Annotated in this window: 51 protein-coding genes, 1 tRNA gene and 1 pseudogene (1 of these 53 running past the window's edge); 22 read left to right on the top strand and 31 right to left on the bottom strand. The window is 43.0% G+C overall.

Annotated elements, in window-relative coordinates:
• Positions 1–660, bottom strand: the 5' portion of a protein-coding gene (locus tag NI455_RS04815; protein ID WP_253112725.1) for a molecular chaperone DnaJ. The gene continues 384 nt to the left of window position 1, outside the view; the window shows 660 of its 1044 coding nt (coding positions 1–660); the start codon lies at positions 658–660; its stop codon lies off the left edge, out of view.
• A 144-nt stretch (positions 661–804) separates the two neighbouring features.
• Entirely contained in the window at positions 805–1491 is a 687-nt protein-coding gene (locus NI455_RS04810; RefSeq protein ID WP_253112853.1) for a carbonic anhydrase, read from the bottom strand.
• Between the two features lie 483 nt (positions 1492–1974).
• On the opposite strand from NI455_RS04810, the gene NI455_RS04805 reads away from it, so the two are divergent.
• Positions 1975–2652, top strand: coding sequence for a DUF421 domain-containing protein (locus NI455_RS04805; protein ID WP_004646239.1), 678 nt, complete (start codon positions 1975–1977; stop codon positions 2650–2652).
• Here the strand turns inward: NI455_RS04805 and NI455_RS04800 are convergent.
• The 3 genes from NI455_RS04800 to NI455_RS04790 all read right to left on the bottom strand — a co-directional run bounded on the left by NI455_RS04800 (position 2649) and on the right by NI455_RS04790 (position 6481).
• Positions 2649–3350 carry an HAD family hydrolase gene (locus NI455_RS04800; protein ID WP_253112722.1) on the bottom strand — a complete coding sequence of 234 codons (702 nt, stop codon included), beginning with the start codon at positions 3348–3350 and terminating at the stop codon, positions 2649–2651. The genes NI455_RS04805 and NI455_RS04800 overlap by 4 nt on opposite strands.
• A gap of 270 nt (positions 3351–3620) precedes the next feature.
• Positions 3621–4883 carry a DcaP family trimeric outer membrane transporter gene (locus NI455_RS04795; protein WP_253112719.1) on the bottom strand — a complete coding sequence of 421 codons (1263 nt, stop codon included), beginning with the start codon at positions 4881–4883 and terminating at the stop codon, positions 3621–3623.
• Between the two features lie 359 nt (positions 4884–5242).
• Positions 5243–6481: an MFS transporter gene (locus NI455_RS04790; protein ID WP_253112851.1), complete on the bottom strand. Its 1239-nt coding sequence runs from the start codon at positions 6479–6481 to the stop codon at positions 5243–5245.
• Between the two features lie 137 nt (positions 6482–6618).
• On the opposite strand from NI455_RS04790, the gene NI455_RS04785 reads away from it, so the two are divergent.
• From NI455_RS04785 to putP, 5 genes are all read left to right on the top strand, one after another.
• Complete coding sequence (locus NI455_RS04785) at positions 6619–7248, top strand: 1-acyl-sn-glycerol-3-phosphate acyltransferase (RefSeq protein ID WP_253112716.1); 630 nt, start codon at positions 6619–6621, stop codon at positions 7246–7248.
• Positions 7249–7311: 63 nt separating this feature from the next.
• Positions 7312–8229: a patatin-like phospholipase family protein gene (locus NI455_RS04780; protein ID WP_005104687.1), complete on the top strand. Its 918-nt coding sequence runs from the start codon at positions 7312–7314 to the stop codon at positions 8227–8229.
• A gap of 102 nt (positions 8230–8331) precedes the next feature.
• Positions 8332–8805, top strand: coding sequence for an NfeD family protein (locus NI455_RS04775; RefSeq protein WP_005247004.1), 474 nt, complete (start codon positions 8332–8334; stop codon positions 8803–8805).
• 12 nt (positions 8806–8817) lie between these two features.
• Entirely contained in the window at positions 8818–9672 is an 855-nt protein-coding gene (locus NI455_RS04770; protein WP_004279377.1) for an SPFH domain-containing protein, read from the top strand.
• Positions 9673–9885: 213 nt separating this feature from the next.
• Entirely contained in the window at positions 9886–11376 is a 1491-nt protein-coding gene (putP, locus tag NI455_RS04765; RefSeq protein WP_253112713.1) for a sodium/proline symporter PutP, read from the top strand.
• A gap of 81 nt (positions 11377–11457) precedes the next feature.
• Here putP and NI455_RS04760 read toward each other — a convergent pair whose 3' ends face one another.
• Both NI455_RS04760 and prpF read right to left on the bottom strand, forming a co-directional pair.
• Entirely contained in the window at positions 11458–12366 is a 909-nt protein-coding gene (locus tag NI455_RS04760; protein ID WP_253112712.1) for a polyprenyl synthetase family protein, read from the bottom strand.
• 224 nt (positions 12367–12590) lie between these two features.
• Positions 12591–13781 carry a 2-methylaconitate cis-trans isomerase PrpF gene (gene prpF, locus NI455_RS04755; protein WP_253112709.1) on the bottom strand — a complete coding sequence of 397 codons (1191 nt, stop codon included), beginning with the start codon at positions 13779–13781 and terminating at the stop codon, positions 12591–12593.
• Between the two features lie 332 nt (positions 13782–14113).
• Here prpF and NI455_RS04750 point away from each other — a divergent pair, with 332 nt between their 5' ends.
• From NI455_RS04750 to NI455_RS04735, 4 genes are all read left to right on the top strand, one after another.
• Positions 14114–15469: an amino acid permease gene (locus NI455_RS04750; RefSeq protein ID WP_086044033.1), complete on the top strand. Its 1356-nt coding sequence runs from the start codon at positions 14114–14116 to the stop codon at positions 15467–15469.
• An 88-nt stretch (positions 15470–15557) separates the two neighbouring features.
• Positions 15558–15633: transfer RNA gene (locus NI455_RS04745), tRNA-Arg, on the top strand.
• Between the two features lie 337 nt (positions 15634–15970).
• Entirely contained in the window at positions 15971–17491 is a 1521-nt protein-coding gene (locus NI455_RS04740; RefSeq protein WP_253112706.1) for an outer membrane protein transport protein, read from the top strand.
• Between the two features lie 317 nt (positions 17492–17808).
• Positions 17809–19029 carry an OmpP1/FadL family transporter gene (locus NI455_RS04735; protein WP_253112703.1) on the top strand — a complete coding sequence of 407 codons (1221 nt, stop codon included), beginning with the start codon at positions 17809–17811 and terminating at the stop codon, positions 19027–19029.
• Between the two features lie 74 nt (positions 19030–19103).
• Here the strand turns inward: NI455_RS04735 and thrH are convergent, their stop codons facing one another.
• Positions 19104–19721 (bottom strand): bifunctional phosphoserine phosphatase/homoserine phosphotransferase ThrH, encoded by a 618-nt coding sequence (gene thrH / locus NI455_RS04730; protein WP_004646225.1) that lies wholly within the window; start codon positions 19719–19721, stop codon positions 19104–19106.
• Between the two features lie 204 nt (positions 19722–19925).
• Here thrH and NI455_RS04725 point away from each other — a divergent pair, with 204 nt between their 5' ends.
• The gene (locus NI455_RS04725; protein WP_005247015.1) at positions 19926–20660 is read left to right on the top strand and encodes a phosphoadenylyl-sulfate reductase; all 735 of its coding nucleotides are present in this window, start codon (positions 19926–19928) and stop codon (positions 20658–20660) included.
• 463 nt (positions 20661–21123) lie between these two features.
• A complete protein-coding gene (locus NI455_RS04720) occupies positions 21124–22506 on the top strand; it encodes a WS/DGAT/MGAT family O-acyltransferase (RefSeq protein WP_005251228.1) in 1383 nt (460 codons plus the stop codon).
• A 208-nt stretch (positions 22507–22714) separates the two neighbouring features.
• Here the strand turns inward: NI455_RS04720 and NI455_RS04715 are convergent, their stop codons facing one another.
• The 6 genes from NI455_RS04715 to NI455_RS04690 form a co-directional block, all read right to left on the bottom strand.
• On the bottom strand, positions 22715–22888 hold the full coding sequence (locus tag NI455_RS04715; RefSeq protein ID WP_004646222.1) for a PA1571 family protein: 174 nt from the start codon (positions 22886–22888) through the stop codon (positions 22715–22717).
• Positions 22889–23020: 132 nt separating this feature from the next.
• Positions 23021–24475, bottom strand: a complete 1455-nt coding sequence (gene rng / locus NI455_RS04710) for a ribonuclease G (RefSeq protein WP_005104700.1) — start codon at positions 24473–24475, stop codon at positions 23021–23023.
• A gap of 38 nt (positions 24476–24513) precedes the next feature.
• Complete coding sequence (locus tag NI455_RS04705) at positions 24514–25080, bottom strand: Maf-like protein (protein ID WP_005107586.1); 567 nt, start codon at positions 25078–25080, stop codon at positions 24514–24516.
• Entirely contained in the window at positions 25068–25559 is a 492-nt protein-coding gene (mreD, locus tag NI455_RS04700; RefSeq protein WP_004730376.1) for a rod shape-determining protein MreD, read from the bottom strand. The genes NI455_RS04705 and mreD overlap by 13 nt, the downstream gene beginning before the upstream one ends.
• The gene (mreC, locus tag NI455_RS04695; RefSeq protein WP_004279362.1) at positions 25546–26403 is read right to left on the bottom strand and encodes a rod shape-determining protein MreC; all 858 of its coding nucleotides are present in this window, start codon (positions 26401–26403) and stop codon (positions 25546–25548) included. Before mreC ends, mreD begins: the two co-directional genes overlap by 14 nt.
• Positions 26404–26419: 16 nt before the next feature.
• Positions 26420–27466, bottom strand: coding sequence for a rod shape-determining protein (locus NI455_RS04690; protein ID WP_004279360.1), 1047 nt, complete (start codon positions 27464–27466; stop codon positions 26420–26422).
• Between the two features lie 132 nt (positions 27467–27598).
• Here NI455_RS04690 and gatC point away from each other — a divergent pair, with 132 nt between their 5' ends.
• The 3 genes from gatC to gatB are packed head-to-tail and all read left to right on the top strand — an operon-like array spanning position 27599 to position 30925.
• Positions 27599–27913 carry an Asp-tRNA(Asn)/Glu-tRNA(Gln) amidotransferase subunit GatC gene (gene gatC, locus NI455_RS04685; RefSeq protein WP_064095715.1) on the top strand — a complete coding sequence of 105 codons (315 nt, stop codon included), beginning with the start codon at positions 27599–27601 and terminating at the stop codon, positions 27911–27913.
• A gap of 52 nt (positions 27914–27965) precedes the next feature.
• Complete coding sequence (gatA, locus tag NI455_RS04680; RefSeq protein ID WP_253112699.1) at positions 27966–29444, top strand: Asp-tRNA(Asn)/Glu-tRNA(Gln) amidotransferase subunit GatA; 1479 nt, start codon at positions 27966–27968, stop codon at positions 29442–29444.
• Positions 29444–30925, top strand: a complete 1482-nt coding sequence (gatB, locus tag NI455_RS04675) for an Asp-tRNA(Asn)/Glu-tRNA(Gln) amidotransferase subunit GatB (protein WP_253112697.1) — start codon at positions 29444–29446, stop codon at positions 30923–30925. Before gatA ends, gatB begins: the two co-directional genes overlap by 1 nt.
• Before the next feature lie 48 nt (positions 30926–30973).
• Here the strand turns inward: gatB and NI455_RS04670 are convergent, their stop codons facing one another.
• On the bottom strand, positions 30974–31774 hold the full coding sequence (locus tag NI455_RS04670) for a hypothetical protein (RefSeq protein WP_219309939.1): 801 nt from the start codon (positions 31772–31774) through the stop codon (positions 30974–30976).
• A gap of 331 nt (positions 31775–32105) precedes the next feature.
• Here NI455_RS04670 and NI455_RS04665 point away from each other — a divergent pair, with 331 nt between their 5' ends.
• Positions 32106–32477, top strand: a complete 372-nt coding sequence (locus NI455_RS04665; RefSeq protein ID WP_253112694.1) for a hypothetical protein — start codon at positions 32106–32108, stop codon at positions 32475–32477.
• 310 nt (positions 32478–32787) lie between these two features.
• Here NI455_RS04665 and NI455_RS04660 read toward each other — a convergent pair whose 3' ends face one another.
• The 4 genes from NI455_RS04660 to sbmA all read right to left on the bottom strand — a co-directional run bounded on the left by NI455_RS04660 (position 32788) and on the right by sbmA (position 36923).
• Positions 32788–33183: a lysozyme inhibitor LprI family protein gene (locus tag NI455_RS04660; RefSeq protein ID WP_004279354.1), complete on the bottom strand. Its 396-nt coding sequence runs from the start codon at positions 33181–33183 to the stop codon at positions 32788–32790.
• A gap of 77 nt (positions 33184–33260) precedes the next feature.
• Positions 33261–33782, bottom strand: a complete 522-nt coding sequence (locus NI455_RS04655) for a hypothetical protein (RefSeq protein ID WP_005251208.1) — start codon at positions 33780–33782, stop codon at positions 33261–33263.
• A 277-nt stretch (positions 33783–34059) separates the two neighbouring features.
• A complete protein-coding gene (locus tag NI455_RS04650) occupies positions 34060–35040 on the bottom strand; it encodes a hypothetical protein (RefSeq protein ID WP_253112691.1) in 981 nt (326 codons plus the stop codon).
• Positions 35041–35729: 689 nt separating this feature from the next.
• Positions 35730–36923, bottom strand: a complete 1194-nt coding sequence (gene sbmA, locus NI455_RS04645; RefSeq protein ID WP_253112688.1) for a peptide antibiotic transporter SbmA — start codon at positions 36921–36923, stop codon at positions 35730–35732.
• Positions 36924–37425: 502 nt separating this feature from the next.
• On the opposite strand from sbmA, the gene NI455_RS04640 reads away from it, so the two are divergent.
• The 3 genes from NI455_RS04640 to NI455_RS04630 all read left to right on the top strand — a co-directional run bounded on the left by NI455_RS04640 (position 37426) and on the right by NI455_RS04630 (position 40958).
• Positions 37426–37620 (top strand): hypothetical protein, encoded by a 195-nt coding sequence (locus NI455_RS04640; protein ID WP_044111243.1) that lies wholly within the window; start codon positions 37426–37428, stop codon positions 37618–37620.
• Positions 37621–38686: 1066 nt separating this feature from the next.
• Positions 38687–39568: a trehalose-phosphatase gene (otsB, locus tag NI455_RS04635; protein WP_253112685.1), complete on the top strand. Its 882-nt coding sequence runs from the start codon at positions 38687–38689 to the stop codon at positions 39566–39568.
• Positions 39525–40958: a trehalose-6-phosphate synthase gene (locus NI455_RS04630; RefSeq protein ID WP_253112681.1), complete on the top strand. Its 1434-nt coding sequence runs from the start codon at positions 39525–39527 to the stop codon at positions 40956–40958. The genes otsB and NI455_RS04630 overlap by 44 nt, the downstream gene beginning before the upstream one ends.
• 26 nt (positions 40959–40984) lie before the next feature.
• Here the strand turns inward: NI455_RS04630 and NI455_RS04625 are convergent, their stop codons facing one another.
• The 7 genes from NI455_RS04625 to katE form a co-directional block, all read right to left on the bottom strand.
• Complete coding sequence (locus NI455_RS04625) at positions 40985–42229, bottom strand: MFS transporter (protein WP_253112678.1); 1245 nt, start codon at positions 42227–42229, stop codon at positions 40985–40987.
• A 205-nt stretch (positions 42230–42434) separates the two neighbouring features.
• Positions 42435–43148, bottom strand: coding sequence for a glycosyltransferase family 2 protein (locus NI455_RS04620; RefSeq protein WP_005247033.1), 714 nt, complete (start codon positions 43146–43148; stop codon positions 42435–42437).
• Positions 43145–43759, bottom strand: a complete 615-nt coding sequence (locus NI455_RS04615) for a class I SAM-dependent DNA methyltransferase (protein ID WP_195725033.1) — start codon at positions 43757–43759, stop codon at positions 43145–43147. The genes NI455_RS04620 and NI455_RS04615 overlap by 4 nt, the downstream gene beginning before the upstream one ends.
• Positions 43752–44534 carry a PIG-L deacetylase family protein gene (locus NI455_RS04610; protein WP_005107605.1) on the bottom strand — a complete coding sequence of 261 codons (783 nt, stop codon included), beginning with the start codon at positions 44532–44534 and terminating at the stop codon, positions 43752–43754. Before NI455_RS04610 ends, NI455_RS04615 begins: the two co-directional genes overlap by 8 nt.
• Entirely contained in the window at positions 44522–45505 is a 984-nt protein-coding gene (locus tag NI455_RS04605) for an acyl-CoA dehydrogenase (RefSeq protein ID WP_253112675.1), read from the bottom strand. Before NI455_RS04605 ends, NI455_RS04610 begins: the two co-directional genes overlap by 13 nt.
• A 52-nt stretch (positions 45506–45557) precedes the next feature.
• Positions 45558–45767, bottom strand: a complete 210-nt coding sequence (locus NI455_RS04600) for a hypothetical protein (RefSeq protein ID WP_247143981.1) — start codon at positions 45765–45767, stop codon at positions 45558–45560.
• Between the two features lie 71 nt (positions 45768–45838).
• Entirely contained in the window at positions 45839–47962 is a 2124-nt protein-coding gene (gene katE, locus NI455_RS04595) for a catalase HPII (RefSeq protein WP_253112673.1), read from the bottom strand.
• Positions 47963–48721: 759 nt separating this feature from the next.
• On the opposite strand from katE, the gene NI455_RS04590 reads away from it, so the two are divergent.
• A complete protein-coding gene (locus NI455_RS04590; RefSeq protein ID WP_004646199.1) occupies positions 48722–49222 on the top strand; it encodes a Dps family protein in 501 nt (166 codons plus the stop codon).
• 329 nt (positions 49223–49551) lie between these two features.
• Here NI455_RS04590 and NI455_RS04585 read toward each other — a convergent pair whose 3' ends face one another.
• The 5 genes from NI455_RS04585 to NI455_RS04565 form a co-directional block, all read right to left on the bottom strand.
• A complete protein-coding gene (locus NI455_RS04585) occupies positions 49552–50268 on the bottom strand; it encodes an ABC transporter ATP-binding protein (protein WP_253112671.1) in 717 nt (238 codons plus the stop codon).
• On the bottom strand, positions 50261–51484 hold the full coding sequence (locus tag NI455_RS04580; RefSeq protein ID WP_253112669.1) for an ABC transporter permease: 1224 nt from the start codon (positions 51482–51484) through the stop codon (positions 50261–50263). Before NI455_RS04580 ends, NI455_RS04585 begins: the two co-directional genes overlap by 8 nt.
• Positions 51481–52704, bottom strand: a complete 1224-nt coding sequence (locus NI455_RS04575) for an efflux RND transporter periplasmic adaptor subunit (protein ID WP_253112668.1) — start codon at positions 52702–52704, stop codon at positions 51481–51483. Before NI455_RS04575 ends, NI455_RS04580 begins: the two co-directional genes overlap by 4 nt.
• Positions 52705–53036: 332 nt before the next feature.
• On the bottom strand, positions 53037–54560 hold the full coding sequence (locus NI455_RS04570) for a M81 family metallopeptidase (RefSeq protein ID WP_253112667.1): 1524 nt from the start codon (positions 54558–54560) through the stop codon (positions 53037–53039).
• Between the two features lie 30 nt (positions 54561–54590).
• Positions 54591–55919 carry an MFS transporter gene (locus tag NI455_RS04565; RefSeq protein ID WP_253112666.1) on the bottom strand — a complete coding sequence of 443 codons (1329 nt, stop codon included), beginning with the start codon at positions 55917–55919 and terminating at the stop codon, positions 54591–54593.
• Between the two features lie 118 nt (positions 55920–56037).
• On the opposite strand from NI455_RS04565, the gene NI455_RS04560 reads away from it, so the two are divergent.
• A complete protein-coding gene (locus NI455_RS04560; protein WP_253112665.1) occupies positions 56038–56976 on the top strand; it encodes a LysR family transcriptional regulator in 939 nt (312 codons plus the stop codon).
• Positions 56977–57263: 287 nt separating this feature from the next.
• Positions 57264–57671, top strand: a pseudogene (locus tag NI455_RS04555) (IS5 family transposase); the annotation flags it as partial.

Below are 57671 nucleotides of genomic sequence, written 5' to 3'. Positions count from 1 at the left end.
TTCAATCTTCTTGATTTTTTTGACATCATTCACTTCACGGTCAGGGTGAATGATGGCAGCAATTTTTAAATATACGGTTTTCAATGACTGCTCTGCCATCGCTGTTGCCTGTTCCTGTTTTTCCTGCTGGCGTTTTAATCTGGCTTGCTCACGTGCCTGCTGAAAATCATCTGATTCCCATTCTTCAAATACTTCTGCATCTGCAAGGTCGGAGGGATTTTCATTTTTAAAGAATGTTTCCAGTTCATTTATTTTCTTTTGGCTTTTTCTGAATTGGGCATGTTCGGCACGTTGCTGATAATAAGTGAAGATTTCATTCACCTTATGGGCTTCTTGCATCGACATCGCCTGAGAGTCTTTTAGATAATTTGCAAGGTACTGAATCTTTTCATCCAGCACCACCAGTTCAGCCTTGGAAAATGTAGTTTCCTGCAGGTGTTTCCAGAGCTGTTCCAGCTGCTTGAACAGTACACCATGCAATTCATGATAGACCGGCATAAATGTTTTATGGGTATATTGCTGCAGCTCTTCTTCAGCCTGTTGCCATTGTTGTAATTCCTGTTTCTGTTGCTCGATTTTATCAATCAGATGATTCAGCTTCTTCTGCTGTGGCGAAAGCGCTGTGAATGGCTGAATCATGGTTTTCAAGTCAAAGAGCATGGCAGGAGAAAGTCAAAGAAGAAATAATATCTATCTTAAATCTTTCAGCTTTTGTCACAAAGTTCTTTTCCGTGTGCCTTTTCGAAATTTGTATCAGAATTAAAAAAAAGCAGACCAAAGTCTGCTTTTTCGCTCTCATATTGATTATTCCAGCACTACACGGCCATTCAGGGACTGCACCGGACGGTTATTTGGATGTCCCATCAGTTTGGAAAATTCCGAAATCTGCTTGGCAGAAGCCTGCTGAATATCTTTCAGAATCAGCCAGCGTACCCCTTCAGAACACGGCGGTGTGGTCAGCGAGCCGCTAAAACGGTAATAATCCAGATTCTTAGGCAACATTTCATTCACAGGTTGTGGGGTCTTTAAAACCACTTCCTCACCCTGCTTTTTTGGCAAACGGTTCCACATGCGTTTGAGCATCTGGCTTTCTGCACCCTGCTCGAACATCATCCCCACCACAGCCAGCTCACCTTTGGCATTGGCATGGACAAAATGGATTTCCAGTGGATAGTTTTTGCCTTTAATCAGGTTTTCACTCGGGCTATGCAAATGAAACTGTTTTAGCACAAAGGTATCGCCATCCAGCTGCAATTCACCACCTTGCGCAAAATCCACCTGGACAGTATGACCTTTATTTTCGATCGCATGAATCATGGTGTTATAGCTGAACTTGAGCGGTTCCAGTTCTGCTTTCACTGTTCGCTCAATATTGATTGGCGACTGGTTCAGACCGTTACAGGCTGAGTATTTCTGGCTCAAAGTCGACCATTGCTCAGGCTGAGTATAATCCCAATCCGCATCTGCCCAGACCGCTGTACTTAAACCCATAACCGTTAAAAGCGTGAATATTTTTTTCACAATACATCCCTTGTTGGAAGTCAAAATCACAATTTCTAATTTAAAAACAGTTTATTAACCTAGTTTAATCACTCTATTTTTCAGGCCACAAACTACAGATTTTTATAGAAATGAAGTGATTTGCTTACAAATTTCCAAACACTCCTAATTCTTTAAAACACATTATTCAGGATTCATATTGATAAATTTCAAATGGATAATACTTTTATAGATTTAAAAACAGCGAAAAAAGAATGTGATCTTCTTCAAATTTAATCTGCTGATTTTTTATGCATTATTTACATGAAATCTCTATCTTATTTTGAATAAATTAAATAGCTAGCTTTTTAAGCTCAAGCTTCTTTTTTAAATAGAATCTATCTTTATTCATAAACTTACATAAACACAGCAGCAAATAAAATACTGATATTGTTAGACTCGAGCCAAAGAGCAAAATGAGGATAAAGAATTTAAATGGACTGGGCCACGATATTTATACATGACACCACTTGGGAGTTTACTGCAGAAATTTTACTGCGTTGTGCCCTGATGTACACGATGATTATCCTGTTTCTGCGCCTGACCGGAAAACGCGGGGTACGTCAGCTTTCCATCTTCGAAGTCGCTATCATTTTGAGCTTGGGTTCGATTGCCGGCGACCCAATGTTTACCGAAGATATTCCCCTGATTCAGGCAGTTCTGGTGATGTCAGTAATTATTATCATGTACCGCCTGACCACCTGGCTCATGATGAAATATCAGTGGTTTGAAGACCTACTGGAAGGTAAACCAATTTATATCGTAGAAGATGGCGTGCTGGTCGTTGAAGAGATTAAAAAAGGTAAAATGTCACATGATGAATTCTTTGCCGAAATGCGCCAGCAAGGCGTAGAACATCTCGGTCAGGTACGCACCGGTTTACTGGAAACTGACGGTAAGTTCAGTATCCTGTTTTTCAAATCGGATGAGGTTCGGCCTGGGCTGCCACTTTTTCCTAAAACCTGCTCTATTGTCCAACAGGTCAAGGCCGGGCAATTATATGCCTGCATTTACTGTGGACAGGTACAAACCCTTTCGCATGCCGACCAGCAATGTCCGCGCTGTGATTCTTCGCAATGGGCCGAAACGATTGACTGTTTAAGAATAACTTAAGCCTGATTCAGTAACTGCAAATGCGCAAAAATTTCTGGCAGTTGCTGAATTTTATATTGGATATGTTCAGCATCTGTATGAAAGCCTTGCATCCATAATGCATGCATTCCGGCCTCTGTAGCTCCTTGTACATCATTAATTGGATGGTCGCCAATATACAGGCACTGTGCAGGCTGCACACCTAGACGCTCTGCAGTGATCTGGAATATTTCTGGCTGTGGTTTGTTAAAGCCTACTAGTCCCGAACTGATGATCTCATCAAAATAAGGTTCAATACCCAAACCCCGAATCGTATTTAAACGGGTGTCATGTCCGCCATTGGAGACAATCGCCAGTTGATAGCCTTGGGATTTTAACTGCTCTAGCACCTGCTTGGCATCGGGCATTTCTACAGCGCAGCGACCAAACTGGCTGAACCAGAATTGGGCCAGTTCATCTATGCTCGGGGGACTTAACCAGGATAGCTCCTGCAATAAGGTATAAGCAGCCGAAGCCCCGATACTGCCATGCGTCAGCAATTCCTTTTTTGGATAACCGCCATTATCGATGCGTCGTACAATCTCGATAATTTTTTCTGGTTCGACCTGTGCCAGAGCCGGAGCATAATACTCTGCCAGAGAGCGGCTATAAGCTTGTGCAGTGAGATCACGATGGGTCAAGGTATTATCAAGGTCAAATAAAACGGCTTGGATCGTCATAATGTTCAAATCAAAATATTGAAACTTTCAGTCATGGTAACAGCGCGAAACTTGTTAGATCGGACATAAAATTGCTAAGTTTTGTAGTTTCAAGCATAAAAAAAGCGATGCCAAAGCACCGCCTTTTCTTAGATTACAAAGTCTAAATTAGAATTTATACTCAACACCTGTACCAATCCCTATGCTTTATTAAAAACATCTTCTCCTAAAGTATTGATATAAAAAATCCCACCGATTGGTGGGATTTTTTATTAAGCTTTACATCATCAATTAGAAACTATATTTGCTCATTAAACCAATACGGTTTTCTTTGAATTTCTCATTATCAAAGGTTTTACGCTCACCGTTGACATACTCAACACCAAACTCAAGGGGTTTAACAGGTGAATACACCAAGTTTAACCACGCTTGTTGCACCTCTTTGTTTGCAGTAGCATTGAGGTCTGCATAGTCTGAGTCTTTATCAGCAAACAATGCACCATAACCTAGTGATGTTTTTAAGTTAGGTAAAATACTGTACGTCAAACCCGTTTGTACCGCCCAAATTTCATTTTGCTCAATATTGCGGTCATCTTCATCATCTACGAATGCAGCATTGGCATTGGTACCATACAAAATACCGTTTACACCTTTGGTATAGCTGACATCTAGCGTCGCTTTTAAAGGATCAAGCACTTGATACGTTGTACCTGCAGCTAGACCCCAACCTGTTTTACGCTTGTTAATATCTTCATCTTTATAAACTTCAACTAAAGCACGCGCAGACGCATTACCTTTTTTGTCATCAAAGTTGTGTGCCAATTTAGCGGTCAATGTTGGTACGCTTGATTTGATGTCTTCAGCACTTGAGTTTGGTTTTTCTGCCGCCAGGAATAATTGCGTTGCCGGTGTCAAATCAAAACCATAACGAACCATTGGTAGACGGGTAGTCCCCCCACCGACGTTGGTGCTGAAGTCAATCATAAACGGTGCATGATTTGACAAGAAGTTAGATTGTGTTTGACCAATCAACCAATTTTCATAGGTTAAATATGCTTGACGTATACGGAATGAATCGTTAGACCCTGCGAAATCACTTTCAAGTTTACCGCCAACCTCTGCACCTTCAACATTGGTTTTAAAATCTAAACCTATTCGTGTTGTTTTTGCTGTTGCAACGAACTTGTCATTCGTTTGACCATTGGTTTTAGCAACGTCAGAGAAGTCTCCTGCTGAACCTTCAATGATATAGTTCGCATCACCACGAACGAAACCATATAGCTTCACTTCAGTACCTGATTTTGTACTTAGCACTTTCGGTGCAGCTGCTGATTGTTGTGGAGTTGCTTTGACTTGTTCAATCTGCACGGCTTGAATTTGCTGAACTTGTTGCTGCTGTAATACTAATGCTTTCAGTGCTTCAATTTCTTGGCGCAGCTGCTTAATTTCTTTTTGCTCTTGTGTTTCAGCATGTGCAACAGTCCCCATCATCAGTGTTGTTACTGCGACTGCTAATCCCTTAACTAAAAACTTTCTTGTTAAAACTTGACTCATTAAATTCTCCATAGTGAACAAATGTTCATTGCCATTGAAAGCTCACTGATTCCCACTAAAATCTAAAGTGTGTGGAATATCTATAATTATAAATTGACTTATTTTATTATCTCGCGAGATAACTCACGAACAATATGCATAGTTAAAAACTATCCTTATCATGTTACATGATTTTACTGGATTTATGTTTTTTAACTATACCTACATAATAAGCCGTATAAAAACATCAGAAATTTAACAATTTTAGACTCAGTTTGAAATCATTTTTATCTCATACTTTTAGCTAAAATATGTATTAACGACACTTTTAAAATAATTTGATTGTTTTTAATACGGCTTTAATTGATGCGTTGCAATGATCAGGTGTCTTGCTTTGTTCTACCCCAAAATACGATAGGCCATAATAAAAACACGCTGATCCATACAATATATGTTAAATACTGTGCATACCCCCAATAATCCCCGAATATCCCACTCAGGCTATAAAGTCCCCCACTTACCGTGGCCATCAGCGCCACCTGAAAGGTAAAATCAGTACCGGCCAGATACTTGCGACTGTATTGCATGACCAAGGTCAGCATGACCACCAAAAGCATGGCAGAGATCATGTCTTCGGCGGCATTAATCAGATATATCATCCAGTTTTCTACTTTTTTTTGGGTTTCATACTGGGCAGCCAGCCAGGCGTAGGCCATTAAGCCCAATATTTTTAAAATTGAGAAAACGATCAAACTCCGGCTGCGCGACCAGTACTTCAGACACCAACCGGCCAGTCCTGCCCCAATCAAGGCAGCCATGGCTCCCAGCATGGTGACATAAAGACCAATCTGGCTAAAGCTCAGTCCGAGATCTACCATTAAAGGTTTTAATAAAGGCCCGGATAAACCATCGGCGATTTTAAAGGTCAGTAAAACCATTAACCAAGCAGCCAAGGTTGAATCCGACCAGAAGTATTGAAAATAGGTTTTTATATTGCTGAGTGCAGGTCCTTTATCAGCTGGCGTGATAATTTTTGAATGCTGAGATTCTCTAAAAAATAAAATGGGTAAAGTATTAATAAAGACCAGAGCTGCCAATAATAGAAAGGTGGCTTGCCATTGCAGCAGATCGAGCAACCATAATATGGCCCCACCTCCGACAATGAATCCCAGACGAGAACCAATCACCTGAAAGGTATTACCCCAATGTTGCTGTTCATTTTTCAGAATATTGACTGCCAGTGCATCGGTCGCAATATCCTGCGTCGCACCAATACCATTCATCAACAAAAGCGTGATAAAAAACAGCAGTAAATACAGCGGCTGATTCAAGGCCTGAATCGGTAGAAATGAGAGCCCAATCAATACAGCAACTGACAGCCATTGCAAGGGAATAATCCAGCTACGGTAATGACCTTTGGCGCTCGATCCATGCCGATCAACTAAAGGTGCCCAGAATATTTTAATCGACCAAGGCAGCATTAACAGACCAAAGCCCCCGATATGCGCCAGCGATACCCCTTCAGCTCGCAGAATGACTGGCAAGGCATGCGTCATAAACCCGACCGGAAGCCCCTGTGCCCAATACAGCGAAAACAGTAAAATATAGATATTCCGCATATTCAGGCCAAGTCCTTCAGTTAAAAATGCATCAACAACATTTAAGATGCTATACATTTTGCCAATGATCCGGATTTTACAACAGTCTAATATAATAAAAAATAAAGAAAAATTAGTTTCAGGAAGAGACATAAGCAATGGCCCAGACACGTTTCCCCCAACTCCCGCCGCATGTGCCATCCCGCGGCAGCAAGCTGAGCCGGACTTTTTTCAGGCAGCTTTTTTTGGGCCAAGGCTGGCGTCTGGAAGGTGAATTTCCAGACTTACCTAAAGCAGTCGCGATTATTTCTCCGCACACCTCCAATATTGATGCATGGCTGGGTTTTAATGCCTTGCTTGGTCTCGGTATTCAGATTACGATTTTTGGTAAAGACAGCCTGTTTCGTACACCGCTAAAACCGGTACTGGAATGGATTGGCGTCGTTCCTGTCGTCCGAGATAGTCCACAAGGTCATACCCGACAGATTGTCGAGATTATTGAAAAATCAGAACAGATCTGGGTCGGTATGGCACCGGAAGGTTCACGTAAGGCACCAGAAAAAATTCGCAGCGGTTTTTATCATATTGCCAAGGCAGCTCATTTGCCGATTGTGATGTTTTCCTTTGATTATGATATCAAGACCATTCATATCCTGGGCGTGTACCATCTGACCGGTGATTATGAATACGACCTGGAACAGATTTATCAGCATTACGAAGGTAAATTCTCGGCCAAAAATCCGGACTGGGTGGCCAAGCCGTTACAAAAGCTTTTGAAAAAAGACTAGGCAAATACGCCTTTTTTTGATGTGATAGCCTGAATTTTGTTGATTTAATCACCAGTTTTTATAATGAAATTAGCCCGTTATGCCTTAATTGGCTGCCTTGGTTTCAGTCTTGCAGCCTGTGACAAAGCCACTAAAACACCTACGCCTGCCACGCCATTAAAAGCCCGTGAACCTGTCGTCGCCATTGCCCTCGGTGGCGGCGGTGCCAAAGGTTTTGCCCATATTGGCGTCATTAAAGTGCTCGAATCACACGGCATCAAACCGAAAATCGTCACCGGTACCAGTGCCGGTAGTTTTGTCGGTAGCCTGTATGCCAGTGGCAAATCGCCTTATCAGTTACAGCAGATTGCCCTGAATTTTAAAGAATCTGATATCCGCGATTTAACCTTGAACCGGCAAGGGATTATTGCCGGACAAAAATTGCAGGATTTCGTCAATAAGAATGTGGCGAACAAACCAATTGAACAATTCCCGATTCGCTTTGCTGCTGTTGCCACTCGTCTGGACAATGGCCGTAAAGCTGACTTTATTAAAGGCAATGCCGGACAGGCGGTCCGAGCGTCCTGCAGTATTCCGAATGTGTTTGTGCCTGCAGTGATTGGTGGAAGCAAATATGTCGATGGCGGTCTGGTCAGTCCGATTCCGGTCAAGACCGCCAAAGATATGGGAGCAGACATTGTGATTGCCGTGGATATTTCTGCCCGTCCGGATGGTAATAAGGCTCTAAATATGTGGGGCGTACTAGATCAGACCCTGAATATTATGGGACAGCAAAGCATTCATGAGGAACTGAGTCAGGCCAATGTGGTGATCCAGCCCAAAGTCGGCCATATTGGTACTTTAGACCTGAAAGCCAGTAATGCGACCATTCTGGAAGGTGAAAAGGCTGCTCAGCTGAAAATCCGTACTATTGAAAAAGCCATTAGCAACTTCAAGCAGTCTCCCGCGGCATTTAAACCGCCACGTCCGGCAAAATTTTGATGCATGAATTTTTTATATTCATCTGCGGCCGCATCTGCTACATTGAAGATCAATCATATAAAGATGATGATTAATTAAATACTTAGCGATATAGGTCACGATATGGAATTAGTTCTTGAACCTTGGCACTGGTTTGTATTAGGCATCCTTCTGATTCTATCGGAATTACTACTGCCCGCATTTGCTGCCCTGTGGTTCGGGATCGGTGCCATCATGGTTGGCGTCCTGTACTGGATGTTCCCGATGATGGGACTGACGACCCAGCTCCTGACCTGGATCGTACTTTCTATTCTGTGTACGCTGCTCTGGTTTAAGTTTATCAAGCCACTTTCCATTGATAAGACCAAAGCCGGTCTATCGCGTGAAGCGACCATTGGTCAGGTGGGCATGGTGATTCAGACTAATCTGGATCATGGGCAAATCCGGGTGCGCTTTCCGATGCCAGTTTTAGGTTCGGATGAATGGGAATGCCGAACTCTGGACCCAGTTCAGGTCGGAGACCGCGTTCGCGTCGTGGATATTCTGGGTAATGACCTGGTCGTACAACCTCACAGCACGAATTATCAAAATCAATAAGGTGAATAAGCTATGTCTGGTGGTTCTATCATTGTTATCGCGTTTCTGGCCTTTGTTGCGATTACCATTTTTAAAGGTGTGCGGATTGTGCCACAAGGTTACAAATGGATTGTACAGCGTCTGGGTAAATACCACACCACCCTAAATCCGGGCCTGAATTTTGTCATTCCTTATGTCGATGAAGTCGCCTATAAAGTCACAACCAAAGATATCGTTTTGGATATTCCCTCACAGGAAGTGATTACCCGTGATAATGCGGTCCTGCTGATGAATGCCGTGGCTTATATTAATCTGACCACACCAGAAAAAGCCGTGTACGGGATTGAAAACTATTCCTGGGCGATTCAGAACCTGGTGCAAACCTCACTGCGTTCGATTGTCGGGGAAATGGATCTGGATGATGCTTTATCTTCGCGTGATCATATTAAGGCACGCTTAAAATCTAGTATTTCCGATGATATCTCGGACTGGGGTATTACCTTAAAAACTGTAGAAATTCAGGATATTAAACCTTCAATCACCATGCAGACTGCAATGGAAGAACAGGCAGCAGCTGAACGTCAGCGTCGTGCGACCGTCACCAAAGCGGACGGTGAAAAACAGGCCGCGATTCTGGAAGCGGACGGCCGTCTGGAAGCCTCTCGTCGTGATGCTGAAGCGCAAGTGGTACTGGCTGAATCTTCACAACGTGCAATTGACATGGTGACTTCCGCCATTGGTGATAATGAAATTCCGGTCGCCTATTTACTTGGTGAACAGTATATTAAAGCCATGCAAGATATGGCCAAATCGCCAAATGCCAAGACGGTAGTACTTCCAGCCGATGTGTTAAATACGATCCGTGGTGTCATGGGTCGCCCTAACTAATTTATATTTTGACTTTATACATAGGCAGCCCGAGGGTTGCCTATTTTTATTCGCGCAAGAAAATCTCAGCAAAGATTGTGAATTTATGGTTAAATTTCGCGTTTATTTTTGAAATCTACTGGATTTGATGTTGCCTGGCTTTCGGATTAAAGCTTTTCGCAGCTATCTTATTCCTTGTTTCGATCTACTGTCCAACTTAAAAATGGATACCGTATGAGCTCCCTAAATCCAACCTTAATTACTTTTCTTTTCTATATTGTCGCAATGGTGGTGATCGGCCTAATGGCTTATCGCGCGACAAGCAACTTTTCCGATTACATCTTAGGGGGCCGACGTTTAGGGAGTTTCGTAACTGCACTTTCTGCAGGGGCTTCCGACATGAGTGGCTGGCTACTGATGGGTCTGCCCGGTGCGATTTATCTTTCTGGTCTGTCTGAGATGTGGATTGCCATCGGTCTGATCATTGGTGCCTGGCTCAATTGGCTACTGGTCGCTGGTCGTCTGCGGGTGCATACCGAAGTCCAGCACAATGCCCTGACCCTGCCGGATTATTTCTCGAATCGTTTTAACGACCAGAAAAAAATCCTGCGTATTGTTTCGGCTTTCGTGATTCTGATTTTCTTTGCGATTTACTGTGCTTCCGGCATGGTTGCAGGTGCGCGTCTGTTCGAAAGCATGTTTGACATGTCTTACAGCACTGCGCTCTGGATCAGTGCGATTGCCACCATCAGCTATGTGTTTATTGGTGGCTTCCTGGCTGTGAGCTGGACCGATACCATTCAGGCGGGTCTGATGATTTTCGCCCTGTTGCTAACGCCAATCGTGACATTGATGGCATTTTCAGATATGTCCCAGGTGACTTTGGCACTGGAAGCTGCTCGTCCTCAAGCAATGAATATTCTGGGTGATCTGAGCTTTGTTGCGATTATTTCACTACTGGCCTGGGGGCTGGGTTACTTTGGCCAGCCGCATATTTTGGTGCGCTTCATGGCAGCAGATTCGGTCAAGTCGATTCCAAATGCACGTCGTATTGGCATGACCTGGATGATTCTATGTCTGGGTGGTGCGGTGGCAGCCGGCTTCTTCGGGATCGCCTATTTCCAGCAGCATCCAGAACTGGCAGCTGCAGTGAATGCCAATCCTGAAACAGTATTTATGGAACTGACCAAAATCCTGTTTAACCCATGGATTGCAGGTGTGGTGCTTGCTGCCATTCTTGCCGCAGTAATGAGTACTTTAAGCTGTCAGCTCTTGGTCTGCTCAAGTACCCTGACTGAAGATTTCTATAAATCTTTCCTGCGTAAAAATGCCTCGCAAAAAGAACTGGTCTGGGTGGGCCGTTTGATGGTACTGCTGATTGCCTTGCTGGCAATCTGGATGGCGGGCAATCCTGAATCCAAAGTACTTGGTCTGGTGGCTTATGCATGGGCAGGTTTTGGTGCCGCCTTTGGTCCCTTAATTATCCTGTCATTGTTCTGGAAACGTATGACCTTGAATGGTGCCTTGGTGGGAATGATCGTGGGCGCAGTTGTGGTTATTTTCTGGAAGAACCTGTTTGCAGACACTGGCCTGTATGAAATCGTTCCTGGCTTTATCTGTTCAATGCTGGCGATTGTGGTAGTAAGCCTGATGGGCAAAGCGCCAAAAGCAGAAGTGACTGACCGTTTTGAAGAAGCTGAACGCCTGTACAACGAAAGCAAATAATTGTGTAGCAACTAAAAAAGAGGACTTTAAGTCCTCTTTTTTATGGAATGCTCTTATAACTGAGAAGAAAAAATGTTCCAATCAGCTTTTGCGCATAAGCAGGAACCGGGTAATTTGCATCAACTCTTCCGCCTGACCTTCAAAATGGGCAAGTGCCGTTAAGGCTTGATCATGTAACTGCTGTGCATACGCTTGGGCCTGCTCCAGACCCATCAATGCCGGATAGGTCGATTTTTCTACCTGTTCATCCTTGCCGGCGGTTTTACCCAACACTTCGGTATCGGAAATAATATCCAGAATATCATCCTGTACCTGGAAGGCCAGACCAATCGCCTGTCCAAATTCACGCAATTTTGGAATGGCCAGATCGGTACCCTCAAAAATAGTCACCGCCGCCATCATGATCGCGGCACTAATCAAAGCACCGGTTTTATTGCGATGAATATTTTCCAGTGCTTGCTGATCGATTTTCTTGCCTTCAGACTGCAAATCTAAAACCTGACCATTCACCATTTTCGAAGAAGCGGTTGCCAGAATCTGCATCTGCTTCAGTACAATGGAAGCTTCTACCGCTGGCCCCTGATCAAACAGACGACTGCTCAAAGTTTCAAAAGCCATAGACTGCAGGATATCACCTGCCAGCAACGCTGTATCTTCCCCATAAGCTACATGGCAGGTCGGCTGGCCACGACGTAGCAAATCATTGTCCATACACGGCAGATCATCATGGGCCAGTGAATAGCAGTGAATAAACTCGATCGCAACCGCTGCACGGCGCACTGCAGCGCTATTCTGGTTCGGCTTTAATGCGGCGGTGGCATAGCATAGCGCTGGACGTACTCGTTTACCGCCAAGCATCACAGCATGATGGACTGCCGACCTTAACGGTTCCGGAATGGCAAAGGCTTCCAGAGCGGTCAATAAATCCTGTTGAATGCGGTGTTGTGCTTGAGTGAGTGCATGGGTTGATACGTCAGTAATAGATGACACATTCGCCTCGAATACGTAGTCCAGAAAAATAAAATGACAAGCGAATAAATGCCTGTACGCTGATCAGGCATTGTACCTAGAAATGCCTTGAATTTTCAGCCATAAATCGTATTGTTCTGCTGAAATTCGCTATTCAACATCAAATAAGCAAGTCAGAGATTTTAAACAATAAAAAACCACCGCAGAACCGGTGGTTTTATTCAGGCTAAATGTATGCACAGCATTTAAACGAGAACATCTTCTGGTACGCGCACCCAGCCTTCCATCAAGACACGGGCACTACGGCTCATAATCGCTTTTTTCACTTTCCATTCACCATTTTCAAAACTTGCTTGTGCACCGACTCTCAACGTCCCGGAAGGATGACCGAAACGCACCGCTTCACGCTCTACTCCGCCTGCGACCCGGTTCACCAGTGTTCCGGGAATTGCTGCAGCTGTACCAATCGCCACCGCAGCCGTACCCATCATGGCATGATGGAGTTTACCCATAGACAAGGCACGAACTAGAATATCGGTATCTGATTCAGTGACGGTTTTGCCACTTGAAGAGATATAGCTACTCGGTGGTGCAATAAAGGCAATCTTTGGCGTGTGTTGGCGGGTTACGGCTTCGGCAATATCCTGAATCAGTCCCATCTGCTTCGCCGCATAGGCGCGAATCGTTTCGAACTTTGTCAGGGCTGCTACGTCATTATTGATATGATCTTGAAGCTCGGTGCCCTTATAGCCGAGATCTCCCGCATTCAAAAATACCGTGGGAATGCCGGCATTAATCATGGTCACTTCGAAACTGCCAATATTGGGAACTTCCAAAGTATCGACCAGATTGCCTGTTGGAAACATCGAACCGCCTTCAGCATCGTCATCAGCTGGATCCAGAAACTCGATTTGTACTTCGGCCGCAGGAAAGGTTACGCCATCCAGTTCAAAATCCCCTAATTCCTGCACTTGACCATTCTGTATCGGCACATGTGCAATAATGGTTTTCTGAATATTGGCCTGCCAGATCCGTACCATGCACAACCCATTTTCAGGAATACGTTCGGCATCGACCAGACCATTGGAAATGGCAAATGCCCCCACTGCCGCGGTCAGATTGCCGCAGTTGCCACTCCAGTCTACAAAAGGACAATCAATTGACACCTGACCAAATAAATAATCGACATCATGATCAGCGTGTTGGCTTTTTGACAGGATCACCATTTTACTGGTACTGGAACTGGCACCACCCATACCGTCGATCTGTTTCCCGTATGGATCAGGGCTACCAATCACGCGCAGCAAAAGCTGATCACGAATCCGGCCAGGCTGTTGTGCTTCTACAGGCAGATCATCCAGCTTAAAGAAAACACCTTTACTGGTGCCTCCACGCATATAGGTTGCAGGAATCTTGATTTGGGCAGCAAAACTCATGAATGATTTCATCCTTTGACTTATCTTTGTTTTCGTACAGGTTATTCAATATTTATATTCAAAGTATAGTATGTTGAAAGCAAAAATCCTTGACTGCCAGACCTTAGTATAAAAAAACGGCATTTGTGTTGTATTCAAGAAAACAGAGAACTCGTCAGTTACAGTTTCAATAAAATTAATATATTGATTCATTTATACTTTATTTTAGTTATTTATATGAATATTTTTTATCATTCCTCCAACAATATTTCATTCATAGGATGGACTAGGCTTCTTTAGTCTGATCAATTACAATCAGCCACTTATCATTTTCCATTGTCGGGCTGAACACTTTGAATAACGAGTCTTCACAACTTCAGCGTGGCTTAAAGAACCGTCATATTCAGTTGATCGCCATGGGCGGTGCAATTGGCACAGGCTTATTCTTAGGTTCCGCACAGGTGATCCAATCTGCGGGTCCTTCTATTATTTTAGGCTATGCCATTGGGGGCCTGATTGCATTTTTAATCATGCGTCAATTGGGTGAGATGATTGTTCATGAACCTGTCGCAGGTTCATTCAGCCATTTTGCTTATAAATACTGGGGCAAATTTCCCGGTTTCCTTGCGGGTTGGAACTACTGGATTCTGTATATCCTGGTAGCCATGACCGAACTTACTGCGGTTGCGAAATATATCAACTACTGGTGGCCGCATATTCCAGCTTGGGCATCGGTACTGTTTTTCTTTATCGTGATTACACTGGTCAACCTCGGCAATGTGAAATTCTACGGTGAATCAGAATTCTGGCTTTCCATCATTAAAGTCACTGCGGTCATCTCGATGATTGTCTTTGGCCTGTATCTGATCCTGACTGCTGATCCTTCTTCAGGCGCATCTTTTAGCAATCTTTGGACCGCGGGTGGTTTCTTCCCGAATGGTTTTGAAGGTCTGTTCTACATGCTGGCCTTCCTGATGTTTGCCTTCGGTGGTATTGAACTGATCGGTATGGCGGCTGCAGAAGCTGAAAATCCGGAAAAAACCATTCCGAAAGCCATTAATCAGGTGGTTTTCCGTATTCTGATTTTCTATGTTGGTGCCTTGACGATTCTGTTGTCACTCGTGCCTTGGAATCAGCTTGAGCTTGGTGGTCTGGACAAAAGTCCGTTCGTGATGATTTTCAGCCAATTGGGAATTGGCTGGGCAGCGCATTTGCTGAACTTTATTATTCTGACAGCAGCACTATCTGTGTATAACAGTGGTATGTATGCCAACAGCCGTATGCTCTATGGTCTGGCTCAACAAGGAAATGCACCTAAAGTATTCATGAAAGTGAATAAGCAAGGTACGCCAATTCCTGCTGTATTGTTTTCTGCCGTGCTGATTTTCGGCTGTGTGCTACTCAACTACTTCGTGCCTGAAGATGCCTTAAGTCATCTGATTTACATCGTAGTCGGTGCATTGGTATTGAACTGGGCCATGATTACGCTGACCCATCTCAAGTTCATTCAGAGCATGAAAAAGCTAGGACAGAAGACTTCCTTCCCTGCGCTGTGGTCTCCAGCGGGCAATATTCTGGTTCTTGGTTTTATTCTTACGATTCTTTACATCATGTGGACGCAAGGATTCCAGGAATCTATTTTGATGATCCCGCTTTGGATCGTGGTCATGTTCGGTCTGTTTAAGTTACTTAAGCCTAAAAATACCTAGACAACTCCTGTAGCTATGAGTCCTTAAAAGTTATTGCTTCGGCAATAACTTTTTTTTGTATTTTTTACAGTACAATAGCCTTCTTTTCGCGCCCTTAGCTTAACTGGATAGAGCAGTTGCCTCCTAAGCGACCGACGTGGGTTCGAGTCCCGCAGGGCGCACCATCCTTTCAAAATGTGATCTATACTTCAAAAAATTAGCGTTAATCTTCATATTTTTAGAATATTTTTTATACAAAAAATCATTTTTTCTTCATTATTTTATTTCTTTTACTTTCAAATACTTATTTCAAAATGAGGCTATTTTTTGGTGTAAAAACTCTATTTTGATGCTTTTTTAGACTAATTAGTTTTTTCTAGAGCATTTACTCTTATTTTAATTGTGCTATTTTTGTCACATGGAGTAACAAATGATTGCGGATAAATACCCGAAATCTCCAAGAATTTAATAAGTGCAAACAACAACGCTAGATATAAATTTGTACCTCAAGGAAAGACGTAAATGAAATTAAAAACATTAACTACTGCAATGATTCTCGCAACTGTACCAATGACGGGTGCATTTGCTGCGGCAATGGACCGTTCAGGCCAATCTATTGCAGCCTTCCTACAACCTGGTAACTATTTTGAAGCAGGTATTTCTGTTTTAGATGCAGATGTCTCAGGACAAGAAGCTGGCGAATTAGACACACGTCGTTCAATTAGCGATATGGCTGACAGCTATTATTTTCCTAATGCTGCATTAAAATTACAACTTACAGATAAGTTTTCATTTGGTCTCTTATATGACCAACCTTTTGGTGCAAATGCAGAATATAGCGGTAATAACGCTTTTGTATCTCAAGGAACTGACCAAGTTCTCACTCCATCAAGTATCGCGAATATTACTCAAAATTCAGTTAGTCAATTAGTGCAAGCAGCTGGAGCTAGTTTTGCTCCAGCTTTGACTGCTGTTACAGCAGCTGCACCAGCAGGCACTCCACAGCAGAGCTTAGTACTAGGTGCTTTACAGCAAGTTGCTGCATCAAATCCAATCGTTGCAGCAGGCTTACAACAATTACAAGGAACTCAAACTGCTTTAGTGAATGCTAATGCTGCATTAGGTCAAGGCAATACTGAGGTTGAGGTACATACACAAAATCTTAGTTTTGTTTTTGGCTACCAACCAACCCAAAACTGGAATATCTATGCAGGACCAGTATATCAAACTGTTAAAGGCGACTTAAAATTACGCGGACAGGCATATAGTATTTTTAATGGCTATGATGCAAATTTCAAAGAGACGGGAGACTTAGGATGGTTAGCAGGTATGGCTTTCCAAATTCCTGAGATTGCCTTAAAAGCTTCTTTAACTTATCGCTCTGAAATCGACCATAATGCGAGCACTACTGAAAGATTATCAGTTTTAAATAATCCTCTTGCTGCTGCATCAGTTACAGGACTCTTAAATGGTTTAGGTGTACCAACTACTTATACAGATGCAATGACTGAACCTGGTAAAACCAAAATTACTACTCCGCAATCTGTAAACTTAGACTTCCAAACAGGTATCATGGCAGATACCGTAGCATTTGCGAATGTACGTTGGGTAGAGTGGTCTAATTTCTCTATTCGCCCATACCAGTTTGGTAAAATAAGTGAAGCTGTTGGACAATTAGATTCTGTGAATCGTCCAGATGGTTTCCACGTAGTTGAATATGATAAAGATCAATGGTCTGCAACAGTAGGTGTAGGTCGTAAGCTTTCTGAGCAATGGGCTGGGAATGTCTCTGTGGGTTGGGATTCTGGTGCAGGTAATCCAGTTTCAACACTTGGACCAACAGAAGGTTATTGGAATGTTGGTTTAGGCGTTCAATTTAGTCCTACTCCAGCTACATTTATTGCTGGTGGTGTGAAATACTTCTGGTTAGGTGATGCAGAATCACAAACTGCAGCTCAAGTCGGTGAAGATAACCGTATTGTTGGTGACTTCAGCGATAACCATGCAATCGCATATGGCTTAAAAATGGGCTACCGCTTCTAAGCTCTAATTAAATAAAAAACCACTTTCGAGTGGTTTTTTTAACTTTTTTACTCTATTTTTATTCACTTGCATATCATTCGATTATTTTAGCACCAATTAAAATTAACAGAACTTCAATCCTTTCACATTATTTAAAGTTAATTTAATCTGATATTTTTCATATATTTATACCAATAAAATTAGTATAAAAACTCTAATCAAGCCCTTTCCTTAACCGCCTTAGTTCATTTCTTCGACAAAGCTGAGCATTTACTCTTTTTAAATTTATGTTACTTTTCCATCACATTTTTGTTACAGATGGCATCAGGGAACGTACCATGAAGCTTAATAAAATTTATTCTGCTATTTTACTTAGCACTTTACCTCTTTCTGCAGTTCAAGCAGCTGGCTTAGACCGTTCTGGTCAATCTATTTCTGCTTTTTTACAGCCGGGTAACTATGCGGAAGCAGGTATTTCTGTTTTAGATCCAGAAGTTCAAGGTAAAGACAATGCCGGCAATAAAGTCAGCGATATGGCTGAAGATTACTACTTCCCTACTGCTGCTATAAAAATTCAGGCAACTGATAAAATATCTCTGGGTTTACTTTATGACCAGCCATTTGGAGCTGACTCTCAATATGCGCCTGAATCTAATGCTTTTGCTACAGTAAATACCAATACTGGTGTATTGGAAGGCACTTCTGTTGAAGTAAAAACCAATAGCATTACAGCACTTATAGGGTATCAGCCAAATGAGAACTGGAATGTTTATGCCGGACCTGTCTATCAAAGCGTAAAGGCGAAAGTCTCCCTACGTGGTACAGCTTATAGAGGCCCGCAAGTTCTTGGCGGTTATGATATTGACCTTAAAGAAAGTGAAGCTTACGGTTGGTTAGCTGGTTTTGCATATTCTATTCCTGAAATTGCCTTAAAAGCTGCTGTGACTTATCGCTCTGAAATTAAACATGAATTAGATACCACAGAAACCTTCGATTTTGGTACAGATGGGGCTTTATATATTCCTGGATTAACTGGCACATTATTGGGTAAACCAGTAATTCCAACTTACCATAAAGCGGAAATTACTACACCACAATCAGTCAACATTGACTTACAGTCAGGCATTGCAAAAAATACCTTAGCCTTTGCTAATATTCGCTGGGTACATTGGGATCAGTTTGCAGTAAAACCTGCTTATTTATCTCAGCTAACTGGCGCACTCACCGGAAAACAGCAGAATCTTGTCGATTATTCAGATGATCAATGGTCTGCAAATGTGGGTTTAGGTCATAAATTTAACGTTAAATGGTCAGGCTCTGCTGCTGTAGGTTATGACTCTGGTGCAGGAAATCCGGTAACCACCTTGGGTCCAACTGAAGGTTATTGGAGTGTCGGTCTAGGCGGCCAATACAGCCCTGCAGAAAACTATTTTATCCAGGCTGGGGTTAAATACTTCTGGCTAGGAGATGCACAAGCACAAACAGGTGGTGAAGTAAAAGGTAGCTTTGAAGACAACCATGCAATCGGCTATGGTATGAAAATCGGTTACCGTTTCTAATTGCGTTAAAAAATTAGTATTCAACAAGAAAGGGCGCTATAAGCGCCCTTTCTTTTATTACATACACTTAAATATTAAGCTGGAATATCACGTACTGAAGCATTACGAATCGCTTCTTTTAACGCATCATAACCACGAATTGGCGGGAATTGCGGGAATTCAGCAATCACATTTTCAGGCGCATCAAACAGAAAACCATGATCTGCTTCACCCAGCATCGTCGTATCGTTATAAGAATCCCCTGCCGCAATCACACGGAAATTCAAACCATGCAGTGCTTTAACAGCCTGACGTTTTTGATCTGGCTGGCGAAGTTTATAAGCCGAGATCATGCCAGCTTCATCCGTTTCCAATTTATGACAGAAAATCGTCGGCCAATCCAGCTGCTTCATTAGTGGATGCGCAAATTCATAGAAAGTATCTGAAAGGATAATCAGTTGAAAATGCGTACTCACCCATTTCACAAATTCTTTTGCTCCCGGGAACGGCCCCATTTCTGCAATCACTTCCTGAATATCGTTCAAGCCTAAACCGTGCTGTTTTAAAATATTCAGACGTTGGGTCATCAGTACATCATAGTCAGGAATGTCACGAGTCGTCGCTTCAAGCTCTTTAATACCGGTTTTTTTAGCAAAGTTAATCCAGATTTCTGGAACCAACACACCTTCTAAATCTAGACATACGACTTCCATGAACATTCCCTCTAAGTTGTATTGAAAAAATTTTGCACTATCATAGCTGAAGAAACAGATTTTGCACTGTACTTTTTTAAATCTATTTTTTTCATAAGTATTTATTTTTTAGTGATAAGTCAATTAAATCAATTCTATTAAAATAGATGTGAAATTAACTAATATAGGCCATGTCCTTTCCAAGCCTATATCGCCAGGACTCTCATGACCATCATTCCTACTATTGATCGTATTGATGCGCTTGCATCTGAATATGCTGATAAATCGCCCAATGAAATTTTGGCACTTGCACTGAGCCAGCAAGGTGAAATTGCGATTTCATTTTCTGGTGCTGAAGATGTTGTATTGATTGATATGGCGTCGCATCTCGGTAAACCGTTCCGGGTATTCAGTCTGGACACTGGCCGTCTACATGCAGAGACGTATCAGTTTATTGAACGGGTGCGTAAGCATTACAACATCGAAATTGAAATCTGCTTCCCTGAAACGGATGCGGTACAAAATTTAGTGACCGCTAAAGGTTTATTCAGTTTCTTTGAAGATGGCCATCAGGAATGTTGCGGTATACGCAAGGTTCAACCGCTACGTAAAAAACTGGCCACGCTGGACGGCTGGATTACCGGTCAGCGCAAAGACCAAAGTCCGGGTACACGCAATGAAATTCCAGTGGTTCAGGCCGATCCAGGTTTTTCCGGTCCGGGAAAACAGTTGATCAAGTACAATCCTCTTGCCAACTGGTCCAGTGCGGATGTCTGGAGTTATATCCGTATGATGGAAGTCCCTTACAATGCCCTACATGAGAAAGGTTTTGTTTCTATCGGCTGTGAGCCCTGCACTCGCCCTGTGCTGCCAAATCAGCATGAACGCGAAGGTCGCTGGTGGTGGGAAGAAGCTACCCATAAAGAATGTGGCTTACATGCTGGCAATCTAAAAAAATAAAGTTCAGTTTTATCGTTCCTATTGATTGAAAGACTATTTTTTAATAAAGATAGTCTTTTTTAATTGATAATTTTACATTTAGTGACAAGATAGAAATTACCTTTTATCGGGATAATATTATTTTAATTAAAGAATTGATAAAATTTTAGCTCATTGATTTATTTGCATAAAATGTGAAATGGAACACAATGCTATTCTTCTAATAACACATAATTATTAAGTTACACTCCACTTCGCCTAGTAAATACTATTTTTAGAAAACTATTTTAAAACTAAAATTTTCACATTTCATAAACTTAGGAAGATATTTTATTCTTGTCAATAGCCACTTTTTCACAGTTGAGGCAAGATAAAGCAGTTCATTTATATGCTAAAAAAGATATACTTTAAAAACTAAAGTAATAATTCTAACAAGGCTTTTTAGCAAAAAAGCCATAGAGAGTGCAGTGAGGCAATCCACGCTATGCGTCCATTACATCCAATTGATTTTATTTTCTTAACCTTAGAGAAACGGCAGCAGCCTATGCATGTAGGTGGACTATTTTTATTCCAAATTCCCGACAATGCGCCAGCTTCCTTTATTCAGGATCTAGTCACGGATATCCAAAATTCAAAATGCTCTCCAATTCCACCTTTTAACAATTATTTAAACGGCCTGTTTTGGGATGAAGACCAAGAATTTGATTTAGATCATCATTTTCGTCATATTGCCCTGCCAAAACCGGGCCGTATCCGTGAATTGCTAACCTATATTTCTCAAGAACATAGTGCCCTGATTGATCGTGCCAAACCTTTATGGACCTGTCATATTATTGAAGGCATTGAAGGAAACCGTTTTGCCATGTATTTCAAAATTCACCATGCTATGGTGGATGGAATCGCTGGCATGCGTCTGGTAGAAAAGTCGCTTTCACATGATCCAAATGCCAAGAGTATTGTACCGCCATGGTGTGTTGAAGGCCCACGTGCCAAACGCCTTAAAGCACCTAAAGTGAACAGGTTTAAAAATGTCCTGCAGACCATTAAGGGGCAACTGGAATGTGCGCCACGAGTTGCTTATGAACTGTCGCAAACCGTCATGAAAGATATGGGACGCAATCCGGATTATGTATCCAGCTTTCAGGCGCCAAGCAGTATTCTGAATCAACGCGTCAGTGCTTCACGTCGCTTTGCAGCCCAGTCTTTCGAATTTTCACGTTTACGTCATATTTCTAAGGCATTGGGCGTGACCATTAATGATATCGTCCTGGCCATTTGTTCAGGTGCATTACGTGAATATTTATTATCGCAAAATGCCTTACCGAAAAAACCGTTAATTGCTATGGTTCCAGCTTCTGTTCGCAGCGACGATTCAGATATATCCAACCGTATTACCATGATTCTGGCCAATCTGGGTACGCATAAAGAAGATCCGCTGGAACGTCTCAAGATCGTACGTCGCAGTGTGCTGAGTGCCAAAGAACGCTTCAAACGTATGAATGCCAACCAGATTTTGAACTATAGTGCCTTTGTCTACGGTGCAGCAGGTCTGAATATTGCCTCCGGTTTAATGCCGACACGTCAGGCGTTTAACGTCATTATTTCCAATGTACCTGGGCCACAAGAACCATTGTATTGGAATGGTGCACGTCTTGAAGCACTTTATCCGGCTTCCATCGTACTGGATGGTCAGGCCTTGAATATCACTATGACCAGCTATCTAGACAAACTGGAAGTCGGCTTGACCGCATGTCGTAATGCCCTGCCGAAAATGCAGAACTTGCTGACACATCTGGAAGAAGAAATTCAACGTTTTGAACTTATTGTAGATGGCGAACCTGTCCCAAAGTTACGAGCGGTAAGCTAGCCGCGGATGAATAAATAAGATAGATGGACTGCCAAAGATGCTGATCATTTTTGCCAGTCTTTGAGCACAGAATAAAGGGACCGATCTGGTCCCTTTTCTTTATTTTTTGGAATCTTTTTAAATTATTTTAGAAATTTTGGATGACTTCTCTATTTAAACGTCTATCCAAATCATTTTTTGACAAGTTAAAAACAATGCACAAATATAATCAGCTTTTAATAGTACGGCACTGTTGTAATAATTGATGGCAGACGTTACGGATCATGCTCGCGGTAATCTGAACTTCATTACCGCGCTCATCAACGATATATCCCGCATGTACAGTCTTTGGTTCTAATACGTGTTTTAGGCCTTTATGGATTACTGCTTTACTCATACTCATCACACACTCCTTTTGCTAAGCCTGAAACTGGGAGAAACGGCTTTGGCTAATTCATGCATCTAGTATTGTAAATAAAGGCCCGGTTGTAAAATTTCAGATGTAACAAGTGTTTAACGATATTCTGTTACAATTTCAGCTGAGAATGATATCGTATTGCTCTTGCGTATACAGATTTTCCACTTGGAACTTAATCACACGATTAATGAAATGTTCTAGATCAGCGACTGCAGGCGCTTCTGCCGTCAATAATCGATCAATGACAGCAGGATGCGCGACGACAGTAAAGCCACTCTGTGACTCATAAGCACGGGCATAACGCAGAATTTCCCTGAATATTTCGTAACATACTGACTCGGCTGTTTTGACATAACCACGTCCCTGACAGGTCGGACAAGATTCACAGAGCAGATGTTCCAGCGATTCACGGGTGCGTTTCCGGGTCATTTCCACCAAGCCCAGTTCCGACACCTGAGTAATCTTGGTTTTGGCATGGTCACGTTCTAGCATGCGCTCAAACTGTTTCATCACTTCTTCACGATGCTGCGCTTCCTGCATATCAATGAAATCAATGATAATAATGCCGCCGAGATTACGCAGTCGTAACTGACGCGCGATGACATCCGTCGCTTCCATATTGGTTTTAAAAACCGTATCTTCCAGCGAACGGCCACCGACATAAGAACCGGTATTGACATCAATTGTGGCCATGGCTTCCGTCTGGTCAATCATCAGATAACCGCCAGACTTCAAGGCAACTCGGGTTTGCAATGCCTTTTGCAGATCTTCTTCGACATTATACAAGTCAAAAATTGGCCGCTCACCCGGATAATGCAGCAAACGGTCTTTCATGTTCGGGACAAATTCTTCGACAAATTCCTGCAGCTTGGCATGAATTTCACGTGAATCGACATAAATTTTGGCGGTTTCTTCATTGGCCAGATCACGAATCACCCGTTGCGGCAAAGGCAATTCTTCAAAGATCAAGGAAGGTACTGCAATAATCTTTTGCTTGCGCTGGATGTATTCCCAAAGCTTGGCCAGATAAGCCATATCCTGTGCGATGGCTTCTTCTTCAATCCCTTCTGCAGCAGTACGTACAATCACTGAACCTGGCAGCTTATGTTCTGTCTGAATCCGCTCAATGATGGAACGCAAGCGATTACGCTCTTCCTCGGATTCAATCCGTTGCGATACCCCGATATGATTACCATATGGCATCAAGACTAAATAACGCGAAGGAATCGACAGATCGGTAGACAGGCGTGCACCTTTAGTACCGAGCATATCTTTCATCACCTGAACCGTGAGGACTTGTCCCGGTTGAAGTAGCTCAAAGACATTTGGGGTTGGCTGATTGCGGGGCCAGACCATATCATTGATATGTAAAAACGCAGTACGAGAAAGTCCGATATCCACGAAAGCAGCCTGCATGCCGGGTAAGACCCGCACCACTTTTCCTTTATAGACATTCCCTACCAGGCCACGCTTGGCCGTACGCTCGACAAACAGTTCATTGACCGTGCCGTTTTCAATTAACGCGACCCGACATTCCATCGGCGTGACGTTAATCAACAACTCGTCAGACATAACTACACTCAAAACATTATAAGAATTCTTTTCAGCAGTTAATTTAGTGCCTTAACCGTCTGTAATAACTGTACTGTCTCATATAAAGGCAAGCCAACCACATTGGAATAACTGCCCTGTATTTTTGGAATATAACGTGCTGCAATTCCTTGAATTGCATAAGCCCCTGCTTTACCCAGTGGCTCACCTGTCGCCCAGTAACTTTCCATATCTGCAGCGCTCAGGATTTGAAATTCGACCTGTGTGCGTACCACTATACTGTATTTTTCATGCTTTGTACGAACACAGACACCGCTATATACATCATGCCACCGACCGGAGATTTTTGTCCACATTTCAATCGCATGTTGTTTGGATTCAGGTTTGCCCAAAATCTCCTGATCCACCCCCAAACTGGTGTCCGCAGCAATAATAATTGCATCAGGATAAAGCTCTGCCACGGCATCGGCTTTGGCACGTGCCAGACGTTCAACATAGGCTGCGACCGACTCGCCTGCTTGTACAGATTCGTCGATCTCGGGACTGTAAATATCGAAGCTCAGCCCGAGTTGTTGCAATAACTCGCGACGCCGGGGTGAGCTCGAAGCTAGAATTATATGCGCCATTTTTTGAGCATATAATAAATAGCAGGCCAAACCAGAATACTGGTCAGCATCGGAATCCAGTGCCGTGCATAAGAAAATTGCACGCCAGCTATAATCTGGGTAAAAAAGATCATCAGCAGATATGCGACAATCGCCAGCCCCATAATCACCCAGAGATTATTAAAGGTCAGGATACGGCGTTCACGGGTCAGAAAGCGAGCTAAAAAGGCAATAATGATAAAGCTCAGCGCATTCAGACCCAAAGGTGCATCCAGCAGCAGATCAATAAAAATACCCGTACCAAAGGCAAACCAGATCCCGCACCAGGTTGGCTGACATAACACCCAGAAGAGCATGATCATCAGCATAAACAGCGGACGCCAGCCCGAGAGATTATAGGAAAGTGGATAGACCATTAAAATAGAAGCCACAATCACCGAAATGACAATAGCCATTAAAGGATCACGATGCTTTCTGGATTTCATCTTAGCGATTGACATGCGGTTGCTCCATCGCTAATGAATCGGAAAATAACACCACCACATGATGTCCACCGGCCAGCTGAGCCGCAGGCGTCACATCAATCTGGGCAAATTCACCAGAATTATGGCGTTGTACTTTAGATACCTGCCCCACCAGATAACCTGCCGGGAAATGTTGTCCCAAGCCCGAACTATAGACTTTTTCACCGACCTTGATATTGGCACTGGTCGGTACATATTCCATTTTTAAACGTCCCAGATCACCTGTGCCCGAAACAATGGCACGCATACCGGTATGTTCCAGGCGCACTGACAGTGAATGTTCTTTATCGGACAACAGCATGACCCGGCTACTATGCGGATAGACATTGATAATCTGTCCCATGATACCCTTGTCATCCAGTACCGTTTGCCCGACTTTCAGCTCGTTATTCGAACCCCGGTTGATCACGATAATATGCCGTAATGGATCAGCATCGGTACCAATCACTTCGGCAATTTCAATACGCCCATCAATGATCAGCGGCGTGTCCAATAGACCGCGCAAACGGGTATTTTCAGCAGAAAGTTCAGAGATTTTTTGTAAGCGTACCTGTGCCTGTAACAGCTCGGCCTGCATCGCGGTATTTTCCCGACGCAATTGAGCTTCAGACTTGGTTTGTTGATTCAACCACTCTCGCGACAATACCGGATAGCTGGCCACCGCATAAATAGGATTATAAGCAGCGTACAGGACATCCCTTGCAGGTTGAACAACATGCGGCATGCGCCAATCAAAGAAAAGCACCACCAAGCATGTTACCAATGCAATGATAAAAGAGCGAAAAGATGGCGGTTGTCGAGAAAACAGATGTGCTTGCACCCGCCGGATCCTTTTCTTAGCCTACGAATAACATGTCATGATTTGGGTTGTCGAAAAATTCGAGTACCTTGCCGCCACCACGTGTCACGCATGATAGTGGATCTTCTGCCACCACCACCGGCAGGCCAGTTTCTTTGGCAAGCAGCTTGTCCAGGTTACGCAGTAATGCACCACCACCAGTTAACACGATACCACGTTCAGCGATGTCCGAAGAAAGCTCAGGAGGGGTATGTTCTAAAGCAGATTTCACCGCAGACACGATGTTTTGTAATGGATCAGAAATCGCTTGGGTGACTTCGTCAGAATTAACCACGATTGCGCGAGGCACACCTTCTGCGAGGTTACGGCCACGAACTTCAATTTCAAGCGGTTTAGCACCTTCATCTGGCAACGCCATACCCACTTCTTTTTTGATTACTTCAGCCGTGGTTTCGCCGATCACACAGCCATGCGCTTTACGCACATAGTTAATGATCTGCTCATCAAAGACATCACCGCCAATACGTAAAGAATCGGCATAAACACAACCCTGCAGCGAGATAATCGCAATTTCAGTAGTACCACCGCCCACATCAACCACCATCGAACCACAAGCCTGCTCGACTGGCATCCCTGCACCAATCGCTGCTGCCATTGGCTCTTCGATTAAACGTACATCACGTGCGCCCGCATTAAACACGGCTTCACGAATGGCACGGCGCTCAACCAGAGTCGATTTACATGGCACGCAAACCACCACACGCGGTGCCGGAGTGAATAAACGGTTTTCATGTACTTTGCGAATAAACTGATTCAGCATGGTCTCAGTGACTTCAAAATCCGCAATCACCCCGTCTTTCATAGGACGGATCGCCGAGATATTGGCTGGGGTACGACCTAGCATTTGCTTCGCTTCAAGACCGACTGCCGCAACAATTTTATGTGAACCACTATGACGGATGGCTACAACCGTCGGTTCATTTAATATAATGCCTCGTCCTGGCGCATAAATAAGTGTATTTGCTGTACCTAAATCAATGGCAAGATCGGGCGAAAACAAGCCTATTAGTCGTTTTAGAATCACGGGGACGTTCTCAGTTAAACTTTATATGGACGCAAGGTGGCCACTTTAACTAAATGTGATGATTTGGACAAGTCAATCGCTTATCATAACGCATGATAATTTGAATTTTTTTAATACTGATTAGGTAATATTATGTCTACATCGGATGCACAGCATTCTGCAGATTTAAGTGCAGAAACAGTTTCAGCTATTGCCAACCTTGCACGGTTATCTCTCAATGATACGCAATCTGCTGAATATGCTCAAAGTTTAAATAAAATTTTAGGCATGATGGAAACCCTGAAAGGCATCAATACCGATGGTGTTGAACCCCTGAAAAGCCCTTTCGACCACCCTCAGCCGCTACGTGATGATGTGGTTACCGAAACCAATCATCGTGAGCAATACCAGGCAGTTGCACCAGCTGTTCAGGATGGCTTGTACCTCGTACCGCGCGTGATTGAGTAATTACTACCCAGTTCATTCTTTTTATTAAATTAAACGTAAAGAATTATTTCTCATGACAGATTTACATCGCTTATCCATTCGTGAACTTAGTGAAGGTCTGGCAAATGCCCAGTTTTCATCTCGCGAATTGACTGAACATTACTTAAAGCGCATTGCAAAAATTGATGCACAGGTCAAGGCTTATGTGACCGTAACTGCTGAACAGGCGTTGGCTGAAGCTGATGCTGCCGATGCTGCAATCAAAGCTGGCAATGCCTCTGCCCTGACTGGTGTGCCAGTTGCCCACAAAGATATTTTCTGTACCCAAGGCATCAAGACTACTGCCGGTTCTAAAATGCTGGACAATTTTATCTCTCCTTACGATGCGACCGTTGTAGCGAAAGGCAAAGCTGCGGGCCTGGTCACTTTAGGTAAAGTGAACATGGACGAATTCGCGATGGGTTCGACCTCTGAGAACTCATATTACGGCGCAACGGCTAATCCTTGGAACCTGGGTCATGTCCCTGGCGGTTCTTCAGGCGGCTCTGCAGCAGCTGTGGCAGCCGATCTAGCACCATTTGCAACTGGTACTGACACCGGCGGTTCTATCCGTCAGCCTGCGTCTTTCTGTGGTCTGACCGGTCTTAAACCGACTTACGGTCGTGTATCGCGCTTCGGTATGATTGCCTATGCATCATCACTAGACCAAGGTGGTCCAATGGCACGTTCTGCAGAAGACTGTGCTTACCTGATGAATGTCATGGCCGGTCATGATGCCAAAGATTCAACTTCAATGGATCAAGTGGTAGATAACTATGTCGCGAACCTGAACGCTACCTCAGTAAAAGGTTTACGCATTGGTATTCCAAAACAGTATTTTAATGTTGCTGGCCTAGCTGAAGATGTTAAAGCACGTGTCGAAGAATCACTTAAAAAGTTAGAAGAAATGGGCGCTACGCTTGTTGAGATCGACCTCAACATGACTGAAAGCTATGTTCCGACTTATTACCTGATCGCACCTGCCGAAGCTTCTTCGAACCTATCACGTTTTGATGGCGTACGTTATGGCTATCGCGCAGAAAATCCTGTGGACCTGATGGACCTGTACAAGCGTTCACGTTCAGAAGGTTTTGGTGCAGAAGTGCAACGCCGTATCCTGATTGGTACGTATGCCCTGTCTGCAGGTTATTACGATGCTTACTATGTAAAAGCACAGAAAGTACGTCGCCTGATCCAGCAAGATTTCCTTAAAGCATTTGAATTGGTCGATGTCATTGCAGCACCTTCTGCGCCAACGACTGCCTATAAAATTGGTGCAGATTTAACGCCAGTTGAAATGTACCTGGGCGATATTTATACGCTTGCGGTAAATCTGGCAGGTCTTCCTGCGATTAACGCGCCTGTCGGTTTTGACCAAAATAACTTGCCAGTTGGCTTACAGCTGATTGGTAATTACTGGTCAGAATCTCAATTGTTGTCTGTGGTACACCAGTATCAACAGGCCACCGATTGGCATACAAAACGCGCTGCAATTGCTGAGGAGAACGCATAATGGCTCAAGCTCAAAAATCGGCTAAACCAAAATCCAACCTGATTGATGGTTGGGAAGTCGTTATTGGTATCGAGATTCACACTCAGCTTGCCACCAATACCAAAATTTTTTCAGGTTCATCGACTGTTTTCGGTAATGATCCAAACACGCAAGCCAGCCTGGTTGATTTGGCTATGCCGGGCGTATTACCGGTATTAAACAAAGAAGTGGTTGATCTTGCGATTCGCTTTGGTTTGGGCATCGATGCTTACATCGATCAGGCGTCTGTATTTGCGCGTAAAAACTACTTCTATCCGGACTCTCCAAAAGGCTACCAGATTAGCCAGATGGACAACCCGATTGTGGGCTTGGGTCATATCGACATCCAGCTTGAAGATGGCACGGTTAAACGCATTGGCGTAACGCGCGCGCACCTTGAAGAAGATGCAGGTAAATCGATCCATGACCAGTTCGAAGGTATGTCAGGCATCGACTTGAACCGTGCTGGTACGCCGCTGCTTGAAATCGTTTCTGAACCGGATATGCGTTCGGTTGAAGAAGCGGTTGCTTATATCAAGGCAATTCACACTTTAGTGCGCTGGTTAGGTATTTCTGACGGTAACATGGCGGAGGGTTCGTTCCGTTGTGACTGTAACGTGTCGTTACGTCGTCCGGGTCAACCGTTTGGTACACGTTGTGAATTGAAAAACCTGAACTCATTCCGTTTCATTGAACAAGCGATCAATGTTGAAATTGAACGTCAAATGGAAATTCTGGACTGGGATGGCACCATTGATCAGGAAACGCGTCTGTTCGACCCTGTGAAAATGGAAACGCGTTCGATGCGTTCTAAAGAAGAAGCGAACGATTACCGCTACTTCCCTGACCCAGACTTGTTGCCTGTAGTCATTGCGGATGAGCAAATCGAAGCCATTAAAGCAACCATGCCTGAGCTTCCTGCTGCACGTCGTGCGCGTTTCGTGGCGGACTTTGCGGTAACTGAGTACGATGCTCACGTGCTTACATTGACTCGTGAAATGTCAGAGTTTTATGAGGAAGTCGTAAAAGCTGCTGGCGGTGCTACACAAGGTAAGATTGCAGCTAACTGGGTTATGGGCGAATTCTCAGGTGCTTTAAACAAAGCTGGTTTAGACCTTGCTGACTCTCCTGTATCTGCTGAGAAATTGGGTGGTATGATCGCACGTATTGTGGACAACACCATTAACGGTAAGATCGCGAAACAAGTATTCGGCTTTATGTGGGAAGAAGGCAAAACTGCGGACGAAATTATTGCTGAAAAAGGCTTGAAACAGGAAACTGATACAAGCGCAATTGAAGCGATTATTAAGGAAGTGCTTGCTGCCAACGAGAAGATGGTTGAGGAATATAAGTCTGGTAAAGAGAAAGCCTTTAACGGTCTTGTGGGTCAAGTAATGAAAGCTGCAAAAGGTAAAGCCAACCCTGCACAAGTAAATGAATTAATGAAGAAATTGATTGGTTAATACCAATTGATTTTGAAATAAAAAACCCGCTTTAGAGCGGGTTTTTTCTTAAAGATATGCTTCTTTTAATAGAATATTTAAATAATCATAAAAATCATTTAGTCTTTTATAAATGACTTCTTTTTCATAGTCTGAAAAAACTTCTTTTAAATTGGGATTTCGATCTAAATTTATTTTTACACAGATGTTAGTAGGACTTATTAAGAAGATTCTTTTCAAAATTACTGTATTATCATCCTGATCCTTTTCATCTTCTTGCTTATCAATAGTAGCATTACCAATCCAACAAAACCTGAGTTGCATTGCTGCTGATTCAAGTTTTGTGATTATGTCCAATGTTGAGTTATTCAACTCATATAATTTTTTAATTTCATTACTGTCAACCCCTATATAAAAACCATCAGTTTCTAAAATTTTCATAATTTCCCAACGATAGTTTTCAAATTCATCAGACCATTTTTTCTCATTCGCTTTAAAAACAGCATCTTCTCGATTTCGAAGATTTTCAGCATTATCACTTAACCTATATTTCGCTGTAATTTCTCTTTGTTTGGATACGATGTTCTTTAATTCACCTAACATTTTTATTTTAGAGGTTTCAAATAACTGTCTTTTCCATAAATCAAATCCCAGTAAAACCGCAATAGGTGCCATAAATGCCCCAACACCTAAAAATATAGAAATAAGATCATATCTCGACCATTTAGCTACATCCTTACTATTTAACCCAAGATCTTCAGGATACAAACTACCTAAATAAAAATAGAGAATAGTTAATGCTAAAGTTAAAAAAATGTAGACTACAATAAAAATAGCAATTTTTTGCAAGAGCTTTTTAGGAAAAAACATACACCATACGAACCAGATTAAGTAAATTAGATCAGCAACTAAACATGTAAAATAATAAAGATATTTATTTGAAAAAAGTTCCAATTACAAATTTCCCCTCATTTAAATCTAAGAGCATAAACATCTAATTATTAGAGTAATTTTATATTATACGATTTAAAAATCCGCTTGTAATGTAAAAAATCTAGTTTAATCAAAGATCTTTTTTTCAAAAATAACTTTAACTTAAGAATGAAATACACCTAACCAAAACAACATATCCATCAAAAAAGTATCCTCAATTGCCAAACTTGAAGACTTAGGACGTATTCAGCTTTCAAAGTCTTTATTTATGCGTGACTTCCTCTATAGCGAAATCGCCAACTGGTACGGTGTACCCAACTTCCCCGATCATCCTGACATTGCTATTCGTACAGGTACGGAACTCTGTCAACAACTACTCGAACCACTCCAAGACAAGTTTGGACGTATCGCGATTCGTTCAGCCTATTGCTCGCCAAGCGTCAACCAACTCGGCAACGAAAAAGGACATAACTGCGCAAGTAACGAGAAAAACTTTGCCAGCCACATTTGGGACTATCCCGATGCAAAAGGTTATGGGGCAACGGCGTGTATTGTCATTCCATCATTTTTAGCACTGTATGAAAAAGATCAAGCCAATTGGCAAAAACTCGTCTTTTGGATTCATAATAATTTGAATTAAAACCACCTACAATTTTTCCCAAAACTTTGTGCATTTAATATTGGTTGGCATGAACAACCTGCACGCGAAATTTATAGTTATATTCAACCCAAAGGCTATTTGCTGCGTGGTGAAGCTGTGAATAAAGAATTTGAGAAATTTTATCCTGATTTATTGTAATCATTAATCCCCCCAAATCCCCCTTTTTCAAAGGAGGACTTGCCACGTCATCAATTGATACGCGTGGTTCCCTCTCCTGAGCAAGTTTTAAAGCACTGCTTTAAAATGAAGCGCAAGAAAGGATGAGGGCTAGGGAGAGGATTTTTTTAAATTAATACTCTTCTCTTAAATTTTCTAATTCAGTCGCACGTGCGGCAGTCGCTTCCATGTAACAACTATTGCTATTTACAGTTGCAATCGTCCCTCCATTCGGGTCGGCATAAAAATCGCAATTGGCATCACGATAGCGAATCCAGAGACGCTGAACCTCTTGAAGCTGTTTTTTACGGTTTGCATTCAGCGATGCCATCGTCTGTTTATAGGCATTATTTAACCGTGTATCTTGGCGATCTGTTTCGGCCGCAATACAATCCAGCATATTTACAGTAACGCCACCTGAGCGATCCATACAATTTGAGTATTGCCGACTCAAATCATTGTCCCCTGCGTACAGCGCAGGAGGAAGTATAAACATACTTAAACCCAATAAAGCAGTGCGTTTGAACATAACAACCCCTATCTTTTCATTTATGTTATTCATAATAAATACCATAATTGAACCCTGGCACGCATGCATTCAATCAGTTATTTCCCTCTTAACTCACCCAACTTATTCCACACATCCGGTGTCAAGAAAGTGACCACCAGTTTATTTAAATCCACATAACGCAGCACACCTTTAAGCTGACTTTTCACTTCAGGATTTTCTAAAATTTCCTCACCGGTAATCCGTCCAAGTTCCTGAAAACTGTCACCCACCGCTTGTACGCCTTCCGCAGCAATTACCGCTTTGGTCTGTGCAGAACATTGCTCTACCAATATACGCTGCAATACTTGGGCTAAATTTTTATCCAGCTGGGTTCTTTGTGCTTCATTCACATTACTGAATTTCTTCAATTCCGGATGTGCAGATAAGGCAACAAAGGTCCATTGCAGCACCGTTGTTTTATCTGCTGCCGTGGTGGATTTCACCAGACAGTTACTCAGCTGCTCGACGGTTGGCCCCGCAATAGCCATTTGGGTGGTAGCCATCAAGGCCATTGCCATTAATCCCCACCGAATTTTAGCTGTAAATCTGCGACGGATAACCTCAGTTTGGCGTGACATAAGCGAATCTCTTTTTTAACAATCAGCTACTTTGTATCATAGACTCGCACCTTGCCCGTGTTATTACTCTGTAATTTATGGCAATACACAAGCCACGGGCAAAAGACCGATATCTGATTAGGTGTATTGAGTGTAAATGTGAGTTTGAGATTAGAAATCCCCGTCTCTGTTCAGCATTTTTTAAGACGCCACTTTAAAAAAAAGGCGAGTGAAAGCATCCTCAGAATGTATTTTAAGGATGCTCGAAAGAGGATGGATTAAGAAGGAAAAAATAGTCCTACTTCACCTGCCTGAGCATATTCTTTGCTCCGGCATGATTATAATTATTGGCCAGGTTTTGCAAAATTTTTACCGCCTGACCTTTGGCATTGGAAAAACGGCTGCTATAACTCGGCACACTGGTTAAACAGCGCGCTACCAGCATCCCTGATTCAGTATAGACACGTGTTCCCTCTGTGCCCTGCAATTTGCCATAGTTATAGGCACGCTGGGCGTTGTTACAGGCATTATTCAGATTCTTACCGCTATTAATATCACGTCGCGCTGCCACATAGATTTTCATCTGATGTTGTTGCGGTGTTTCTACTACCGTAGCTCGAGCTGATGCCGCTGCTAGCTGCTTTTTCTCCGCTTCTTTTTTCTCTAACTCTTTTCTTTCTAATTCCTTTCGCTCTAATTCTTTCTTTTCCAGTTCTTTACGTGCTGATTCCTTCAGTTCATTTGTCGTCTTTGCGACAGGAGTCTTAGGAGGAGTCATGGTTTTTATCAATGCAGGAGTGGTTTTCTCCACAGCAACCCTGGCTTTAGTTGGACGATAAAAGTTTTTTGCTTGAGAAGGGCTCATGACCTGGGTGAGTAGTCGAACACTACGCGTCTGGCTAGATTTATCAACTTGTCGTTCAGAAGTTGGTTCAATCGAGACAATCCAGCTTTCAGTCAGGTCATCCATACGACACTGATAGGCACCGCTACCTTGTACAACACCCCGATTGGCACTCAGGCGTTTACGCTGGGCAACATCTGCCACGGCACTAAAATTACTTTTATACAGCAGGGAAAATTTACCGCCCTGTTCATGACAATATTGCGTCAGTATCGAACGCGGATACATGGCCTGAGTCGTGTTATTTTTCTGAGCTTGTCCCCAAAGATAAACATAATCTTTTGCACTACCATCACGTTGATTCAAAGCCCGTTTGGCAATTAGTTCTTCCGGACTGGCAAAAGGATGTAACACCTCTGATTTCAACCGATTCACGCTATTACATCCAGCTAAAGCTGCTGCCCCTATTATTAGAATTATTACTTTTAGCTTCACAGCAAATATCTCAACCCCAAAATCCCGTATAACATAGCTTAAATAGCACAAAACAACAAACACAAGATATTGATAACTATAATATTTAAATGGTAAAAAGGCACATATCAGCCTCAACTTTGCTGATTATGCCAAGCTTCATGTGATAAAAATTGACACAAGTATCATTTTTAAATCAGTTCAAATAATAAACAATTCCATTCAGGACTCAAGAAAAAGATAGAAAAAACACATAAAAAACCGAAGAAAGCGGTGAGTCCTTCTCCGGCGGCTTATTCAGGATAACGCTACAGACCTTTATTATAATGGGTAATAAATTTACCTTTTATCCGCTATAACATTACCTGAACAAGATCAGCATAAGAATAATTTCCTCAACGTACACTCGTTATTTTTATACGTCAAACCACCGGAAATTAAACGCCATCTTGGCTGGCCCTTAGGATTCTAGACAAGAAAAAAATATCTGAATACCCCAATATTGGGAGGTTCTGACAGGATTTACCCAAGTCATCTGACCAACGGTCAGATCGATATTTTCCATTGGATTTTGTATACTAACTCGCCATAAAAAAAGCCAAACCTAAAACTGTTTGGCTGATAAAGCAAGGTAAGAATCTGAGAAAAAATTAATCAATATGTGATTCAAATGCTTTCAAACGTTTATAGATCGACATCAGTTCAATAATCGTCGGCCAAGACAGAATCAGATACTGGAAAGATTCCCGCACTTTGCCAAATACATTCAGGATTTGCATCATCAAACCAAGAGTAATTGCCCCTGCTGCAATACTTGGAAACAGAATAAATAATCCGTAAATATTGTCTAACTGCAAGTACCAGATCCGAACCATGTTGAAATAAGCATAGTGAAAATACAACCGGAAATAATTCCAGCGTACCCGGCTAAACAGTTCTTGTAATGTCAGCGGATGTGCGCGATCAGCATAGTCTTCGCCATAGACCAGCTCTTTACGATAGGCTGCCTCAACTTTCTGGTTATTGAACTCCAGTCCGGGCAATTTCATTCCCACGACCATTAAAATGACCGTACCCAATACCGCCCAGCCAATCGAGGCCCACATTAAAGCATGCGGTATTTCCCCGACAATTGGTAAAACCTTCACGTGACTAGAGAGCTGATATAAGATCGGCAGGAATGCCATTAGTAACATGAGCGCTTCAATCAAGGAAACACTCAACTGCTCTGTGGTTTTGGCAAAGCGCATGGTATCTTCCTGGATACGTTGTGATGCACCTTCAATATGACGTAACTGCTCCCAATGTGCAGTGTAATAATCATTCATCGCGGTACGCCAGCGGAAGACATAATGGCTGACAAAAAACAGATTAAATACCGCTAAAGTGACATAAACCATCGCAATATAAATAAAGGTTAATGCGCCTTGATACAGCAATGAAACATCCCCACCACCCTTAGTGAGCATTTGTTGAATCTGATCATAAAACGGGCTATACCATTCGTTTAATACGACATTGACCTGTACCCCGAACCAGATATTAAACAGAATAAATGCCGAGCCCCAGACCGACCAGCGCTGCCATCGGTGTCTGGCTTTCCATTGCCAGAACAGCGCAAATATCGTAGTTGCAATGAAATACCAGAGATAGAACCAGATGAATTGAGCTGACCAGAAACGCTCGATACCGATTGTAAGCTTTTCATCAGAATAACCTTCAGGAAAACCCAGATAGGTTCCCCATCCTGATCCGCCACTATGCCAAAGTACAAGATTAATGATAAACCACAAAATCAGGCTGCTAAAAAACCAGACGGGTTGCGGGAAAAATGACTTAAACATGCCGACCCAGTTCTCCTTATGTCTCTTGGTCATCCAAATGACGCATAGTTTATTCTTATTTTAGATTTTTACTGTTATAAAGCATTAATTTTCAATTTAGTGTAAAAAAGGATAGAAAGATATCGAGTCTCTAGAAAATTATTTTTATCATTCAGCTCTGCGTTATGATTTTCCTTATATTCTCGATTTTTATCATTTAGCCGAGCGATATCAAAAAACAGAAAAATCATCATGTTTTTGACCTTTCGTTATTTTGATAGACTTTTTTATGCCTGTTATCTGTCGGGTTTATGTAAAAGAAATTCATACTTGCGAGCATTGCAAGAACAGGATGAACATCAGGCATACTGCACGTCTCCTGAGTATCTTTTATCAAACTAGAGTACTTCTCCTATTTGAATAAGTCATTGATCAAGTTCTCAGTTTTTGAAGAAACGGTTAAATTTTCGAAAATTATGCTATGATTTAATTATCGAAAAGTAATCTTATTTTGGAAAAAACTATGGAAAGTTCGGTAATTGAATTACTTAAACCGGTGACTCTAGAAAAAGAAAACTGCGCCCCTATTAGTTTTGAAGCAGGTACTGTTTTGAAAGTGGTGATGCAGACTCCAACCAGTCTTCTGGTCAGTAATGATGATGACTTTAACTTTACCATTCCTTTAAAAGACAAAAATGAAGTGTGGCGAGAAATTTGAGTATTTTTCTCTTATGCAAATAGATGGGTTGTATCTGAGTTGGGTTTCTTAACTTACTTATATGATACGACCCTTAGCTTCTCTCCGCTTTGATTGCTCTTTTATTATTTTTTCAAAAAATTATTTCTTGCCTCTTCTGTCATCATTTACTGATTTTAAATTGGCTCATATGCATTTGAGCGAAAAATTCTTTTTAATTGAAACATCACTTAATTTTTTGGCCTATGTAAGATCACTGATGATCTGTTTTTCCGTCTTTTGTATCTGCTCTGTCCTTGCAATGACACCTTTACATCTCTTCTCTGTTTAGCTCAACTTCATCTAACACCTACGCTTCGATTCAAAAAAAAAGAATATTCAAGTTATTTTCAGAGTTTAGTCATAGAACTGGCGTTCATCTTTCTTCAATTTTTTATCCTCTGATAAAATTTACCAATAAGAATTAAAAAAATAATCTGAGATGTTAAATTAAGAGGCTGTTTAAATTGTATAGCTCTCCAATTGATCCCAAGAAAGTTTGATTGATACGAAATTCCCCCTCTAGACAATTTTAGTATTTTTCCTTTTAAAACAGCTTAGCCAATTCTAAAAACCATTAATTTTCATAAACTTAATTTAGATATTATTATATATGCCTAATTTATAAATTTATTTAAATTATTATATTTAAAAATATCTCAAAATCACATCTCCCCATATATTTTAAAAAATACAATACAAATTAATAATAAATACTATTTCTTAAAAATTGATTACAAGATACATATTCAGAAATAACGATTAAATAATAAATCTTATTATTTAAAATCCCGAAAAATACTCAATCCAGGAAAAACTTAAAATATAAAATCTTCATAATTTATTTTTAAAATTTATTAACAATACTGGATTTCTACCAAAATATTTCTAAATCTTACAAAGTAACTGTACTTGTTAAAAGTGTTTCGTTTCTGCACTTAAAGCCAGTCTGTTAAATGAAATATGTTATAAATTTAATCAGATTAATGATCATTCAGGTAATTTTAACTTTTAAATCAATTTAATTTCAGAGGCTTAGGTAGTATTTATGTCGATTCTCAAAGAAGATCAAGACCTAGAAGATTCACTTGCTACATCTTCTTATATATTACCTCAAGTGATTTTAAATCAGCTCAAACCTATTATTTATTCTCACAAACTTGTTTTATTTCTTGATATTGATGGAACCATTTCTGAATTCCACCCAGATCCAGCAAAAAGTATAATTAAGAGCGGAACCTTAAATACCTTAAAAGAGTTACAACAATATATTCAGCTAATATTAGTGACCGGTCGCTCAATTGTACAAGCCCAAAAACTTATTTATCCATTTGACTGGAATATTGCCGGCTCTCACGGTCTGGAATTAAGCTATCAATCGCGTTTAAGCAAGTTAATTGATTTAAATCCTGAACAGTTTGAATTATTAAAAGATTATATTACAGAACATAGTAATAATATTTCTCAGACACGAATAGAAATTAAAGACTATTCAATCGCCCTGCATTTTCGTGAACATCCCTATTTAGAGCATCAAGTGCATGCATTTGCCTTGGATTGTCTCGCTCATTTTCAGGATTTTGAACTTAAGGCTGGAAAGTTTGTATTTGAACTGGTGCCCAAAGGTGCAAATAAAGGTTCAGCCATCCACCAAATCATTCAGCAATATCACTTAAGTGATCATTACCCCATTTTTATCGGAGATGACCTGACCGATGAAGCCGGTTTCCAAGTCATCAACACATTCAAAGGCTGCTCTATCAAAGTCGGCACAGGCAACACCGTGGCACAACATCGCCTCGAAAACGTGACTCAAGTACAGGCTTTTCTAGCGGAATTTTTAGAAATACTGAAAGCACAACAACAATTATTATTGGAGAAATTACATGTCGAAACTCATAGTGTTATCAAATCGTGTAAATCTACCTAAGACAGACAATACACAGGCAGGTGGATTAGCGGTGGCATTGCAGGATGCTTTGCAGGATATAGGCGGTATCTGGGTTGGCTGGAATGGATCCCGAGTTGACCAGATGAAAGAGCAGAAGTTTCAAATCCTGAAGCATCAAAATGTTGAATATCACACGAGTCCATTGACTGAATCCCAATATCAAGGTTTTTATTGTGGTTTTGCCAACAATGCATTGTGGCCACTGATGCACGACCAGCATCAACTTGTAGATTATCAGCCGCAGGATTTTAAAATCTATCAGGATGTCAATTTGCGTTTTGCCAAGCACCTGAAACAGGTGGCATCTCCACATGACATTATCTGGATCCATGATTATCATTTTTTAAGCGTGGCGCATTATTGCCGTAAACTGGGCATGCGTAACCGTATTGGATTTTTCCTGCATATTCCCTTTCCTGAACTAAGGCTCTGGCAGACTTTAGCCGCCCATCGCGATCTGGCACATCATTTGGCCAACTATGATGTACTTGGTTTGCAGACCTCTCGCGATCAGGAAAACTGTCTAAATTTCCTTGAACAGACCTTAAAAGTGCAGCATCGTCACAATGAAATCCTGAATTATCAATCTCGAAAGATTCATGTGAAATGCTATCCGATTGGTGTGCATCCTGTGCAGCTACAGAATCAGGCCTCAGATACCCATCTGGAAAAGCTTCCCTTTGATCTGGATACAGTGCAGCCTTATAAAACCATCATTTCAGTTGACCGGATTGATTATAGTAAAGGCTTATTGGAGAAAATCGGATCGTTGCAGAGCTTGCTGGAAGATCAACCGGAGTTTAAAAATCAATTCCAGCAATTACAAATTGCCTGCCCATGCCGACTGGATGTAAAAACCTATAAGAACCTGTATACGCAATTTAAATCTGCCGTGCATGAACTCAATAGCCAGCATGGCACAACGGACTGGTTACCCTTTGATTGCAGCTATGACACCTTGGGTCATGAAGCCTTGATGCAACTGTATCGTAAGGCTGATATTTGCTGGGTAAATTCGATCCGGGATGGCATGAATCTGGTCGCCAAGGAATATATTGCTGCACAAGATCCTTTAGATCCGGGTGTCTTGATTCTTTCTAAATATGCCGGTGCTGCTGAACAGATGAAAGAAGCCTTACTGGTCGATCCTTATGAGCATGACAGTATGGCCAAAGCCTTGAAGAAAGCGCTGCGCATGTCTAAATCAGAACGTTTAGAGCGCTATCGTTATTTAAGCCAAGGCTTGAAAAATTTCGATATTATTCGCTGGCGTGATCAGTTTATCACTGACCTGAAAAACTCACAAAGCTTGCGGATCTATCGTCCGGTGGCTGCAGGAGTTTCAAACCAGTTCAGTATGCATGCCTAAATTTTTAAGTAAAAAAAACACCAGCATTAAGCTGGTGTTTCATTTTGAAGAGGAGCCACAATCTCTTCGCTTTGTTGTACTTCGCTTGGGTCTGCAGTGAAATGATTCAAAATCACAATACTCAATAGACCAATCGCAATCACGCTAAATACCAGACTCAATCCGATGATTTCACTACCAAAGCCGACCAATGCTGGCCCAATCAACGAACCTGTATAAGCAAATACCGATACATAAGACAATGCCACATGTGAAGCCAAAGTTTTCTGACGTCCTGCACGGGAAAACATCAGCGGTACAATGTTGGCACTACCTAAACCTAAAATCGCATAGCCGACCAACACCACTTGCCAGACTGGGGCAAAAACCACGGTTAATAAACCGGTTGCAGCCAAGAGTGCACTTAACAGAATCGTATTTTTTTCACCAAACTGCTGAATAATCAGGTGACCGCTAAAACGTCCTAGTACCATCAAACCCGCAAAGAAACTATAAGCCAGACCGGTTTGCGCCGCAGGCAGGCTGAACTCAGTAGCAAGATAAATACCACTCCAGTCCATGGCGGCACCTTCCGAAAGAAAAGCCACAAAACAGATCAGACCAATACCTAAAATTGCCCAGGTCGGCGCTGCTTTTTTCACCGGCTGTTCTGATGATGTTTCTTCTACTGCTGTTTTTGGCTCAGCACCCAAGCTAAAAGGAACAGCAAATAAGGCAATAAGCAGCAAAATTACACTGACAATCACCGCACCGGTTAAAGGCGCCAAGCCAAGTCCCATTAACATGGTCATGCCCAGTACGCCTGCCAGACCACCTAAACTACACACTCCATGAAAACCCGACATTAAACTTTTACCGAGTTTTTTCTCAATCTGTGCAGCCTGGATATTGACAGTCACACCCAAAGCACCGGCACTGGCACCAAAGAAAAACAGGCTGATGGCCATCATTAAATGATTCGGACTATAAGCCAGAGCAGGCAGAATGAACAAAAATGCACTGAGAATTACGGCTAAAACAGTACGGCAACCTAAGGCATTGGCCAGTCGGCCGGCCAGTGGCATCGCCAGCATTGAACCAATCCCGGCACACAGCAATAACAGGCCAAAATCAGCATGATTTAATAACAGGCGCTGCTGTGCATATGGAATTAAGGGTGCCCAAGCCGCAGTACTAAAGCCCAAGCTAAAGAAGCACAACGCAGTCGCTATTTTCTGCCATAGATATGGTGATGGAGACTGAATTCGAGAAAGCAGTGTTTGATTGAACATTATATTACCAAAAAAGAAGGCTCAGGCATCCATTACCGATCATCCATAGAAAAACCCCACAGACTTATAGCTAGAATGTATAAGTTTGCGGGGCTGAATTTGCGTGAATTATAAACAGAATAAATTTAAATGGAATAGTTTTTAGACCCTAATTTTAAGATTTTTTACAAGTATCTGATTGTATAAAATTTATAGTTTTATGCTTTTATTTGCATAGGCTGATCGGTTTTTTCGCGGCCTGCTTAAGCTCAAGTTTTTGTAGAAAATGTGCAAAACCTGCAGCAATTTTTGAGCTAAGACGACTGCTGGTAGTGACTCTCAGCTGATTCGACCAGACAATCTGCGCGTCAGCTTTTTCTAAACGACGGATGAAATCGACATCTTCATGACAGTCCAGTTGCTGAAACCCATTAACCTGTATATAAGCCGAAGCTTTAAAACACAGGTTTGCGCCATGAACATGCCGATGTCCCATGCTGTCCTGATAATGTCGGAGATAAGCCTGACGGGTTTTCCGGCTTAAATGATCCCATTGATCCAGCTCGACCACACCACAAATCGCATCGGTGGGTTGATGCTGTAACATCATCTGAAACCAGTCACACTGTACGAATGAATCGGCATCGGTACAGCAAATCCAGTCACAGCCCTGCTCGATCATTTGCTGAATCCCCAAATGGCGTGCCTTACCGACATTTCGGAAGTCGCAGCTCATAGCCGGAATGCCCATTTGCTGAACTTTAACGGCGGTGCTATCAGTACAATGGTCCAAGACCACGAGAATCTGGATTTCAGGAAGATTTTCTATTGTTTTAAAATATTGAAAAAAATAAGTTTGTGCTGATTTTAAGGCTAACAGACAGCGTTCAATATAGGCTTCTTCATTACAGGCCGGAATCACCACACCGATTTTTTTCATCTTAAGCCCTCCTGCTCTGCTACGGATTGTGCTGAATTCAGCCACAGATCTACCAAAAAATCGGAGTCCTGCAAACTTAAACGATGTGCATAGTTCAAATGCGCTTTAAGATATTGATGGACATCTTCACCATTTAAGCTAAATCCCGAGATCGGCGCACGCCAATGACAACTCAAGATACATCCGCCCGGTTCGAGTGCAGTATGCAACCATGTCAGCACCTGTTGCAGAGCAATCGGGTTCAGATAATATAAAATCTCACTGACGACAATGAGCTGAAATTTCTGTTTGGGCAAGTCATCTGGCACGACACGCTGTAACACCTGCACATGTGAATAATCTTGTAAACGCTGCTGCGCTAACTGGATCGCAGTATCATTGGCATCCAGACACGTTAAGCTATCTGTCCGCTGCGCCAGTTCCTGACTGAAGATGCCATTACTGCAACCAATTTCAATCGCGGAGTCAAACTGCAAGCTCGGCAAGACCGCCAGACAAATCTGGCGTTTGCGCTGTTCATACCAACGCTGTTCATATTGCCAGGGATCTCCCTGATTCAGTGCATATAAGGCATCGAAGTATTCCTGATCATAGGCTGCTTTACTATTCATATAGATACACCTCCCAGGGCTGTAAAATACGTTGCAATGCCTGCTCTGGCAGAATCGGTGATTGATCTATCGTCGGATCAAGCTCGATCTGGCTCTTAAAACACCGCGCAGCTCGAGACTTATATTGTAATTCTTCCTCAGTTAATTTGAGTTGATGAGCGACGGTCCAGGGAATTCTGGTATCTCCAGGTGTTGCCCAATGCCATGCCCAAATCAAGACCTGAATACAGGGCAAATGAAGTTCAGTGGCCAGCTGCTGTGTGACCTGCCCCGTAATTTCATGATCTGGATGTCCATCATGAACAAATGTGCTAATTAACACATCATTCGGTTGCAGATAAGATTGCAGATGCTGTTGCAACACATCCCGCTGTTCGGCCACCTTGCCATCTTGAATATCTAAAGCGATCCGCAAGATATTCTGTTTTAAAGGTAACGCTTCTAAAGCTGCTCGCGTTTCAGCAGGACGAATCTGGTTCAACTCTTCGGGAGTATATAGACTAGAGCCGGGATGACTGGCTGTCCCATTGGTAACGGCAAAAAGTATGATCTGATAGCCAAGTTTGTCCAGACGCTGAATCAGGCCTCCACAGCCCAAAATTTCATCATCAGGATGAGGGGCAATGATGCAGACTCTGGCATCTAGAGGAATAACCTTAGGAATATCAAATTCCGGCATCTGTTGCAGGATCTGACAGGAACGCCATTCTTCAAGTCTTGTGCCTTCACCATGGATGACACGATCCCCTACAATCTCATGTCTTATAACGTCCATAATTGTTCCTCCTGTGCAGTCAGCTCGCCAATCCGCTCCAAGTCAAATGCAGCATGACTTTGACGAATAAATACCGGAAGATCTGCTGCAAGCCGAGCGAAATGCGGATGCTCACAATACGGCCCAGCACCAAGTGCCTTACCTACATGAGTTAGTACATTTAAGGCAGTCGCTTCCACCTGAGCACGTAGGCTACGAATCTTTAACTCATGTGCGTGTTGCGGTTGCCGATCAATCAATGTAGCAACTTGATAAAATAAGGCTTGTGTTGCTAAAAGCTCCCGACTAATTTCACCGAGATACATGGCCTTATAGGCATGCGGTTTTAACAATACTGCCTGTCTTAAATATTCAGCCAAACGCACGGTTGCGCCATACCAGCACGCGGCCACACCTGCGGCGCCATGCCAGAATCCGGGCCGATCCAGATAGGCATTTGGAGCTGCGACTTTTTCCACCTCAACATGATCCAGTTCCAGCCGGGCAGTCAAGGTATGCTGCATGCCCACTGCCTGCCAGGCATCCTGATGATGCTGAATGCCTTCTTGTGACAAATCTAGAATCAGTAATTGTGAATATTGCTGCTCATCACGGTGAGTCAGCAGACCGTGTTGCACCCAGACCGATGCAGAACACCAAGGCTTAATTCCGCTTAGCTTTCCTGCTTGCAATGTTAAAGGTTTGGGGCCACCTTCTGCTGCCCATACTGCCCATAAGCCTTTTTGTTCTACCGGAATATTCAGTTCATGCAGAATAGCTAAAGCATCTAAATGCGATTCATAGAGTTTACCCAGACTCAGATTGCTGGCTGAAACCTGGCTGAGTATCTGCCAGCGTTTTAAGGTCGCTCCGGAAGCGGGATAAGGCACCTGGTCAGAAATCGCCACCAGCTCCATTAAAGTGTGCTGAATTTTTTCTTGTAGCTCCAGAGGAGAATTTTCAAATCTTTGTAATATTGAACCGAGGTTCATGCATGCGGTTCCTCATAAAATACGGATAATGTTGTTGTGTTTGTAAAGTCAGTTAATGAGAAAGCTTGCGCATTTGTTTTAAACGAGTGGTCAGCCCTAATATCTTACGCCGTGTATTAATTTCTTCTTCATTGAAACAAAGTTGCTGCATCAGTTCAGCTAAAGGCAAATGATTATGTTCAATGAGATAAATATCCTGCTCTCTGCTCCATTTGGCTTGTTGTGCTTGAGCCAACAACTTTTTGACATCCGGTCTCACCATCTCTTCATCCATTTTAAAACCATGAGGATAGAAGCCGGAGCCTCTATCCTCTAAAACATTAATTGAATCATTTAGGCAGGAATCGCTTCCGCAATTGCTTCACGCGCCCAGACACGATGGTTCAGGATCAAAGTCTTGAAGCTATCTTGTACTGCTTCAAACTGTCCGTTTACCAGAGTTCCTTCATCGCTAACCAAGCGCAGATCTTCAATCAGCTTGCCTTTATCGCCCAAGAACACAATCGGTTTTAAATGCTTGTAGGCTTCCAGTAGATAATGAGTCGCCACGCCATCTTTCATCACCACATCGTAATTATCACCGTCAGCAATCACCACGGCATCATAGGCAATGGATGGTTCTGCTTTTTGCATACCATCGGAAGGAATCACCTCGCCTTGCTGACCCAGTACCGGGCCCGGTTTTGGGGTCAGTACATCGACCACAGCCCCTTCTGATTCTGCCCAGGTTTGAACAGCTTTGATACTGGCCTCATTGGCTTTATCGTGTACCAGTAGGGCAATTTTTCGTGCTTTGATATCTTCAGGTTTGAATGCCTCGAAAGATAAGCGTGGTGAAACCTTCACCTCTGGCAATTTCGCAGCTTTTTTCTCTGCCGGAATTTCAATGCCCAATTGGTCAGCCACCTGCTGTGCCAAGTCCAGATCGATATTGCAGAGCACTTCAAGCACTTCACGCTCACGAATATATTTGCGCTCCACCTTGCTCAGCTCGAAGACATAGGCATCGACAATATGCTTCTGTTCATGCGGCGTCTGGCTGCGGTAGAAAAGACGGGGCTGACTAAAGTGATCACTGAAAGATTCGCTACGCTGACGAATTTTGTGTCCATCAATACGTTCCTGATAACTTTCAAAACCACCGCCTTGTGCTGCGGGCGGAGTTTCAGCCGGCCAGTTATTGTCAATCGAATTCGGCTCATAACTGGCTTGACCGGTATGTACAATACGCTGATGTAAACCGTCACGCTGGTTATTGTGGAATGGACAAACCGGCTTGTTAATTGGGATCTGGTGGAAGTTTGGACCACCTAAACGGCTAAGCTGAGTATCGGTATAGGAGAACAGACGTGCTTGTAATAATGGATCATTGGTAAAATCTAGTCCTGGCACAATATGTCCCGGACAGAATGCCACCTGCTCGGTTTCACCGAAGAAATAATCAACATTACGGTTCAGCACCATTCTGCCAATCGGCGTCGCCGGCACCAGTTCTTCCGGAATAATTTTGGTTGGGTCCAGCAAGTCGAAGTCGTACTTCATCTCATCTTCTTCTGGAACGACCTGTACACCCAACTCCCATTCCGGATAGTTACCGGAGGCAATCGCTTCATATAAGTCACGACGATGGAAATCCGGATCTTTACCCGCCAGTTTTTGTGCTTCATCCCAGACCAGTTGGGCGAGACCCTGTTTTGGCGTCCAGTGGAATTTCACAAAAACCGCTTTATTCTCGGCATTGATAAAACGGAAAGTATGCACACCAAAGCCTTGAATGGCTCTTAAATTACGTGGAATACCCCGATCCGACATGGCCCACATCACCGCATGTGCAGATTCAGGCACTAAGGAAACAAAATCCCAAAAAGTATCATGTGCAGATGCACCAGTAGGAATCTCGGTCTGTGGTTCAGGCTTAACCGCATGTACAAAATCCGGGAACTTGATCCCATCCTGAATAAAGAATACCGGCGCATCATTCGCCACTAGATCAAAATTACCTTCATCAGTATAAAACTTGGTCGCGAAACCACGAATATCACGTACCGTATCTGCTGAACCACGCGGGCCCTGTACGGTAGAAAAGCGCACAAATACTGGCGTTTGCACACTGGTATTAGTCAAGAAGCCTGCCTTGGTCAGTTTTTCATTACCTGGATAAGCCTCAAAATAGCCATGTGCGCCGACACCGCGGGCATGCACAATACGTTCTGGAATTCGCTCATGGTCAAAATGGGTAATTTTTTCCCGAAGAATAAAATCTTCGATCAAGGTCGCACCGCGAACGCCTGCCTTGAGACTGTTCTGGTTATCGGAAATTTTAACCCCTTGATTGGTGGTGAGTGCCTGCTCGGTCGCATCACTGCGATATGTGTCGAGCTGCTCACTTTTTTTATTGGTATTTTGTTTGTCTAAACCGTCTTTACCAGTCGCGGGGCTATTGGCCTTAATTTTCATGATGTATTCCTTGCTGAGCTTGAGTTTAGTGCAGATATTTTTGGTCTATCTCAAAGTCGCTTGAGCTGATATTTTGCATGGCTTGACCAATCAAACTCATCCCGCAAGTCAATCTGCTACAGCCGATCCTGTATCAGCCTCATATTTCTTCTTAATATGCTGACTCGAAGCATTTTTGCTCTTCTGGGAATATTGTTATTGGTTTCGCCTGTGTCCTAACATAACTGCATTTGAGAAAGAGATTTATTATTGTTTGTAGTGCCTTGTTTAATTAAGGCAGCATTGTGTTATTTTTTATAAATTTCGGGTTTATTTATGATTTAAATTTTTATCTAAGTTATTTATTTAAAATAAAATATTAAAATTTCACAGAGATATTTCGAAATAAAGATTCAGTATGGTGATATGTGATCTTGCTCACAAATAAGCGTCATAACCCAAAACGATGTTTCAATCCTGAAATGATTAGGACTTTTTAGAAGTTCAATTTGCTATGAGAAATTAACGTGCTACCGCTGAAGTATAGTCAAAATTTGACAGATTTAAATAGTTACAATCCCGCGTCCTGCTTATACATAATGACTAAACTTCCTGCCTTTATATTGATTTAATATCTATAACTTATAACCACTTAAATCTCTTAGCCTGTTAGATCAAATACAAAGTCATAGAGATCATTTCATCTCTTGGCTCGGGCTTCAGATACATCCGACTTTATTTTAATACACCGTATCGCGTTAAGTTTGAAGGAGTAAGAGCATGGCCTCTTCTAAAAAAGAATCTAAAGCAATGAAAATTGATATCGGGATTTCGCATGATGATCGCGCCAAAATTGTCGATGGTTTATCCAGACTTTTAGCAGACAGTTATACCCTGTATTTGATGACCCATAATTTCCACTGGAATGTCACCGGCCCCCAGTTCAACAGCCTGCACAACATGTTTATGACTCAATATACCGAGCAATGGAATGCGTTGGACATCATTGCTGAACGTATTCGTGCTCTAGGTTTTGCAGCACCCGGCACTTATAAACAGTTTGTAAAACTCACCTCCATTAAAGAAGTCGAAGGTGTACCTAAAGCTGAAGAAATGATACGTTTACTGGTAGATGCACATGAAACTGTGGCACGTACCGCCAGAAGTATTTTTTCGATCATTGAAGAAGCCAATGATCAGCCGACCGCTGACATTCTCACGCAAAGACTGGAAGTACACGAAAAAACTGCCTGGATGCTGAGAAGCAATCTGGAACAATAAAATCGGATCGAATCTTTGAAATCAGGCTTATTCACAGGATGAAATGGAAACTTGCGGTAGTGCCATTAAAGTTCGGCTTCATCCTGACGTTTATATTAGAGGGATTTATCGGCACTCAATGATTAGATCAAGCTAAAAGTCAGGATCATTAAAATTAAACCATCAAAATTTAAGGATGTAGGCAATCGCATACATCCTTTTTTAACAAACAGATTGTTTACAGATTATTTCAATCTCATATATGGCTATCATTTTTTGAAAGCTATAAATCTGAAATATCTTTTCGATCGCTTCAAAAAATTAGCCCTCCTGGCTCCTTACAGTACAGCTTAATCTTGATGCGAATTGCTCGAATCACTTTCAATCCGGCCATCGACCAGATTGAGGGTACGATCACAAGTGGCAGACAGGCGCGGATCATGCGTGACTAAAAGTACGGCGCAGTCGCGTTCACGATGCACTTTACGAAACAGTTCAAACATATCAGCCGCGGTCTGGGTATCCAGATTACCTGTCGGTTCATCGGCCAATAATAATGCTGGCTCAGTAATCAAGGCCCGAGCAATGGCCACCCGCTGCTGCTGTCCTCCGGACAATTCATTCGGTTTACGCTCGGCAAATTTTTCCAGTCCCACTGCCGCTAGTAAATCACGTGCGCGTTGCATTGCCTGCTGATTCGGTTTGCCATGCGCCATCATTAAAGGCATGAGAATATTATCCAGTGCACTAAACGCCTGAATCAGATGGTGAAACTGAAATACAAACCCAATACTGTTGCCGCGTAGCGCCGTACGACCGGTGTCATCCATCGCACTGGTAGGTTGTCCCAACAAGTACAGCTCGCCACTGGTTGGTTTATCTAGCAGTCCCAGAATATTCAATAAGGTACTTTTACCGGAACCGGAAGGACCAATGAGTGCAGCAAAGTCGTTGCGATCAATGCGCAGGTCAATGCCATGCAAGACCTCAACCTCATTGGGCTGTCCAATATTATAAGATTTTCGCAACGCTTCCAGACGCAGAACTTCCTGAGATTGCTCAGACATGACGAATCGCCTCCACCGGGTCGAGTGCCGCGGCCCGGCGTGATGGCACCGCTGCAGCCAGTACGCCTGTTAATGTCGCCAATAATAGCGCCAAAATCACCAGCTCAATCGAAATTGGAATATAGAATAATCCTGGCCCAAAATTATTAAATACCCACACCAGACCATAACTGACTATGCTGCCCAGCACCGAACCGAGCAAGCCAAAGATTGCGCCCTGAAACAGAAAAACTCTCAAGATTTGCGATTGGGTCGCACCTGTCGCCCGCAAAATACCAATTTCCCGGGTGCGCTGCACCACACTGACGGACATGACGCTGGCAATCCCGAAAGCCACCGAAATTGCGACAAAGACAATAATCATATTAGTCGACAGGCTTTGTGCAGTAATGGCATTCATCAGTTGTGCATTGGTTTCAATCCAGCTTTCGGCTTTTAATGAGGTCAGGTGTCCGACTTGTGCTGCAACCTGGTCTGCCTCAAAAATATTGGCAATGGTCAGGTCAATCACCGTTACCCCGCCTGGCAGGCCGAGTAAGGACTGTGCCTGCTTGAGATCCAGATAGACATAACGCGCATCCAGTTCGCGCACACCCAGTTCAAAAATACCGGCAATATTCACCAAAGCACTATTTTGTTGACCAGTATCCAGTCGCAACTTGCTGCCGACCTGAACACCGAGGTCTTTGGCCAGTTGACTGCCAATCAGCACATCATCCGCGCCGACCCGCAACTGACCACTGATTAAATATTCTTTTAATGGAATGATCTGCTGATAACGCTCCAGATTCATCCCGACCAAGGCCACGGATTCAATCGCATCACCGCGTTGTACAAAGGCCGGTCCAGACACCACCGGCGAGACAGCGGTCAGTACAGGTAACTGGTCCAGTGTTTCGGTAATCTGTTGCCAATTGTTGATTGAACGCAACCGCTGTGCCCGTTTATCTTCCTGCAATAATTGCACGGTCCCGGCGGGAGACGGCACAATCTGGTTAACTTCATCGGGTGACAACAGGCGAATATGCGCCTGTGTGCCTAAGGTTCGTTCGACAATATTGGCTTGTAGCCCCTGAATCAAAGCGGTGATAAAGACGATCACTGCCACGCCCACGGCGACTCCGATGGTGATCATGATGGATTGCGCGCGACCCTCGCGCAAAAAACTGACCGCGATTTTCCATTCGATCCAGAGCCGCCCGAATAAATTTTTCAATCGAAGTTCACCGGTAATTCATTTTTGCTATTGGCCATATCAGCAGAATTCTGCAATGAACTCTGTTGTGATTTTAAGCGAACTCTGGTGCCATCCTCCAATGAAGATTCGCCATCTGCCAGCACCTGATCGCCCTCGCTCAGCCCGGATTTCACCTCTGACATGGCTAAGCCACGCAAGCCCAAAGTAATCTGCTGACGCTGTACTTTTCCATCACGTCCCATGAAGACCACAGCTTTATCTCCCTTGATACTGCTTAAAGCATCATTCGGAATAGCCAGAGCCCGTGCTCGTTTGGCCGTCTCGACATTCACCGATACCGTCATGTCCTGACGCAGAAAATCTGGTACGGGATTGACAGTTAACCTGACTTCTACCGTACCTCGCTGTGGATCGATACTTGGTGCAATAAAGTTAATCCGGGCCGGGAAAGACTGATCCGGATAGGCATCGCTAATTACGGTGGCATTTTGCTGCAAGGCCAGTTGCGGTAAATTCCGCTCATCTAGCGGTACCCGGATTTCTGTATTCCCTGTTAACGCAATGGTAAATAAAGTTTGTCCCGGCTGAACCAGATCACCCGGCTCGACATCGCGTGTCAATACTGTACCGGCGACCGCAGCCCGAATCTTGGTTTTGGCCAGTTGAGCCTGTGCCACCGCCAGCTGTTCCCGAAGCGATGCTTCTTCGACTTGACCCGCAGCCAATGCTGTTGCTTTTACCCGGGCTGTCTCATAATTATTGCGCGCGACTCTTTCTGCTTCCACAGCCTGTTCGACTTCTTCCCTCGACAGGATACCGGCTTCTGCATTACGTCGACGTGTAGCTTCTCGGCTGGCTTGCTCCAGCTGGGCTTTGGCACTGGCCAGTTCTGCTGCAGCCTGTGGCCGTCGGCTGCTTGCCAATTCGGTCAATGCCAGCTCGGCCTGTCTGACTTGGGCCAGCAATTCATCCGATTTCAATACCACCAGCAGATCACCCGGTTTAACCTGATCGCCTTCCTGCACCAGACGTTGCAGAACCACACCACTAATTTCACTGCCTACCTGGGCACGTGAAACTTTCGCAACACGTCCGGTCGCAACAACATTTTGTACCAGCGGCATGGCACTCAGCGTATAACTAGGCACCACTGGCCCCTGCCACCAACGAAATAGAGCAAACCCTACTGCTAGTAGCAATACGATAACGAGCAAAATTTTATAGCGGGCAGCGCGCAATGAGAATCTCCGGTTGATTCGTCTAATTTAAAATAAGAAAGTCAAAACTGTATTTATTTTTTCCCCTAAGGTTTAATTTACAACAAGTTTCTAATTGGAATTATAGGTATTTTATTGAGTTTGAAAAGAATGTTGAGTTCCTGTCCACTTTTATGAGCTAGCTTAAGTCGGTGTCAGTGAATTTAATCAATAACAGATCCAGACGCGGGATCAGGTAACAGAAAATTGTATTGAGTTTAAGGAAATGGAGATGTGATCAAAAAAAACAGGCTTGATCGTGATGGATCTAGCCTGTTCAATCGTTTGGGTGTTAATTGGATATTAGTTAAATGTTAAACAGTACGACGCAATGGCTGATCACGTTGCGCCAGACTTTCGCCCATCGGCACGAGTCGTCTATCAGGATCAATCTTTTGCCAAGGCAGGTCATTCGGGTCTGCTTTCATGGCACCAGGCGCTTTCGCGACCAAAATGGCAGCAGCCATATCTTGAAAATTTGCACGAAAATGTACCGAGCTTTTCACCACGATAATCGATTTATCTTCAGGCAAAACACCAAAAATTCTAAACATATTACGATCGAGCAACTGGGCTTTATAGGAACTGACTGCAATTTCAATACCGTCTATTTCCAGTAATACACTCGGGCCGCTATCCGCCTCGACGCCATGCATCATGGGTCCGCCATAGCTGAATTTTCCATCGCTATAGGCTTTGATTTTAAATTCAGCGCTAAATGGGGCATCCCCGGCAATACCCGATGTTCCACCCAGTTGCGCATAAAAATTCTGACCAAGCTCAAGCTGATAGGCTTGCTGCACCACCGCGGGATCTACAATGAGGCCAATCAATGCATTTTTAACCTGATGTCGATGTAGCGCCGATAGCATCCCGGTCGTATTCGAATCACCACCGGCTTCCGGATTATCCTGAGTATCTGCAATCACTACGGGTCTGGTCGAATGATACTGTTGGTATAATTGCAGCGCCTGCTGCACGGCATGATCGGGTGATAAAAAATCCATATTCCAATGCGCTTCTTGTTGCAGCACATGGGCGATATAGCCTTGCATAGCCTGATCTAACTGCATAGCGTTTTCACTATAGCCCCAGATACAACCACCACATTCGGCAAAGTCTGCCGCCGGAAAACCCGGCGTGAAATTCATCTGAATAGAATTATTTTGTTCTAGCTGTTCAAGTAAATTCATACAAGACTGGGTAGGTTCCAGCTCGGTACATTGTGCATTCAGCGCAATCAAAAACGGCAGCTTATACATTTGCTTGTGCAGCTTTTCACCCCGGAATATTTGATCCAGCAGTTGGGCACAGCGTTGTCCGGTTTGAGCCATATCTACATGTGGATAGGTCCGATAGCAAATCAATGCATCACTATGAGCAAACATCGCCTGCGTGACATTGGCATGGAAGTCCAGACTGGCAATTACCGGAATGTCCGGACCAACGGCCTCGCGAACCCGTCTTAATAATTCGCCTTCACCATCATCCACCTGTTCACTGACCATGGCACCATGCAGATCCAGATAGACAGCATCTGCCGGATGTTGCTGAATGCTGGAAATAATTTCATCACAGATCCGCTGGTAAGTGTCCTGCTCTACATGCGCTGAAGGTGAAGTCCCTGCCCAGATCACTGGCAAAAGTTGATAACCGAATTGTTCTGCTTGCTGGATAAAACCGCCAATCGGAATGTTCTGTTCCCGAAATTTCAGGACATCTGCGCCACGACTTAGCGGAGGAAATCCCCCACCCTGGACAAAATCGGCATAGCTTGCTTTGGTCGGGGCAAAGGTATTGGTTTCATGTTGAAAGCCCGCAATGATGATTTTTTTCATATCTTGAATCCTTCCTATGCTACGTATTGATTATTTATCGACGATTAAGGCGGCGCGTGTTGTTTGCTGAGGCGCAGCTTGCTTTTTCAGTCTGAAGGCATAGAGCAGGAAAGTGCCACCGAGCATCATGATCACAGCAATCGAGAACCAGCCTGCCAGCATGGAACCGGTCATTGACTGCGCCATGCCCATAATATTTGGACTGACAAAACCACCGAGTAATCCAATACTGTTAATTAAGGCAATTCCGCCTGCTGCTGCACTACCGCTTAAGTATTTCGATGGAATCGACCAGAAAATGGTATAGGCACTAAACATAAAGGCCGTTGCGGTACAGATCGCAATAAAGGACAGCAGGAAATTTGCACTGATCACCGACAACATCAAGCTAACTCCGGCCAATACCGTGGGCACTACACAATGCCATTTCCGTTCCTGCCATTTGTCCGAGCTGCGGGCAAAGATGATCATGAAAATTGCGCCGCATAAATACGGGATTGCCACCAACCAGCCAATCATCTGCAAATTCTGGATACCGCCCGATTTCAATAAAGATGGTAGCCAGAAGCCAATCGCATAGATGCCACAGATAATGGTGAAGTAGGCCAAGACCATGAAATAAATCCAGGGATCCTTCAACACCGCTTTAAAATTGCTATGACCGCTTGCAGACTGATGCTGCGAAATTTCTTTTACCAACAAGGCTTTGTCTTCTTGTGACAGCCATTTTGCTTGTGAGGGATGATCGGTCAAATAAAAGTACGCTACGCAGCCCAACAGCACGGTTGGTACAGCTTCCAATAAAAATAACCATTGCCAGCCAGAAAGATTATAAATCTGATGGAAAGCACTCATGATTTGTGTGGATAAAGGTGCACCTAACATGCCAGCCAGTGGCCCGGCCAGCATGACAATCGCCATGACACGTGCCATACGTGCGCCCGAATACCAATAGGTCAGATAGAAAATCATGCCTGGGGCAAAACCGGCTTCGAATACACCTAGTAAAAAGCGCAAGATATAAAACATTTGTGGGGTAGTGACAAACAGCATCGACATGGAGGTCAGGCCCCACAAAATCATGATGCGGGTAATGGTTTTTCTAGCGCCGACTTTTTCAAAATACAGATTGGTTGGCACTTCAAACAGTACATAACCTAAAAAGAATATGCCGGCTGCCATGCCATAAATTGCATCGTTAAAGCCCAGCTCCTGCTGCATTTGTAACTTGGCAAATCCGATATTGATCCGGTCCAGATAAGCAAAGAAATAACATAGCAATAAAAATGGCAGCAGGCGCCAGCTTACTTTCTTGTAAATCTGGTCTAACCGTTGTTGATGGGAGGTGATTAAATCCATCTAAAACTCCTTTTTATCTAGATCTTCTTATTGTTCAAAAACAATGTAAGCACGCTCCTGACTTGATAACAATGTAATTTATTAGGCATACTGATGCTTTTAAGGCATCAGAGTTTTTATGGACAGAAACTTGCAATTCCTTGCGCCACTGAACGGAATCAATGAAAAACGTTTGCGTTATTTCTATACGGTGATGATGTTTGGCTCGATGCGCAAAGCAGCAGATATCCTGAATATTGAACAGTCCGCCATGAGCCGACAGATTCAACTCTTTGAATCAGAATTAAAAATAAACCTGTTCAAACGTAAGGGACGGCATATTATTCCGACTGAAGCTGCCTATCTGGTACTTGAGTATTTCAAGGAAAATAAAAATCGTGAAAATGAATTATTTGACAGTCTATTTCAGCTGCAATCTTCTCAACTTGGCAAAGTGAACATTGTTTCAAGTGAAAGTTATATGCAACATATGATTTATGATGTACTTCGACATGTGCATCATAAATATCCAAATCTTGAAATCCAGTTAGAATTAATGAGTGCCCAGTATGTGGTACGACATATCGTGGACAGTCTGGCGCATATTGGACTGGCGTATAATCCGCCATTTCATACAGACATCAGCACCATTGCCCATAAAACAGAACCTTTTATTCTGGCTGTTCCTGCCGGTCATCCTCTTGCCAAGCTCAAGCCTCGCATTTGTCTTTCCGAAATTTCAGCCTATAAATTTGCCTTAATGCCCGTAGGGCATGGTTTCCGTCAGCTACTTGACAGTGAAATGGTACGCTTACAAGTGAACCTGAATATTGGCCTGACCACCAATTCTATTTATGCCTTAAAAAATTATGTTGTGGCTGGACATGGGATTTCCGCCATGCGCTATGCAGATATTGCAGATGCAGTAAAAGAAGGTCAGGCCGTCGCCTTAACTATTGATTCCGAACTGTGCAACACGGCTCAGACCCAACTGATGGTACGTAAAAATACCCATTTGTCAGAGTCGAAGCATTTATTGATTGAGCGTATTCGTTCTAGTTTTGATTTGATTTTTTAAATTGCTTATAAAATTTAGGCAATAAAAAAGCCACTTGGATAAGTGGCTGATTTATTACAAGAATTTTGGTGGAGGTGGCGGGAGTTGAACTCACTAGAACTCAACCCTATCAATTTCTATCTAATATAAGTTATTGAATTATCTATTATTCAATTACTTGCATATGATAGTTTGTGATAGCCATTAAAAAAAGTGTGGCAAAAAATGTGGCAAAGATTTATTTAGCTTAGAACGGCTTTGTTGCACAAACCTATCTGTAAAGGCTTTTTCAGCGATATAATTTTCAAATGAAGAAGCCTACACACAAAATCTACCGCACAACCAATTGGCCCGCATATAACCGAGCACTCATGAGTCGCGGAAATATTGCCATTTGGTTTGATCCTGCTACGCAATGGTATGCGCCATCAAAAGGCAAACAAGGGCGAAATCAAACCTACTCCGACGTAGCCATCCAATGCTGCTTAATGATTAAATCCTTATTCCGTCTGTCTTTACGTATGGTTACTGGCTTTGTGCAAAGTCTGATTAAACTTTGCGGCTGAGCAGCCCCGAATATCAGTGATATTCGTACACCACGCTTTGTAGAAGACAAAAGCATATTGATATTGCAATCAGCTACCAAAAAAGTAGCGATGGGCTGCATCTACTCATGGACTCTACAGGCATGAAGTTTCTAGGTGAGGGCGAATGGA

This window comes from Acinetobacter lwoffii (assembly GCF_024129435.1).
GTDB classification, from domain to species: Bacteria; Pseudomonadota; Gammaproteobacteria; order Pseudomonadales; family Moraxellaceae; genus Acinetobacter; species Acinetobacter lwoffii_F.
Note: the sequence above shows the minus strand (reverse complement) of the source record. Positions and strands in the feature narration are given on the sequence as shown.

Bases quoted from the DNA above. Each gene is read 5' to 3' on its own strand.
- otsB (WP_253112685.1), top strand. From the start codon at position 38,687: ATGTCGATTCTCAAAGAAGATCAAGACCTAGAAGATTCACTTGCTACA.
- NI455_RS04795 (WP_253112719.1), bottom strand. From the start codon at position 4,883: ATGAGTCAAGTTTTAACAAGAAAGTTTTTAGTTAAGGGATTAGCAGTC.
- NI455_RS04785 (WP_253112716.1), top strand. From the start codon at position 6,619: ATGGCCCAGACACGTTTCCCCCAACTCCCGCCGCATGTGCCATCCCGC.
- NI455_RS04705 (WP_005107586.1), bottom strand. From the start codon at position 25,080: ATGGCGCATATAATTCTAGCTTCGAGCTCACCCCGGCGTCGCGAGTTA.
- putP (WP_253112713.1), top strand. From the start codon at position 9,886: ATGAGCTCCCTAAATCCAACCTTAATTACTTTTCTTTTCTATATTGTC.
- NI455_RS04660 (WP_004279354.1), bottom strand. From the start codon at position 33,183: ATGTTCAAACGCACTGCTTTATTGGGTTTAAGTATGTTTATACTTCCT.
- prpF (WP_253112709.1), bottom strand. From the start codon at position 13,781: ATGAGTTTTGCTGCCCAAATCAAGATTCCTGCAACCTATATGCGTGGA.
- katE (WP_253112673.1), bottom strand. From the start codon at position 47,962: ATGAAAATTAAGGCCAATAGCCCCGCGACTGGTAAAGACGGTTTAGAC.
- NI455_RS04625 (WP_253112678.1), bottom strand. From the start codon at position 42,229: ATGTTCAATCAAACACTGCTTTCTCGAATTCAGTCTCCATCACCATAT.
- rng (WP_005104700.1), bottom strand. From the start codon at position 24,475: ATGTCTGACGAGTTGTTGATTAACGTCACGCCGATGGAATGTCGGGTC.
- NI455_RS04630 (WP_253112681.1), top strand. From the start codon at position 39,525: ATGTCGAAACTCATAGTGTTATCAAATCGTGTAAATCTACCTAAGACA.
- NI455_RS04735 (WP_253112703.1), top strand. From the start codon at position 17,809: ATGAAGCTTAATAAAATTTATTCTGCTATTTTACTTAGCACTTTACCT.
- NI455_RS04620 (WP_005247033.1), bottom strand. From the start codon at position 43,148: ATGAAAAAAATCGGTGTGGTGATTCCGGCCTGTAATGAAGAAGCCTAT.
- NI455_RS04720 (WP_005251228.1), top strand. From the start codon at position 21,124: ATGCGTCCATTACATCCAATTGATTTTATTTTCTTAACCTTAGAGAAA.
- NI455_RS04665 (WP_253112694.1), top strand. From the start codon at position 32,106: ATGCGTGACTTCCTCTATAGCGAAATCGCCAACTGGTACGGTGTACCC.
- NI455_RS04800 (WP_253112722.1), bottom strand. From the start codon at position 3,350: ATGACGATCCAAGCCGTTTTATTTGACCTTGATAATACCTTGACCCAT.
- mreD (WP_004730376.1), bottom strand. From the start codon at position 25,559: ATGTCAATCGCTAAGATGAAATCCAGAAAGCATCGTGATCCTTTAATG.
- NI455_RS04715 (WP_004646222.1), bottom strand. From the start codon at position 22,888: ATGAGTATGAGTAAAGCAGTAATCCATAAAGGCCTAAAACACGTATTA.
- NI455_RS04610 (WP_005107605.1), bottom strand. From the start codon at position 44,534: ATGGACGTTATAAGACATGAGATTGTAGGGGATCGTGTCATCCATGGT.
- NI455_RS04560 (WP_253112665.1), top strand. From the start codon at position 56,038: ATGGACAGAAACTTGCAATTCCTTGCGCCACTGAACGGAATCAATGAA.
- NI455_RS04615 (WP_195725033.1), bottom strand. From the start codon at position 43,759: ATGAATAGTAAAGCAGCCTATGATCAGGAATACTTCGATGCCTTATAT.
- gatA (WP_253112699.1), top strand. From the start codon at position 27,966: ATGACAGATTTACATCGCTTATCCATTCGTGAACTTAGTGAAGGTCTG.
- NI455_RS04770 (WP_004279377.1), top strand. From the start codon at position 8,818: ATGTCTGGTGGTTCTATCATTGTTATCGCGTTTCTGGCCTTTGTTGCG.
- NI455_RS04810 (WP_253112853.1), bottom strand. From the start codon at position 1,491: ATGGGTTTAAGTACAGCGGTCTGGGCAGATGCGGATTGGGATTATACT.
- NI455_RS04670 (WP_219309939.1), bottom strand. From the start codon at position 31,774: ATGTTTTTTCCTAAAAAGCTCTTGCAAAAAATTGCTATTTTTATTGTA.
- NI455_RS04640 (WP_044111243.1), top strand. From the start codon at position 37,426: ATGGAAAGTTCGGTAATTGAATTACTTAAACCGGTGACTCTAGAAAAA.
- NI455_RS04585 (WP_253112671.1), bottom strand. From the start codon at position 50,268: ATGTCTGAGCAATCTCAGGAAGTTCTGCGTCTGGAAGCGTTGCGAAAA.
- NI455_RS04780 (WP_005104687.1), top strand. From the start codon at position 7,312: ATGAAATTAGCCCGTTATGCCTTAATTGGCTGCCTTGGTTTCAGTCTT.
- NI455_RS04600 (WP_247143981.1), bottom strand. From the start codon at position 45,767: ATGGTGAGACCGGATGTCAAAAAGTTGTTGGCTCAAGCACAACAAGCC.
- NI455_RS04565 (WP_253112666.1), bottom strand. From the start codon at position 55,919: ATGGATTTAATCACCTCCCATCAACAACGGTTAGACCAGATTTACAAG.
- NI455_RS04655 (WP_005251208.1), bottom strand. From the start codon at position 33,782: ATGTCACGCCAAACTGAGGTTATCCGTCGCAGATTTACAGCTAAAATT.
- NI455_RS04775 (WP_005247004.1), top strand. From the start codon at position 8,332: ATGGAATTAGTTCTTGAACCTTGGCACTGGTTTGTATTAGGCATCCTT.
- thrH (WP_004646225.1), bottom strand. From the start codon at position 19,721: ATGGAAGTCGTATGTCTAGATTTAGAAGGTGTGTTGGTTCCAGAAATC.
- NI455_RS04725 (WP_005247015.1), top strand. From the start codon at position 19,926: ATGACCATCATTCCTACTATTGATCGTATTGATGCGCTTGCATCTGAA.
- gatC (WP_064095715.1), top strand. From the start codon at position 27,599: ATGTCTACATCGGATGCACAGCATTCTGCAGATTTAAGTGCAGAAACA.
- NI455_RS04805 (WP_004646239.1), top strand. From the start codon at position 1,975: ATGGACTGGGCCACGATATTTATACATGACACCACTTGGGAGTTTACT.
- NI455_RS04590 (WP_004646199.1), top strand. From the start codon at position 48,722: ATGGCCTCTTCTAAAAAAGAATCTAAAGCAATGAAAATTGATATCGGG.
- NI455_RS04790 (WP_253112851.1), bottom strand. From the start codon at position 6,481: ATGCGGAATATCTATATTTTACTGTTTTCGCTGTATTGGGCACAGGGG.
- NI455_RS04570 (WP_253112667.1), bottom strand. From the start codon at position 54,560: ATGAAAAAAATCATCATTGCGGGCTTTCAACATGAAACCAATACCTTT.
- gatB (WP_253112697.1), top strand. From the start codon at position 29,444: ATGGCTCAAGCTCAAAAATCGGCTAAACCAAAATCCAACCTGATTGAT.
- NI455_RS04605 (WP_253112675.1), bottom strand. From the start codon at position 45,505: ATGAACCTCGGTTCAATATTACAAAGATTTGAAAATTCTCCTCTGGAG.
- NI455_RS04740 (WP_253112706.1), top strand. From the start codon at position 15,971: ATGAAATTAAAAACATTAACTACTGCAATGATTCTCGCAACTGTACCA.
- sbmA (WP_253112688.1), bottom strand. From the start codon at position 36,923: ATGTTTAAGTCATTTTTCCCGCAACCCGTCTGGTTTTTTAGCAGCCTG.